This window comes from Aeromonas sp. V90_14 (genome assembly GCF_029967615.1).
GTDB lineage: Bacteria > Pseudomonadota > Gammaproteobacteria > Enterobacterales > Aeromonadaceae > Aeromonas > Aeromonas hydrophila.
This window is the reverse complement of the sequence record NZ_JASCAS010000033.1, coordinates 112,414-170,084: the sequence shown is the minus strand read 5'-3', so window position 1 is coordinate 170,084 and position 57,671 is coordinate 112,414. Positions and strand designations below refer to the sequence as shown.

Annotated in this window: 47 protein-coding genes and 1 pseudogene (1 of these 48 running past the window's edge); 29 read left to right on the top strand and 19 right to left on the bottom strand. The window is 62.6% G+C overall.

The genetic code is table 11. The features are described 5' to 3' along the window. Together glnD and map are read right to left on the bottom strand one after the other, a co-directional pair. Positions 1-2,011: the 5' portion of a bifunctional uridylyltransferase/uridylyl-removing protein GlnD gene (gene glnD, locus QLG02_RS13030; RefSeq protein ID WP_106551984.1), read on the bottom strand. The gene continues 644 nt to the left of window position 1, outside the view; 2,011 of the gene's 2,655 nt are visible here — the first part of the coding sequence; the start codon lies at positions 2,009-2,011; its stop codon lies off the left edge, out of view. 97 nt (positions 2,012-2,108) lie between these two features. Beyond that, complete coding sequence (gene map / locus QLG02_RS13025; protein WP_282465350.1) at positions 2,109-2,897, bottom strand: type I methionyl aminopeptidase; 789 nt, start codon at positions 2,895-2,897, stop codon at positions 2,109-2,111. A gap of 359 nt (positions 2,898-3,256) precedes the next feature. Between map and rpsB the strand changes: the two genes are divergently transcribed. The 22 genes from rpsB (at position 3,257) to pdxY (ending at position 29,734) form a co-directional block, all read left to right on the top strand. Then, the gene (gene rpsB, locus QLG02_RS13020; protein WP_005303470.1) at positions 3,257-3,985 is read left to right on the top strand and encodes a 30S ribosomal protein S2; all 729 of its coding nucleotides are present in this window, start codon (positions 3,257-3,259) and stop codon (positions 3,983-3,985) included. Positions 3,986-4,089: 104 nt separating this feature from the next. Continuing rightward, complete coding sequence (gene tsf / locus QLG02_RS13015; protein WP_016349867.1) at positions 4,090-4,971, top strand: translation elongation factor Ts; 882 nt, start codon at positions 4,090-4,092, stop codon at positions 4,969-4,971. A gap of 71 nt (positions 4,972-5,042) precedes the next feature. After that, entirely contained in the window at positions 5,043-5,777 is a 735-nt protein-coding gene (gene pyrH, locus QLG02_RS13010) for a UMP kinase (RefSeq protein ID WP_011705095.1), read from the top strand. 94 nt (positions 5,778-5,871) lie between these two features. Further along, the gene (gene frr / locus QLG02_RS13005; protein ID WP_011705096.1) at positions 5,872-6,429 is read left to right on the top strand and encodes a ribosome recycling factor; all 558 of its coding nucleotides are present in this window, start codon (positions 5,872-5,874) and stop codon (positions 6,427-6,429) included. Positions 6,430-6,501: 72 nt separating this feature from the next. Next, entirely contained in the window at positions 6,502-7,278 is a 777-nt protein-coding gene (gene uppS / locus QLG02_RS13000; protein ID WP_011705097.1) for a polyprenyl diphosphate synthase, read from the top strand. A 26-nt stretch (positions 7,279-7,304) separates the two neighbouring features. Then, positions 7,305-8,162, top strand: coding sequence for a phosphatidate cytidylyltransferase (locus tag QLG02_RS12995; RefSeq protein ID WP_005303453.1), 858 nt, complete (start codon positions 7,305-7,307; stop codon positions 8,160-8,162). A gap of 63 nt (positions 8,163-8,225) precedes the next feature. Beyond that, entirely contained in the window at positions 8,226-9,419 is a 1,194-nt protein-coding gene (gene ispC / locus QLG02_RS12990) for a 1-deoxy-D-xylulose-5-phosphate reductoisomerase (RefSeq protein ID WP_282465349.1), read from the top strand. Positions 9,420-9,501: 82 nt separating this feature from the next. Further along, positions 9,502-10,854: a sigma E protease regulator RseP gene (gene rseP, locus QLG02_RS12985; protein WP_282465348.1), complete on the top strand. Its 1,353-nt coding sequence runs from the start codon at positions 9,502-9,504 to the stop codon at positions 10,852-10,854. 34 nt (positions 10,855-10,888) lie between these two features. Then, on the top strand, positions 10,889-13,312 hold the full coding sequence (gene bamA / locus QLG02_RS12980) for an outer membrane protein assembly factor BamA (RefSeq protein ID WP_039212963.1): 2,424 nt from the start codon (positions 10,889-10,891) through the stop codon (positions 13,310-13,312). 148 nt (positions 13,313-13,460) lie between these two features. Then, a complete protein-coding gene (locus QLG02_RS12975; RefSeq protein ID WP_011705101.1) occupies positions 13,461-13,973 on the top strand; it encodes an OmpH family outer membrane protein in 513 nt (170 codons plus the stop codon). Between the two features lie 3 nt (positions 13,974-13,976). Next, positions 13,977-14,996 (top strand): UDP-3-O-(3-hydroxymyristoyl)glucosamine N-acyltransferase, encoded by a 1,020-nt coding sequence (lpxD, locus tag QLG02_RS12970; RefSeq protein ID WP_011705102.1) that lies wholly within the window; start codon positions 13,977-13,979, stop codon positions 14,994-14,996. A 24-nt stretch (positions 14,997-15,020) separates the two neighbouring features. Continuing rightward, positions 15,021-15,482, top strand: coding sequence for a 3-hydroxyacyl-ACP dehydratase FabZ (fabZ, locus tag QLG02_RS12965; protein ID WP_010634777.1), 462 nt, complete (start codon positions 15,021-15,023; stop codon positions 15,480-15,482). 5 nt (positions 15,483-15,487) lie between these two features. Then, complete coding sequence (lpxA, locus tag QLG02_RS12960; protein ID WP_016349875.1) at positions 15,488-16,279, top strand: acyl-ACP--UDP-N-acetylglucosamine O-acyltransferase; 792 nt, start codon at positions 15,488-15,490, stop codon at positions 16,277-16,279. After that, a complete protein-coding gene (gene lpxB, locus QLG02_RS12955; protein WP_282465347.1) occupies positions 16,272-17,411 on the top strand; it encodes a lipid-A-disaccharide synthase in 1,140 nt (379 codons plus the stop codon). The genes lpxA and lpxB overlap by 8 nt, the downstream gene beginning before the upstream one ends. A 75-nt stretch (positions 17,412-17,486) precedes the next feature. Continuing rightward, the gene (rnhB, locus tag QLG02_RS12950) at positions 17,487-18,077 is read left to right on the top strand and encodes a ribonuclease HII (protein WP_282465346.1); all 591 of its coding nucleotides are present in this window, start codon (positions 17,487-17,489) and stop codon (positions 18,075-18,077) included. 38 nt (positions 18,078-18,115) lie between these two features. Beyond that, on the top strand, positions 18,116-21,595 hold the full coding sequence (gene dnaE, locus QLG02_RS12945; RefSeq protein WP_282465345.1) for a DNA polymerase III subunit alpha: 3,480 nt from the start codon (positions 18,116-18,118) through the stop codon (positions 21,593-21,595). A gap of 16 nt (positions 21,596-21,611) precedes the next feature. Beyond that, positions 21,612-22,562: an acetyl-CoA carboxylase carboxyl transferase subunit alpha gene (gene accA, locus QLG02_RS12940; RefSeq protein ID WP_016349878.1), complete on the top strand. Its 951-nt coding sequence runs from the start codon at positions 21,612-21,614 to the stop codon at positions 22,560-22,562. Positions 22,563-22,965: 403 nt separating this feature from the next. Beyond that, the gene (gene cadC / locus QLG02_RS12935; protein WP_103827239.1) at positions 22,966-24,486 is read left to right on the top strand and encodes a lysine decarboxylation/transport transcriptional activator CadC; all 1,521 of its coding nucleotides are present in this window, start codon (positions 22,966-22,968) and stop codon (positions 24,484-24,486) included. Between the two features lie 140 nt (positions 24,487-24,626). Next, a complete protein-coding gene (locus tag QLG02_RS12930; RefSeq protein WP_282465344.1) occupies positions 24,627-25,082 on the top strand; it encodes a hypothetical protein in 456 nt (151 codons plus the stop codon). Positions 25,083-25,250: 168 nt separating this feature from the next. Further along, a complete protein-coding gene (gene cadB, locus QLG02_RS12925) occupies positions 25,251-26,585 on the top strand; it encodes a cadaverine/lysine antiporter (RefSeq protein ID WP_043163060.1) in 1,335 nt (444 codons plus the stop codon). Between the two features lie 76 nt (positions 26,586-26,661). Further along, a complete protein-coding gene (locus QLG02_RS12920) occupies positions 26,662-28,794 on the top strand; it encodes a lysine decarboxylase CadA (RefSeq protein ID WP_017408594.1) in 2,133 nt (710 codons plus the stop codon). Positions 28,795-28,867: 73 nt separating this feature from the next. Then, the gene (pdxY, locus tag QLG02_RS12915) at positions 28,868-29,734 is read left to right on the top strand and encodes a pyridoxal kinase PdxY (RefSeq protein ID WP_024946037.1); all 867 of its coding nucleotides are present in this window, start codon (positions 28,868-28,870) and stop codon (positions 29,732-29,734) included. Between the two features lie 9 nt (positions 29,735-29,743). Here pdxY and QLG02_RS12910 read toward each other — a convergent pair whose 3' ends face one another. Then, positions 29,744-31,165 carry an MATE family efflux transporter gene (locus QLG02_RS12910; RefSeq protein ID WP_139388971.1) on the bottom strand — a complete coding sequence of 474 codons (1,422 nt, stop codon included), beginning with the start codon at positions 31,163-31,165 and terminating at the stop codon, positions 29,744-29,746. 106 nt (positions 31,166-31,271) lie between these two features. Further along, positions 31,272-32,180, bottom strand: a complete 909-nt coding sequence (locus QLG02_RS12905) for a LysR substrate-binding domain-containing protein (protein ID WP_130632836.1) — start codon at positions 32,178-32,180, stop codon at positions 31,272-31,274. 504 nt (positions 32,181-32,684) lie between these two features. Between QLG02_RS12905 and QLG02_RS12900 the strand changes: the two genes are divergently transcribed. Further along, complete coding sequence (locus QLG02_RS12900; protein WP_024946034.1) at positions 32,685-33,980, top strand: HAAAP family serine/threonine permease; 1,296 nt, start codon at positions 32,685-32,687, stop codon at positions 33,978-33,980. A 67-nt stretch (positions 33,981-34,047) separates the two neighbouring features. Here the strand turns inward: QLG02_RS12900 and QLG02_RS12895 are convergent, their stop codons facing one another. Then, on the bottom strand, positions 34,048-35,082 hold the full coding sequence (locus QLG02_RS12895) for an MBL fold metallo-hydrolase (RefSeq protein ID WP_257684670.1): 1,035 nt from the start codon (positions 35,080-35,082) through the stop codon (positions 34,048-34,050). Between the two features lie 126 nt (positions 35,083-35,208). On the opposite strand from QLG02_RS12895, the pseudogene QLG02_RS12890 reads away from it, so the two are divergent. From QLG02_RS12890 to yjeH, 3 genes and pseudogenes are all read left to right on the top strand, one after another. Then, positions 35,209-35,673, top strand: a pseudogene (locus QLG02_RS12890) (LysR family transcriptional regulator); the annotation flags it as partial. 95 nt (positions 35,674-35,768) lie between these two features. Continuing rightward, positions 35,769-36,140 carry a LysR substrate-binding domain-containing protein gene (locus tag QLG02_RS12885; protein ID WP_282465343.1) on the top strand — a complete coding sequence of 124 codons (372 nt, stop codon included), beginning with the start codon at positions 35,769-35,771 and terminating at the stop codon, positions 36,138-36,140. 101 nt (positions 36,141-36,241) lie between these two features. Then, entirely contained in the window at positions 36,242-37,522 is a 1,281-nt protein-coding gene (yjeH, locus tag QLG02_RS12880) for an L-methionine/branched-chain amino acid transporter (RefSeq protein WP_282465342.1), read from the top strand. A 41-nt stretch (positions 37,523-37,563) separates the two neighbouring features. Here the strand turns inward: yjeH and QLG02_RS12875 are convergent, their stop codons facing one another. The 4 genes from QLG02_RS12875 to QLG02_RS12860 form a co-directional block, all read right to left on the bottom strand. Next, positions 37,564-38,103, bottom strand: a complete 540-nt coding sequence (locus tag QLG02_RS12875; protein ID WP_282465341.1) for a GNAT family N-acetyltransferase — start codon at positions 38,101-38,103, stop codon at positions 37,564-37,566. 83 nt (positions 38,104-38,186) lie between these two features. Beyond that, entirely contained in the window at positions 38,187-39,926 is a 1,740-nt protein-coding gene (locus QLG02_RS12870; protein ID WP_282465340.1) for an ABC-F family ATP-binding cassette domain-containing protein, read from the bottom strand. A gap of 364 nt (positions 39,927-40,290) precedes the next feature. Beyond that, positions 40,291-40,728: a PliI family lysozyme inhibitor of I-type lysozyme gene (locus tag QLG02_RS12865; RefSeq protein WP_282465339.1), complete on the bottom strand. Its 438-nt coding sequence runs from the start codon at positions 40,726-40,728 to the stop codon at positions 40,291-40,293. A 111-nt stretch (positions 40,729-40,839) separates the two neighbouring features. Then, positions 40,840-42,867, bottom strand: a complete 2,028-nt coding sequence (locus QLG02_RS12860; RefSeq protein ID WP_282465338.1) for a M13 family metallopeptidase — start codon at positions 42,865-42,867, stop codon at positions 40,840-40,842. Between the two features lie 128 nt (positions 42,868-42,995). On the opposite strand from QLG02_RS12860, the gene tilS reads away from it, so the two are divergent. Then, positions 42,996-44,336 (top strand): tRNA lysidine(34) synthetase TilS, encoded by a 1,341-nt coding sequence (gene tilS, locus QLG02_RS12855; protein ID WP_257684663.1) that lies wholly within the window; start codon positions 42,996-42,998, stop codon positions 44,334-44,336. A gap of 65 nt (positions 44,337-44,401) precedes the next feature. Here the strand turns inward: tilS and QLG02_RS12850 are convergent, their stop codons facing one another. Further along, positions 44,402-45,322, bottom strand: a complete 921-nt coding sequence (locus tag QLG02_RS12850; RefSeq protein ID WP_282465337.1) for a GGDEF domain-containing protein — start codon at positions 45,320-45,322, stop codon at positions 44,402-44,404. Between the two features lie 100 nt (positions 45,323-45,422). Between QLG02_RS12850 and QLG02_RS12845 the strand changes: the two genes are divergently transcribed. Next, positions 45,423-47,375, top strand: coding sequence for a monovalent cation:proton antiporter family protein (locus QLG02_RS12845; protein ID WP_282465336.1), 1,953 nt, complete (start codon positions 45,423-45,425; stop codon positions 47,373-47,375). Positions 47,376-47,461: 86 nt separating this feature from the next. Here QLG02_RS12845 and QLG02_RS12840 read toward each other — a convergent pair whose 3' ends face one another. The 4 genes from QLG02_RS12840 to QLG02_RS12825 all read right to left on the bottom strand — a co-directional run bounded on the left by QLG02_RS12840 (position 47,462) and on the right by QLG02_RS12825 (position 50,984). Beyond that, entirely contained in the window at positions 47,462-48,607 is a 1,146-nt protein-coding gene (locus QLG02_RS12840) for a patatin-like phospholipase family protein (protein ID WP_024946021.1), read from the bottom strand. A gap of 121 nt (positions 48,608-48,728) precedes the next feature. Next, positions 48,729-49,598, bottom strand: a complete 870-nt coding sequence (locus QLG02_RS12835; RefSeq protein ID WP_199796216.1) for an alpha/beta fold hydrolase — start codon at positions 49,596-49,598, stop codon at positions 48,729-48,731. Between the two features lie 71 nt (positions 49,599-49,669). Next, entirely contained in the window at positions 49,670-50,251 is a 582-nt protein-coding gene (locus tag QLG02_RS12830; RefSeq protein WP_106552000.1) for a TetR/AcrR family transcriptional regulator, read from the bottom strand. 88 nt (positions 50,252-50,339) lie between these two features. Then, on the bottom strand, positions 50,340-50,984 hold the full coding sequence (locus QLG02_RS12825; RefSeq protein WP_106552001.1) for a response regulator transcription factor: 645 nt from the start codon (positions 50,982-50,984) through the stop codon (positions 50,340-50,342). Positions 50,985-51,142: 158 nt separating this feature from the next. Between QLG02_RS12825 and QLG02_RS12820 the strand changes: the two genes are divergently transcribed. Further along, positions 51,143-51,769: a glutathione S-transferase N-terminal domain-containing protein gene (locus QLG02_RS12820; protein ID WP_106552002.1), complete on the top strand. Its 627-nt coding sequence runs from the start codon at positions 51,143-51,145 to the stop codon at positions 51,767-51,769. A gap of 96 nt (positions 51,770-51,865) precedes the next feature. On the opposite strand, the gene QLG02_RS12815 is transcribed toward QLG02_RS12820, so the two are convergent. The 5 genes from QLG02_RS12815 to QLG02_RS12795 form a co-directional block, all read right to left on the bottom strand. Beyond that, positions 51,866-53,974: an alpha-amylase gene (locus QLG02_RS12815; RefSeq protein WP_282465335.1), complete on the bottom strand. Its 2,109-nt coding sequence runs from the start codon at positions 53,972-53,974 to the stop codon at positions 51,866-51,868. A 208-nt stretch (positions 53,975-54,182) separates the two neighbouring features. After that, on the bottom strand, positions 54,183-55,346 hold the full coding sequence (locus tag QLG02_RS12810) for a hypothetical protein (RefSeq protein WP_270799433.1): 1,164 nt from the start codon (positions 55,344-55,346) through the stop codon (positions 54,183-54,185). After that, positions 55,346-55,717: a GtrA family protein gene (locus QLG02_RS12805; protein ID WP_005303379.1), complete on the bottom strand. Its 372-nt coding sequence runs from the start codon at positions 55,715-55,717 to the stop codon at positions 55,346-55,348. Before QLG02_RS12805 ends, QLG02_RS12810 begins: the two co-directional genes overlap by 1 nt. Further along, complete coding sequence (locus tag QLG02_RS12800; protein ID WP_282465334.1) at positions 55,714-56,775, bottom strand: glycosyltransferase family 2 protein; 1,062 nt, start codon at positions 56,773-56,775, stop codon at positions 55,714-55,716. Before QLG02_RS12800 ends, QLG02_RS12805 begins: the two co-directional genes overlap by 4 nt. A 56-nt stretch (positions 56,776-56,831) precedes the next feature. Continuing rightward, on the bottom strand, positions 56,832-57,377 hold the full coding sequence (locus QLG02_RS12795; protein ID WP_016349902.1) for a hypothetical protein: 546 nt from the start codon (positions 57,375-57,377) through the stop codon (positions 56,832-56,834). Between the last annotated feature and the right edge of the window lie 294 nt (positions 57,378-57,671).

Here is a 57,671-nt window from a genome sequence, read left to right as displayed (position 1 = left end):
TCTTGCGGCAGTGCCAGGCGATCTGCTCCGGCGTGTGGCGCAGGAAGTAGTCGGCCTTGAAGTCGCTCCAGAGCTGGTTGATGGCCTCCTCCGGCACGTCGCGCTGGGCCAGGATCTGCTTGGCCTGGCGCTGATTCTCGCGGATCTTGAGGCGCATGTCGGGCGGATTTTCCAGCCCCTGGCGCAGCGCCTTCTGGGTGGCGAAGTAGAGCTCGCGCAGCAGGGTGCCTTTCCAGTCGTTCCAGAGGGTGTCGTTGGTGGCGCAGATATCGGCCACGGTCAGACAATACAGCAGGTCGAGGTGCTGCTCGTCGCGCACCTTCTGGGCAAAGTCGGTGACCACCTCGGGGTCATAGATGTCGCGGCGCTGGGCGGTGACCGACATCAGCAGATGGTGGCGCACCAGCCAGGCGACCAGCCGGCTCTCGTAGCGATCCAGACCGTGCAGCTGGCAGAACTCCAGCGCATCGACGGCGCCGAGCTCTGAGTGGTCGCCACGCCGGCCCTTGGCGATATCGTGGAACAGGGCGGCGATGCTGAGCAGCTCGGGCTTGCGCAGGCGGGTGAACACCTCGTGGCAGAGCGGGTGGGTCTGGCGGCTGGCCGGGTTGGGAAACTGGTGGATGTTCTTGAGCAGCCGGTGGGTGTGTTCATCCACCGTGTAGGCGTGGAACATGTCGAACTGCATCTGGCCGACGATGAGGTTCCACTGCGGCAGGTAGGCCGCCAGGATGCCGTACTTGTGCATCAGGGTGAGCGGCTGGCCGATGCCGTTGGGGTGGCGCAGCAGCGCCATGAACAGGCGGCGGCATTCCGGCAGGTCCTGCAGCCAGCAGTTGAGCTTGCGGCGCGCCTCGCGCAGCTGGCGCAGGGTGGCGGAGTGAATGCCGGCAATCTCCGGGTGCTGGGCTATCTGGTAGAAGAGGCGCAGGATGGCTGCGGGCTCGCGGCCGAACAGCTCGGAATCCACCGCATCGATGAGGCGCCCGCGCAGCTGGAACTCGTCGGAGAGGCGGCGCACGTCCATGGCGGTGTTGCCGAGGATCGCCTCGTCAAACAGCTGCAGCAGCATCTCGTTGAGCTCGGAGACCCGCCGCACCGTCTGGTAGAAGCGTTTCATCATCTGCTCGACCGGGGCGTTGCCTTCCCCCTCGAAGCCCAGCATCTGGGCCACGGTACGCTGGCGATCGAACAGCAGCCGGTTGTCGCCCTTGTTGATGGCCATGTGCAGGGCGAAGCGCACCTTCCACAAAAAATTCTGGCAATCGAGCAGCTCGCGATACTCGGCCCGGTTGAGGAAGCCGTGGCTGGTCATCTCGAACAGGGTGGTGGCGCCGAAGTGGCGGCGAGCCACCCAGGCCAGGGTCTGGATGTCGCGCAGGCCGCCGGGATTGCTCTTGAGATCCGGCTCCAGCTTGTAGGCGGTGCCGAGAAACTGCTGGTGGCGCTGGGCCTGCTCTTCGCGTTTGGCCTTGAAGAACTGCTCGCTCGGCCAGAAGTGCTGGGGGCCGGTGGCCTCCTTGAGCTGCTTGAATCCCGCCTCGCGGCCGGTGATGTAGCGCGCCTCGATGAGGTTGGTGGCGACCGTGATGTCGCCGCGCCCCTGCTCGAGGCACTCTGCCACGTTGCGTACCGCCTGGCCCACCTCCAGCTTGAGATCCCACAGCAGGGTGATGAATTCGCCGATGCGCAGCCCCAGCACCTCGTCCAGCTCGTCCCCTTCATAGAGGATCAGCAGGTCGATGTCGGAGTGGGGGTGCAGTTCGCCGCGGCCATAGCCACCCACCGCGATCAGGGTGAGCTCCGTCTTGTCGAAGCCGAACTTTTGCCACAACCGGGTCAGCAACTCGTCCATGTATTCGGAGCGGGTGGCCACCAGTTCGATGATGTTGTCACCGGCATCGAAGCGGGCGTGCAGCCAGCCGAGGAAACGGCTCAGGTACTCCTTGCAGTTCTCGCGGGTGAGCTGAGCGTCGGGTAACAGGTGGGGGGAAAGCAGGCTGGCATCCATGGCGTCTCACACTCTACTGTCGCACGCCTGTGCGCTGTTCTCGCACGGGTTCGCGGCTGATAAAAACAAAACCCCGGCGGGAGGCCGGGGTTTGATGTTAACCGTGTTTGATGAGACGGTCGATAGTGTCATCCGGGCGCAGGGTCAGCACCTCGCAGCCATCCTCGGTCACCAGCAGGGTGTGTTCCCACTGGGCGGAGTCGCCGCCATCCTTGGTGGTCACGGTCCAGCCATCCTTCGGATTGACCTTGCAGTGGTACTTCTTGCTGTTGACCATGGGCTCGATGGTGAAGCACATGCCCGGCTTGAGCTCCAGCTTGCCGCCGTTGCGATAGTGCAGGATCTGCGGCTCTTCATGGAACTCGGCCCCGATGCCGTGGCCACAGTAGTCGCGCACCACGGAGAAACCGGCCTTCTCGACGATGGGCTGGATCACGGCGCCGATCTCGGTGATGCACATGCCCGGACGCACCTGCTTGATGGCGGCGTAGAGGCTCTCCTGGGCGACCTTGCACAGCTGACGGCGCAGCGGGGTGGTCTCACCCACGATGAACATGGCCGAGGTATCGCCGTGGTAGCCATCCTTGATGACGGTGATGTCCAGGTTGATGATGTCCCCTTCCCGCAGTTTCTTGTGGTTCGGGATGCCGTGGCAGATCACATCGTTCACCGAGGTGCAGATGGACTTGGGGAAGCCGTGGTAGTTGAGCGGCGCAGGGATGGCCTGCTGCACGTCGACGATGTAGTCGTGGCAGAGGGTGTTCAGTTCGTCGGTGGTGACGCCCGCCTTGACGTGGGGGGCGATCATGACCAGCACATCGGCGGCCAGTTGGCCGGCAACGCGCATCTTTTCAATCTCTTCCGGTGTCTTGATTTTAATGGACATGGGATCTCTCTTGGGACCTGATCGCGCATCTATCGATGTCCGGCAATCAGGTAATGAAAAATAGATGCGTTTGCAATCAGGCCAAAATTTTATCCCCAACCCCCGTTTACTTCCAGTGTGATTGTCATCACAGCGTCAAATCGGCGCTTCAGCATGCTGCCCAGGGATCCATTTTTAGCGGTTCGGCTGGTGGTGTCCTGACCAAAGTTATGGTATAAAGCGCGCCGGAATGGGGAACTTGTGTCCTCATGCCATCACCCTTACTTAAACAACACACACACATCGACACATATGCCGGGGTGCCTTAACGGGTCGGTTATATGGGATGTGTGGAGGCCTAACCCCAATAGAGGTATAAAATGGCTAAAGTTTCTATGCGCGACATGCTGCAAGCCGGCGTTCACTTCGGTCACCAGACTCGTTACTGGAACCCGAAAATGAAATCCTACATCTTCGGTGCCCGCAGCAAGGTTCACATCATCAACCTGGAAAAAACCGTTCCGATGTTTGACGATGCCATGAACTTCATCAGCTCCGTAGCTGCCAAGAAGGGCAAGGTACTGTTCGTAGGTACCAAGCGTGCCGCGTCTGAAGCCGTAAAAGAAGCCGCTGAGCGTTGCGACCAGTTCTATGTTAACCACCGCTGGCTGGGCGGCATGCTGACCAACTGGAAAACCGTTCGTCAGTCCATCAAGCGCCTGAAAGATCTGGAAACCCAGAGCCAAGACGGTACCTTCGACAAGCTGACCAAGAAAGAGGCGCTGATGCGTACTCGCGAAATGGAAAAGCTGGAGAAGAGCCTGGGTGGTATCAAGAACATGGGCGGCCTGCCTGACGTTCTGTTCGTTGTCGATGCCGACCACGAGCACATCGCTATCAAAGAAGCCAACAATCTGGGTATCCCGGTAGTTTCCATCGTTGATACCAACTCCAACCCGGACGGCGTTGACTATGTCATCCCGGGTAACGACGACGCTATCCGTGCCGTTCAGCTGTACCTGAATGCTGCTGCTGACACCGTACTGGAAGCTCGCGCTCAGGACATCGTTGTTCAAGCCGAACAAGATGGCTTCGTTGAAGCTGAGTAATTGATAAGGACTGCAAAGCCCTTATTAACCAAGCTGATGTAATTGGTTAGCAGGGGCCCTTGTGGCCCCTGTTTCTTGTCAATTCAAGACCGAGGATACTGGACATGGCAAACATTTCTGCCGCCCTGGTAAAAGAACTGCGCGAGCGCACCGCCGCTGGCATGATGGATTGCAAAAAAGCACTGGAAGAAGCCAACGGTGATATCGAACTGGCTATCGAAAACATGCGCAAATCCGGTCAGGCCAAAGCCGCCAAGAAAGCTGGCCGTATCGCCGCTGAAGGTGTGATCTTCGCCCGTACCGAAGGCAACGTTGCCGTCATGATCGAGCTGAACTGCGAGACTGACTTCGTTTCCAAGGATGCTGGCTTCCTGGCCATGGGTCAGAAAATCGTTGAAATCGCCGCTACCCAGAAGATCGCTGACGTTGACGCGCTGAAAGCCGCCGACTTCGGCAACGGCGAGTCCGTTGAGCTGACCATCACCAACCTGATCGCCAAGATTGGTGAGAACATGAACCTGCGTCGCGTGATGCTGGTTGAAGGTGACAACCTGGGCACCTACGTTCACGGCTCCCGCATCGGTGTTATCACCAAGCTGGCCGGTGGTTCCGACGAGCTGGCCAAAGATCTGGCCATGCACGTTGCTGCCAACAGCCCGCAATTCGTCAAGCCGGAAGATGTGTCTGCCGAAGTCGTTGCCAAAGAGCGCGAAATCCAGATCGACATCGCCATCAACTCCGGCAAGCCGAAAGAGATCGCCGAGAAAATGGTTGAAGGCCGCATGAAGAAGTTCACCGGTGAGGTTTCCCTGACTGGTCAACCGTTCGTGAAAGATCCTTCCATGACCGTTGCCGAGCTGCTGAAGAAAGAAGGCGCTGACGTTGTTTCCTTCACCCGTTTCGAAGTGGGCGAAGGCATCGAGAAGCAAGAGACCGATTTCGCTGCGGAAGTTGCAGCCCAAATCGCGGCCGCTCAAAAGGCCTAATCGAACCGGTTTTTCCGTTTCCCCAGACCGCGACTTATGTCGCGGTCTTTATATGACCAGGAATCAGTGACATGAGTACCAATCCCAAGCCTGCATACAGACGTGTTCTTCTGAAGTTGAGTGGTGAAGCCCTGCAAGGATCCGAGGGTTTTGGCATTGATCCGGCGGTGCTGGATCGGATGGCCCAAGAGATCAAAGAACTGGTTGAGCTGGGTGTTCAGGTCGGTCTGGTCATCGGTGGCGGCAACCTGTTCCGTGGTGCCGGTCTTGCCAAGGCGGGCATGAACCGCGTGGTGGGCGACCACATGGGTATGCTGGCTACCGTGATGAACGGTCTGGCCATGCGTGATGCCCTGCATCGTGCTTATGTGAATGCCCGTCTGATGTCTGCCATCTCCCTGCAAGGCATCTGTGACTCCTATGTCTGGGCCGAAGCCATCAGCCAGCTGCGCGCCGGCAAGGTGGTGATCTTCTCCGCCGGTACCGGCAACCCCTTCTTCACTACCGATTCTGCGGCCTGTCTGCGTGGGATCGAGATCGAAGCTGACGTCGTGCTCAAGGCCACCAAGGTCGATGGCGTGTTCACCGACGATCCGGTCAAGAACCCGGATGCCGTGCTGTGTCATGAACTGAGTTATGATGAAGTTCTTGAAAAAGAACTCAAAGTAATGGATCTTGCTGCTTTTACACTGGCCCGCGACCACGATCTGCCGATCCGGGTGTTCAACATGAACAAGCCGGGTGCGCTGCGTCGGGTGATCATGGGCGAGCCGGAAGGTACCCTGATCCATCACGTCAGCAAGTGAGACAAGCGTGAGCTTCGGCTCGTTTGTCCATGACGCCAGCCAATAAGATAGATACGGGCCGGTTGACGGCTCGTTCGCCAAAAGGAAAACCACTGTGATCAACGAGATTAAAAACGACGCCAAGGACCGCATGGCCAAGAGCGTAGAGTCGCTCAAGACCCAGATGTCCAAGATCCGTACCGGCCGTGCTCACCCGAGCCTGCTCGACGGTATCCAGGTGGAGTATTACGGTGCGGCCACTCCTCTGAAACAGTTGGCCAACGTGGTGGCTGAAGATGCCCGCACCCTCTCCATCTCCATCTTTGACCGCTCCATGATCCAGGCGGTGGAAAAGGCCATCCTGACCTCCGATCTGGGCCTCAACCCGTCCAGCAACGGCCAGACCCTGCGCGTGCCGCTGCCGCCGCTGACCGAAGAGCGTCGTCGCGACCTGACCAAGATCGTGCGTGCCGAAGCGGAAGGTGCCCGGGTTGCCGTGCGCAACATCCGTCGCGATGCCAACGCCGACCTCAAAGCGCTGCTCAAAGACAAAGAGATCTCCGAAGACGACGACCGTCGTGCTCAGGAAGAGATCCAGAAGCTGACCGATTCCTTCATCAAGCTGGTAGACGAAGCACTGGCCCTGAAGGAAAAGGAGCTAATGGAAATCTAAGCCTCTGACAGGTATATTACGAGCGCCGTGTAGTGCCCCTGCACGGCGCTTTTGTCTTTGTGGGAGAAATGAATGTCGCTTTTGGCAGCCGTAGGTGATTGCGCCAATTCGTCCTTGCCTCGTCACGTCGCCATCATCATGGACGGCAACGGACGCTGGGCCCAGAACCGTGGCAAGATGCGGGTCTATGGCCACAAGGCAGGTGTGAAGTCTGTTCGTGAAGCAGTAACCTTTGCTGCGCGAGCCAAAATAGAAGCGCTGACCCTGTTTGCGTTTTCCAGCGAGAACTGGCGTCGCCCGGAAGGGGAGGTCAGTGCCCTGATGGAGCTGTTCATGACGGTGCTGGGTCGTGAGGTCAAGAAACTGCACAGCAACGGTATCCGGCTCAAGGTGATCGGCGATACCGCCCGTTTCAGCGAGCGTCTGCAGGCCAAGATTGCCAAGGCAGAGGCGCTGACCGCCAACAATCAGGGGCTGACCCTCAATATCGCTGCCAATTATGGTGGTCAGTGGGACATCGCCCAGGCGGCCCGCAAGCTGGCCCGTGCCGTGGCGAGCGGGGAACTGGCTGCGGATCAGATAGATGAAGCCATGCTTGGCCGCGAGGTATGCATGGCCGACCTGCCGCCGGTGGATCTGCTGATCCGCACCGGGGGCGATCATCGCATCAGCAATTTTGTGTTATGGCAGCTCGCCTATGCCGAGCTCTATTTTACCCCGGTGCTGTGGCCTGATTTCAACGAGGCCGAGTTCAGCGAGGCCGTTGCCTCCTTCGTGGCCCGTGAGCGTCGTTTCGGCTGCACGGGTGAACAGATCCGGGAATTGATCGCCGAGCAACAGACCGGCTAACCCCCCTCCCAAGAGAGAGGCTTCTTTTGCTAAAACAACGAATTATTACCGCATTGCTACTGGTTCCCCTGGTGTTGGGGGCGCTGTTTTTTCTGCCGTTGAAATTCTTTGCCCTGTTGGCATCCCTGGTATTTCTGTTGGCCAGCCGCGAGTGGAGCGGCTTCGTTTCTGCCAAGCCGCAGCAGTGGCTGCCGCTGGTGTACTGCCTGCTGCTCGGTGCCAGTCTGTTCTGGCTGCCGGTGGAGCAGCTGTGGACTCCTCATCTGCATCCGCTGGTGATGGGCGTGCTCTGGACCGCCGTCAGCTGGTGGCTGCTGGGGCTGCTGCTGGTGCTGCGCTATCCCCAGAGCGCCAAGCTGTGGAAGGAGTCCATCTGGCTCAAGTCCCTGTTCGGCCTGGTGACCCTGGTCCCCTTCTTCTGGTCCCTGGTGGCCATCCGTGGTTACAACTTCTATCACGACCCCATGATGGGGGCCTGGATCCTGCTGTTCGTGATGGGACTGGTCTGGGCGGCAGATTCTGGCGCGTATTTTTTCGGCAAGGCGTTCGGCAAACACAAGCTGGCGCCGGCCGTGAGCCCCGGCAAAACCATCGAAGGCATGTGTGGCGGCCTGTTTACCGCCAGCCTGCTGGCGGTCGGGGTGACCTGGTTCATGGGCTTCGTGCCCGCCAAGATGGCCATCGTGCTGTTCTGCTCCTTGCTGGCGGTGCTGGCATCGGTACTGGGCGATCTCACCGAGAGCATGTTCAAGCGCGAAGCCGGCATCAAGGATTCAGGCACCCTGCTGCCCGGCCACGGTGGCATCCTCGATCGGATTGACAGCCTGACCGCCGCGCTGCCGGTATTCCTGCTCAGCTATCTGCTGCTCAGCCAGGAGTTTTGATGCTCAGCCTGATGCGTCTGCCTGCGGCGGGCGCCATCCATTCGTCATACAGCGGGAGTTTTGATGCATAACCTGGTGATTCTGGGAGCCTCCGGCTCCATCGGTCAGAGTACGCTCAAGGTACTGCGGCACAATCCGGGGCGCTGGCAGGTGCTGGCGCTGACCGCGGCCCGCAGCGTGGAGGCCATGCTGCGCGATTGCCTCGAATTCTCTCCCCGCTTCGCCGTCATGGTGGACGAGACCGCCGCCCGCGAGCTGGCCGCTCAACTCAAGACCCACGGCAGCGCGACTCGCGTCATGGCTGGCCCGGCCGCCCTGTGCGAAGTGGCCGCTCACCCCGATGCCCACAGCGTGATGGCCGCCATCGTCGGCGCCGCCGGGCTTGCGCCCACCATGGCGGCGGTGCGTGCCGGCAAGCGCATCCTGCTGGCCAACAAGGAGGCCCTGGTGATGTCCGGCGCCTTCTTCATGGAGGCGGTACGCGAGCACGGGGCCGAGCTGCTGCCCATCGACAGCGAACACAACGCCATTTTCCAGTGTCTGCCAGAGGCCATCCAGCGCCAGCCGGGCTTTTGTGACCTGGCGGGAGCTGGGATCAGCAAGATCCTGCTGACCGGCTCCGGTGGCCCGTTCCGTTATACCGACATTGCTGAGCTGGCCCGCGTCACCCCGGCTCAGGCCATTGCCCATCCCAACTGGTCCATGGGGGCCAAGATCTCGGTCGACTCCGCCACCATGATCAACAAGGGGCTGGAGTATATCGAGGCGCGCTGGCTGTTCAACGCGGCGCCCGAGCAGATCCAGGTGGTGATCCATCCCCAGTCGGTGATTCACTCCATGGTGCAGTACAAGGACGGCTCCGTGCTGGCCCAGCTCGGCAATCCGGACATGTGTACCCCCATCGCCCACGCGCTGGCCTATCCGGCTCGAATCGAGTCCGGTGTGGAACCTTTGGATTTCTTCAGTGTCGGAGAGTTCAGCTTTATCCGTCCCGACTATGAGCGCTATCCCTGCCTGCAGCTTGCCATGCATGCCTGTCAGCAGGGGCAGGCCGCGACCACGGCCCTCAATGCCGCCAACGAGGAGGCCGTGGCGGCTTTCCTTGCAGAGCGGATCGGTTTTATGGATATTGCCAGAGTCAATGAGGCCACCATGCTCGCCCTGGGCGGTACGGCGGCCGGTTCGCTGGACGATTTGATTGCGCTGGATGGGGCGGCCCGTGCCCGTGCTCACAATTTGATTGAGGAGCTTAGCTGATGAGAGCTGTTTCGTGGCATTGTGCTGCCTTCACCCTGATTGTCGGAGACAGGACCATGCATGAAAGCGAGGTGATGGGCTGATGGGCGGTGTGTTGTGGAACATCGGTGCCTTTATCGTCGCCCTCGGGCTGCTGGTTGCGGTACATGAATTCGGCCACTTCTGGGTGGCCCGTCGTTGCGGCGTCAAGGTCGAACGTTTCTCCATCGGTTTCGGCAAGGCCATCTGGCGTCGGCTGGGCAAGGATGGCACCGAGTACGTGCTGGCCCTGATCCCCCTCGGCGGTTACGTCAAGATGCTGGACGGCCGGGTGGACGAGCTCAAGCCCGGTGATGAGCAGTACGCTTTCAATCACAAGAGCGTCTGGGCGCGGATGGCCATCGTGGCTGCCGGCCCCATGGCCAACTTTGTGTTTGCCCTGTTCGCCCTCTGGCTGATGTTCATGATCGGCGTGCCCGCCGTCAAACCCGTGGTGGGCGAGGTACGTCCCGCCTCCATCGTGGCGGCGGCCGGGGTGGAACCCGGCATGGAGATCGTCGGCGTCGGCGGCGAGGAGACCGGTGACTGGGAGAGCGTGACCTATGCCCTCATCAGCCACCTTGGCGATGACTCGGTCCAGCTCAAGCTCAAGGCGGCCAACACCAGCTACGCGGTGGACATGACCTTGCAGCTGGCTGGCTGGAAATTTGACCCCGACAAGGAGTCTCCCATCGGCAGCCTGGGCATAGTGCCGCTTGGTGGCAAGGTGCTGCCGGTGGTCGATGCGGTGGTGGCCGCGAGCGCCAGCGAGAAGGCCGGCATTCAGGCGGGCGATCGCATCAAGCGGGTAGGGGAGCAGGAGATCACCGAGTGGGCCCAGTTTGTCCACCAGGTGCAGCAGTCTCCCCAGCAGCCGCTTGAGGTGACCGTCGAGCGGGCGGGCAGCGAGCTGACCCTGACGCTGACGCCGGATGCCAAGAAGGTGCGGGGCCAGCTGGTCGGTTTCGTCGGCCTGTCGCCGCAACTGGTTCCATTACCGGATGAGTATCGGATTCTGTTACAGTATGGGCCTTTGCAAGCCCTGTGGCAGGGTGCCCAGAAGACCTGGAGCCTGACCACCCTGACCTTCGACATGATCGGCAAGCTGATCGGTGGCATCGTCTCGCTGGACAACCTGAGCGGCCCCATTTCCATTGCCAAGGGCGCGGGCAGCAGTGCCGACTACGGTCTGGTCTACTTTCTCGGCTTTCTGGCGCTGATCAGCGTCAACCTGGGGATCATCAACCTGTTCCCCCTGCCGGTGCTGGACGGTGGCCATCTGGTCTACTTCCTCATCGAGGCGGTCACCGGCAAACCGGTATCAGAAAAAATTCAGGAAGTGGGTTTCCGGATTGGCGCCGCCATTCTGATGTTACTGATGGGTATTGCGCTGTTTAATGATTTCGCTCGCCTCTGAGGCCAGAGCATCAACAAGGACACATAAGAACAAAATGGCTGTTAAAAAAGCATTGGTGTTGAGTTGCCTGCTGGGTGCCAGTTTCCTGGCCCAGGCGGCCCCTGCCTCTTTTGTGGTGCAAGATATTCAGGTTGAAGGTCTGCAGCGGGTGACCCTGGGGGCCGCCCTGCTGAACCTGCCGATCCGGGTGGGCGATTCCGTCGATTCCGTGACGCTGGCCAACGCCATCAAGAAGCTCTATGCCTCCGGCAACTTCGAGGACGTCAAGGTCTACCGCGACGGCCAGGTGCTGCAAGTGGCGGTCAAAGAGCGGCCGACCATCTCCAGCATCGAGTTCTCCGGCAACAAGGATATCAAGGAAGAGCAGCTGACCCAGAGCCTGGAGTCCTCCGGCATCCGGGTGGGTGATCCGCTGGATCGTACCGTGCTGAGCTCCCTTGAGAAGGGGCTGGAAGATTTCTACTACGGCGTGGGCAAGTACTCCGCCAAGGTCAAGGCCATCGTTACCCCGCTGCCGCGCAACCGGGTCGACCTCAAGTTCACCTTCGTGGAAGGGGAAGCGGCCAAGATCCAGCAGATCAACATCGTCGGCAACAACGTGTTCCCGGAAGAGAAGCTGCTGGCCCAGCTCTCCCTCAAGGACGACGTGCCCTGGTGGAACTTCACCGGTGACCAGCGCTACCAGAAGCAGAAACTGGCCGGCGACATCGAAACTCTGCGCTCCTACTACATGGACCGCGGCTACATCCGCTTTACCCAGGAGTCGACCCAGGTCTCCATGACCCCGGACAAGAAGGGGGTCTACGTCACCCTCAACGTCAAGGAAGGGGATCAATACAAGGTGTCCGGCATCCAGCTCAAGGGCGATCTGATCGATCGTGGCGGCGAGATGAAGGGGCTCATCCCCATCGAGACCGGCAGCATCTACTCCGCCAGCCAGGTGACCCACACCGAAGAGGTGCTCTCCAAGTTCCTCGGTCGCTACGGCTACGCCTACCCGAAAGTGGTCACCTTCCCGCAGGTCAACGATAAGACCAAGGAAGTGGAGCTCATCGTCAACATCGAGCCGGGCCCCCGCGTCTATGTGCGCAACATCAACTTCACCGGCAACGTCACCACCAAGGACGAAGTACTGCGCCGCGAGATGCGTCAGATGGAGGGCACCTGGCTCTCTTCCGACAGCGTCGAGCAGTCCAAGACCCGTCTCAACCGCCTCGGCTTCTTCGAAACCGCCGAAGTGGACACCAAGCGGGTGCCGGGCAGCGATGACCAGGTCGATCTGGACTTCAAGGTCAAGGAGCAACCGGCCGGTTCCATCAACGCCGGTGTGGGTTACGGTACCGAATCTGGCCTGAGCCTGCAGGCGGGCCTGCAGCAGGACAACTTCATGGGGACCGGCAAGAAGATCGGCATCTCCGCCAGTACCAACAAGTACTCCAAGAGCGTCGACCTCAGCTACAACGATCCCTACTTCACCGTGGACGGGGTCAGTCTGGGCGGTCGTCTCTACTACAACCAGTTCAGTGCGGCCGATGCCAACATCGTGGACTACGAGAACACCACCATCGGCTTCCGCCTTTCCAGTGGTTTCCCGGTCAACGAGAACAACCGCCTCGACTTCAGTCTCGGGGTCGAAAACAACAAACTGTCCCAGCCCAACCCCTATCTGCAGGTGGATGAGTTCTGGAAGGTGTACAGCGAGAACAAGGATGGCGACAACCGCATGGTGTTCAACACCGTCGACGTCACCGCCGGCTGGACCCGTTCCACCCTCAACAAGGGCCAGTTCCCGACCGCCGGTGACCGTCAGCGGGTCAACGCCAAGGTGACCGTGCCGGGCATGGATCTGCAGTACTTCAAGCTCAACGCCGAAGACGCGCACTACTTCCCGTTCGATGCGGATCACAAGTGGGTGCTGATGGCCAAGGCGCGTGCCTCCTACGGCAACGGCTACGGCAGCAACGGCAGCTATGACCACGTATTGCCGTTCTTCGAGAACTACTTCGCCGGTGGTTTCGATACCCTGCGCGGCTTCAAGAGCAATACCGTGGGTCCGAAGGCGCTCTACTACTACAACCTGAGCGGCAACGACGTCATCCAGGGCACCGACAGCTCGGTGGGCGGCAACGCCCTGGCGGTCGCCTCCCTCGAGATGATAGTGCCGACGCCGTTTGCGTCCGAGACCTATCAGCCGCAACTGCGGACCAGCTTCTTCATCGATGCCGGCTCCGTGTGGGATACCACCTTCGACTATGACCAGTACCGCAACCGTTGCTTCAGCGGCTGCAACTATCTGGCCGACTATTCGGATCCGACCAACTACCGCGCCTCGGCCGGTCTGTCGCTGCAGTGGCTCTCCCCGATGGGCCCGCTGGTGTTCGCGATTGCCCGTCCGCTCAAGCAGTACGAGGGCGACCGGACCGAGTTCTTCTCATTCAACATCGGCCGTACCTTCTAAGGACGGACTCTGCCCCCACCCAGCGGTGGGGGTATTCAATGATGGGACGCGCAGCTTGCGTGCCTCACCAGGTAACAAGTCGGTCCGGGTACCACTTGCATAATCAGGTAAATCAGGTAGCCCTCACATGAGGGAACAAGGAGTAAGTGTGAATAAAGCGTTGAAAGTAGCTGGTTTGAGTTTTGCACTGATGGCTGCCGGCATGGGCTCCGCCTTGGCCGAGACCAAGATCGCCGTGGTCGACATGGGCGAAGTATTCCAAAAGCTGCCCCAGCGTGAAGCAGTCTCCAAGAAGCTGAAAGGCGAATTCGAGCCGCGCATGCGTGAGCTGCAGAAGCTGGAATCCGACGGTCAGAAACTGGTCGAGAAGTTCAAGAAGGACGAAGCCTTCATGAGCGCCGAGCAGAAGAAGCAGAACCAGGAGAAACTGGCCAAGCTGCAGATGGAGTTCAACCAGAAGCGTCAGGCGTTTGAACAGGACAACGGTCGCCGTCAGTCCGAAGAGCGCAACAAGATCCTGACCAAGGTGCAGGCTGCCATCGATTCCATCGCCAAGAGCAATGGTTACGATCTGGTGCTGGAGCGCAACGCCGCCCCGTATGCCGCCAGCAAGCTGGACATCTCTGCCCAGGTTATTTCTCAGGTAAGCAAGAGCAACTAATTGATGGCATTCACTCTCGCACAGCTGGCCCAGCAACTGGGGGCCCAGGTCCATGGCGACGGAACCCTGGAAATCCGCAAGGTAGCGACACTGGAAAAGGCCGGGGAGGGGGACATCACCTTCCTGTCCAATAAAAAGTACCGGCATTATCTGGAGCAGAGCAAGGCGACCGCCGTGCTCATTACAGAAGCGGATCTGCCATTTTGTCCCACCAATGCCCTGGTGCTCAAAGACCCCTATGTGGGCTTTGCCCGGGTTGCCCAACTGCTGGACACCACCCCGCAGCCGGCCACGGATATCCATCCGAGCGCCGTCATCGCGGCGGACGTGCAACTGGGCGAGAGAGTGGCCATCGGGGCCAATGCGGTGATCGAATCCGGCGTCGTGCTGGGTGACGATGTACGCATTGGCCCGGGCTGTTTCGTTGGCAAGAATACCCGACTGGGAGCTCGCTCCCGGTTGTGGGCCAACGTCACCCTGTATCACAACATCACCATGGGTACCGACTGTCTGGTTCAATCCGGCACAGTGATCGGGGCCGATGGGTTCGGTTATGCCAACGAGCGCGGCGAGTGGATCAAGATCCCCCAGCTCGGCGGCGTGACCATCGGCAACCGGGTCGAGATCGGTGCCTGCACCACCATCGACCGCGGCGCGCTGGAAGATACCCGCATCGCTGACAACGTCATCATCGACAACCAGTGCCAGATCGCCCACAACGTCGAGATCGGCTACGGCACCGCCGTGGCGGGCTCCACCGTGATGGCAGGTAGTCTCAAGGTCGGCAAATACTGTATCATTGGCGGCGCCTCCGTCTTTAACGGGCACATGGAGATCTGCGACCAGGCCACCGTTACCGGCATGGCCATGGTGATGCGACCCATTACCGAGCCCGGTGTCTACTCTTCCGGCATCCCCCTGCAAACCAATAAAGAGTGGCGCAAGACCGCCGCCCGGGTGATGCGTATCGAAGAGATGCACAAGCGGTTGAGCAAGCTTGAGAAGAAGCTGGACCAAGAATAATCACGATTGGTATAGGGTACTGTTTTGACTACTGAAAAGAAGAGCCTGGGTATCCAGGAAATAATGGATCTGCTGCCCCACCGTTATCCGTTCCTGATGGTGGACAAGGTGGAAAACTACGAGATCAGCGATGAGCGCAAGACCTTGCGTGCCATCAAGAACGTCTCGTTCAACGAGCCGATCTTTCAGGGCCACTTCCCGGCCAAGCCGGTGTTCCCGGGCGTGCTGATCCTGGAAGCCATGGCACAGGCCACCGGTATCCTGGCGTTTACCATGGTGGGCAAGCCGTCTCCCAACGAACTCTATTACTTTGCCTCAATCGACAACGCTCGTTTCAAGCGTCCGGTGGGCCCCGGCGATCAGCTGGTGCTTGACGTGGAATTCCTGAAAGAGCGTCGCGGGATCGCCAAGTTCACCGGTGTGGCCACGGTCAACGGTGAAGTGGTCTGTACCGCCGAGCTGATGTGCGCCAAACGCGAGGTTTAATACACGTGATCGACCAGACTGCCATCATTCACGATACTGCCGTCGTCCATGAGTCTGCCGTCATCGGTAAAGGGGTTGAAATCGGCCCCTTTTCTGTCATCGGTGCCGAGGTGGAAATCGGCGACAACACCTGGGTCAGCTCCCATGTGGTGATCAAGGGCCCGACCAAGATTGGTCGTGGCAACAAGATCTTCCAGCACACCTCCATCGGTGAGGATTGCCAGGACAAGAAGTACGCCGGCGAGCGCACCTTCCTCGAGATCGGCGACAACAACGTCTTTCGCGAGAACTGCACCGTGCACCGCGGCACCATCCAAGATCAGTCCCTGACCAGGATCGGCAGCGGCAACCTGTTCATGGTCAACGTTCACGTTGCCCACGACTGCATCATCGGTGACAACTGCATCTTCGCCAACAACGCGACCCTGGCGGGCCACGTGGTGATCGGCGATTTCGTGATCTTCGGCGGTCTCTCCGCGATCCACCAGTTTGGCCGCGTCGGCTCCCACGCCTTCGTCGGTGGCTGCGCCGCCCTCAACAAGGACGTGCCTCCCTACGTGATGGCCGCTGGCAACTACGCCAAGCCGTTCGGGGTCAACTCCGAGGGGCTGCGTCGCCGCGGTTTCAGTGCCGAGGCCATCTCCGCCGTCAAGCGCGCTTATAAGGAGATCTTCCGCTCCGGCAAGACCATCGAAGAGGTGCTGCCGGTACTGATCGAAATGGCGGCCAGCGAGCCGGCCATCCAGCTCTACGTGGATTTCCTCAAAGACAACGAGCGCGGGATCATCCGTGCCTGATCCCGTTCGCATCGGTATCGTCGCCGGAGAGGTTTCCGGCGACATTCTGGCTGCCGGCCTGGTGCGCGAGCTGCAGGCCCGCTACCCGGACGCCCAGTTCGAAGGGATCGCCGGGCCGCGCATGCAGGCCCTCGGCGTGAAGGCACTGTTCGAGATGGAAGAGCTTTCCGTCATGGGGATCACCGAGGTGCTGGGCCGTCTGCCGCGCATTCTCAAGGTCCGCCGCGAACTGCTGTGCCACTTCATCGCCAATCCGCCCGATATCTTCATCGGGGTGGATGCACCGGATTTCAATATCGGGGTGGAGCTCAAACTGCGCCGCGCCGGTATCAAGACGGTTCACTACGTCAGCCCCTCGGTGTGGGCCTGGCGCCAGAACCGCATTCACAAGATCAAGGCCGCCACCGACATGGTGCTCGCCTTCCTGCCGTTCGAGAAAGCCTTCTACGACCGCTTCGATGCCCCTTGCCGTTTCGTCGGCCACACCATGGCGGACGACATCCCGCTGGTGCCGGATCAGGCCGCGGTACGCAGAACCCTCGGCATCGACGCCAACCGGCGCTGGCTGGCGGTGCTGCCGGGCAGCCGCAGTGCCGAGGTGGGCTTTATGTCGCCCCTGTTTCTCGATGCCTGCAAACACCTGACGGTGCGCTATCCGGATCTCGGTTTCATCGTGCCGCTGGTCAACCAGAAGCGGCGCGAGCAGTTCCTGGCCATCAAGGCCGAACTGGCGCCGGATCTCGACATGGTGCTGCTGGAAGGGCAGGGCCGTGAGGCGATGATCGCCGCCGACGTGGTGATGCTGGCCTCCGGCACCGCGGCGCTTGAAGCCATGCTGGTGAAAAAGCCGATGGTGGTGGGCTACAAGCTCAAGCCGTTCAGCTACTGGCTGGCCCAGCGGCTGGTGAAGACCGAATTCGTCTCCCTGCCCAACCTGCTGGCCGGTCGCATGCTGGTGCCCGAGCTCATCCAGCACGAGTGCACCCCGGAGAATCTGGTGATCGAGGTGAGCAAGTTCTTCGAGCACGACAACAGCGCGCTGGTGAACACCTTCACCGAGCTGCACCAACTCATCCGCTGCAATGCGGATCAGCAGGCGGCCGAAGCGGTGGCCGAGCTGCTCGGCAGATAACTTCAGGGCGGCCGCAGGGGCTGCGCCAACGTGACGCCAGGCCCTGCGGGGCCTGTTTTGATTCAAGGCTACAAGATGATGATCGATATTCCTGACGACAGGCTGGTTGCCGGTGTGGACGAGGTGGGCCGTGGCCCGCTGGTGGGTGACGTGGTCACCGCCGCGGTGATTCTTGACCCGGCCAATCCCATCATCGGGCTGAACGACTCCAAGAAGCTCTCCGAGAAGAAGCGCCTCGCCCTGTTTGACGAGATCAAACAGAAGGCGCTGGCCTGGTCCGTCGGCCGTGCCAGCCCGGCGGAGATCGACGAGCTCAACATCCTGCACGCCACCATGCTGGCGATGCAGCGCGCCGTGGCGGGGCTTTCCATCACCCCCGAGCTGGTCTTCATCGACGGCAACCGCTGCCCAAGCTTGCCGATAGAGGCCCGCGCCGTGGTCAAGGGCGACAGCCTGGTGGCTGCCATCAGCGCCGCCTCGATTCTGGCCAAGGTGACGCGCGATGCGGAGATGACCGAGCTGGACAGCCGTCATCCCGAGTACGGTTTCGCCCGCCACAAGGGCTATCCGACCGCGGAGCACCTCGCCATCCTGGCCGAGCGCGGCCCGCTGCCCGAATATCGCAAAAGTTTCAAACCGGTGCGTCGCGCACTGGGGATCGAATAGACCATGCACTTTAGTCCGAGCAACGAGAGGGGATGACGATGGCTGAACCCCGTTTTATCCACCTGCGGGTCCACTCCGACTTCTCCATGGTCGACGGCCTGCAGAAGATCAATCCCATCGTCGGTGCGGCGGCGGCCAACAACATGCCGGCGCTGGCGCTGACCGACCAGATGAACATGTGCGGCCTGGTGCGCTTCTACGGTGCCGCCCACGGCAAGGGCGTCAAGCCCATCGTCGGGGCTGACTTCTGGGTGCAGAGTGACGAGCTTGGCGATGAGCAGTTCCGCCTCACCCTGCTCGCCATGGACAACGACGGCTACCAGAACATCACATTGCTCATCTCCCGCGGCTATCAGCGCGGTCACGTGCAGGGGCGCCCGGTCATCGACAAGACCTGGCTGGCCGAGCACGCCAAGGGGGTGATCGTGCTCTCCGGCGGGCGCGAGGGGGACGTGGGCAAGTTCCTGCTCAAGGGCAACCGCCAGATGACCGAGCAGTGTCTCGCCTTCTATCAGAGCCACTTCCCCGACGCCTATTATCTGGAGCTGCTGCGTACCGGCCGCCCCGATGAAGAGGTCTACCTGCACATGGCGGTGGCGATTGCCACCGAGTTTGCGCTGCCGGTGGTGGCCACCAACGAGGTGGTATTCCTCACCGCCGATGACTTCGATGCCCACGAGATCCGGGTCGCCATCCACGACGGCTACACCCTGATGGACAAGCGCCGGCCGCGCCGCTACAGCCCGCAGCAGTATCTGCGCAGCCAGGAGGAGATGGCGGAGCTGTTTGCCGACATCCCCGAGGCGCTGGAGAACACGGTGGAGATCGCCAAGCGCTGCAACGTGACGGTGCGCCTCGGTGAATACTTCCTGCCCAACTTCCCGACCGGTGACATGACCACCGAAGACTTCCTGGTCATGAAGTCGAAAGAGGGGTTGGAGGAGCGACTCGAATTCCTGTTCCCGAATCCGGCGGTGCGGGCCGAGCGTCGTCCCGAGTACGACGAGCGGCTCGACATCGAGCTGAAGGTGATCAACCAGATGGGCTTCCCGGGTTACTTCCTCATCGTGATGGAGTTTATCCAGTGGTCCAAGGACAACGGCATCCCCGTTGGCCCGGGCCGGGGCTCGGGGGCGGGTTCCCTGGTGGCCTACGCCCTCAAGATCACCGATCTCGACCCGCTGGAATTTGACCTGCTGTTCGAACGTTTCCTGAACCCCGAGCGGGTATCCATGCCCGACTTCGACGTCGACTTCTGCATGGACCGGCGTGACGAGGTGATCGACCACGTCTCCGAGATGTACGGCCGGGAAGCGGTATCGCAGATCATCACCTTCGGCAGCATGGCGGCCAAGGCGGTGGTGCGGGACGTGGGCCGGGTGCTGGGCCACGCCTATGGCTTCGTCGATCGCATCTCCAAGCTGATCCCGCCGGATCCGGGCATGACCCTGGCCAAGGCGTTCGAGGCCGAACCCAAGCTGCCCGAGCTCTACGAGCAGGACGAGGAGGTCAAGGACCTCATCGACATGGCGCGCCGGCTGGAAGGGGTGGTGCGCAACGCCGGCAAGCACGCCGGTGGCGTGGTGATCGCGCCTACCAAGATCACCGACTTCGCGCCGCTCTACTGCGATGACGAAGGCCATCACCCGGTCACCCAGTTCGACAAGAACGACGTGGAGTACGCGGGGCTGGTGAAGTTCGACTTCCTCGGCCTGCGCACGCTCACCATCATCGACTGGGCGCTCGGCATGATTAACCCGCGCCTTGCCAAGGAGGGCAAGCCGCCGGTCGACATCGCCGCCATCCCCATCGACGACAAGCGCTCGTTCGACCTGCTGCAGCGCTACGAGACCACCGCGGTATTCCAGCTGGAATCTCGCGGCATGAAGGATCTCATCAAACGGCTGCAGCCTGACTGCTTCGAAGACATGATCGCACTGGTGGCGCTGTTTCGCCCGGGCCCGCTGCAGTCGGGCATGGTGGACAACTTCATCGAGCGCAAGCACGGCAAGGAGGCCATCTCCTATCCGGACGAGAAGTGGCAGCACGAGAGTCTGCAGCCGATCCTCGAGCCCACCTACGGCATCATCCTCTATCAGGAGCAGGTGATGCAGATTGCCCAGACCCTGGCGGGTTATACGCTGGGTGGCGCGGACATGCTGCGTCGGGCGATGGGCAAGAAAAAACCCGAAGAGATGGCCAAGCAGCGGGCCGGCTTCGAGGAGGGCGCGGTCAAGAACGGCGTCGATGGCGAGTTGGCGATGAAGATCTTCGATCTGGTGGAGAAGTTTGCGGGCTACGGCTTCAACAAATCCCACTCCGCCGCCTATGCGCTGGTCTCCTACCAGACCCTCTGGCTCAAGACCCACTTCCCGGCGGAGTTCATGGCGGCGGTGATGACCGCCGACATGGACAACACCGACAAGATAGTGACCCTGGTGGATGAGTGCCAGCGGATGGGGCTGACCGTGATCCCGCCGGACGTCAACACCGGTCGCTATCGCTTCTCGGTCAACGAAGATGGTCACATCGTCTACGGCATCGGCGCGGTGAAGGGGGTAGGGGAAGGCCCCATCGATGCGATCCTGGAAGCGCGGGATCGGGACGGGCCGTTTCGCGATCTGTTCGACTTCTGCAACCGGGTCGACATCAAGAAGCTCAACAAGCGGGTGATGGAGAAGCTCATTCTCTCCGGCGCCATGGACCGGCTCGGCCCCCACCGCGCCGCCCTGATGGCGACCCTGGAGGAGGCGATGCGCGCCGCCGAGCAGCACGCCAAGGCGCAGGCGGTGGGTCAGGTCGACATGTTCGGCGTGCTCACCGAAGAGATAGACGACGTCAAGAAGGCGTTCGCCAACGTGCCGCACTGGCCTGACAAGGTGTGGCTGGAAGGGGAGCGCGAGACCCTCGGGCTCTACCTCACCGGTCACCCCATCAACCAGTACAGCGGCGAGCTGCGTCGTTATACCTCGGGTCGTCTGTGCGATCTGCACCCCACCTCCCGCGATACCGTCACCACGGTCGCCGGCTTGGTGATTGCGGCGCGCAGCATGGTGACCAAGCGTGGCAACAAGATGGGGATCTTCACCCTGGACGACCGTTCCGGTCGCCTCGATGTGACCCTGTTCAGTGAAGCGCTGGAAAAGTATGAAGAATTGATGCAAAAAGACCGTATTTTGGTGGTTTCTGGACAGGTCAGCTTTGATGACTTCTCCGGTGGCCTTAAAATGTCGGCCCGTGAATTACTGGATATCAACGATGCGAGAGAGCGTTTTGCCAGGGCGATCCGCATCTCTCTCGATGAACAGCAGATTGATGATCGTTTTTTCCCGCGTTTGTGCGAGATTTTGGAACCCGCCCGTGCCGGAGTCTGTCCGGTTCAGGTAAACTATCGTCGCCCCGGCTCCCGGGTGCGATTGACGCTCGGTACCGAGTGGCGGGTGACGCCCACCGATCAACTGATAGATGACTTGCGCGTCCTGCTTGGACGAGAGCGGGTTGAATTGGTTTTTGATTAGAGGATCTATAGTCCCTATGAGTCTTTTTCTGGATTTTGAACAGCCGATCGCCGAGTTGCAGGCGCAGATTGACGAACTCCGTCATGTGAGTGAAGGCAATCACGCCGTGGATCTTAAAGAAGAGATCCGTCGGCTGGAGAAGAAAAACGAAGAGCTGACCAAGAAGATCTTCGGCGATCTGGGGGCCTGGCAGGTATCCCAGATGGCGCGTCATCCCCAGCGCCCCTATACCCTCGACTACATCGAGCACATCTTCACCGACTTCGACGAGCTGGCCGGCGATCGCGCCTATGCCGATGACAAGGCCATCGTCGGCGGCATCGCCCGTCTCGACGGCGAGCCGGTGATGGTCATCGGCCACCAGAAGGGGCGCGAGACCAAGGAGAAGATCAAGCGCAACTTTGGCATGCCGCGCCCGGAAGGGTATCGCAAGGCCCTGCGCCTGATGGAGATGGCCGAGCGCTTCAAGATGCCGATCATCACCTTCATCGACACCCCGGGCGCCTACCCTGGCGTGGGTGCCGAAGAGCGCGGCCAGTCCGAGGCGATTGCCCGCAACCTGAAAGTGATGGCCGGTCTGACCGTGCCGGTGGTCTGCACCGTGATTGGTGAAGGCGGCTCCGGCGGCGCCCTGGCCATCGGTGTCGGCGATCGCGTCAACATGCTGCAGTACTCCACCTACTCGGTCATCTCGCCGGAAGGGTGCGCCTCCATCCTGTGGAAGAGCGCCGACAAGGCGCCGGTCGCGGCCGATGCCATGGGCATCACCGCCCAGCGTCTGAAAGAGCTGAAACTCATCGACAACATCGTCGAGGAGCCGCTCGGTGGCGCCCACCGCAATGTGGAAAAGATGGCCAAGCGCCTGAAAGACCGCATTCAGCAGGATCTGAACGCCCTGCGCCCGCTCGAGACCGAGCAGCTGCTGGAGCAGCGTTACCAGCGCCTGCTGGGCTACGGCTACTGCTAAGCCCGCTTCGGTATCGCTCCAGGCTGGAAGGCCCCCGCTCTGCGGGGGCCTTCTTTTTTGGGCGAGCGTTTGGGCGAAAGCGGGGCAGTGAAAAATCCTGTTCATATGGATACCTGTTGGCACGATGTTTGCCAAAACCACCCTGTTGGATCAATTCAACAGCGATTTGTGGCCAAAAAAAGTGGGATCCCGCTCCCGTTTTGCTTAAAGTGACTGTTTCCGATCGACCCGATCGGCATGCCCGCAAGGACGCTCTGCGGACGTAAACAGGCCAGCTCGGCCTGACTCACAGGAATGTTCACCTTCCCGGCGGCCCAGTCTTGTGCAGCACCCTGCTGCGTCCAGCCGCCCCGGTGTTACGTCACTCTCATCGTGCATCGTCTCCATCTGCAGCGAGTGAATCATGAGCGAATCGGTTTTTGAGATCCATGACTGGACCCTGAGCGTCGACGACAACATGCTGTGTCGTCCCGACCGCGAGGTCTACCTCGAGCCCCGGCTGGTCAATCTGTTGCGCTTCCTGGCCAGCAACGCCGGCACGGTATTTGGGCGCGACTGCCTGATCAACGAGGTGTGGGATGGCGCCGAAGTGACCGATCAGGTGGTGACCCAGTCCATCTTCGAGCTGCGCAAGATCCTCAAAGACGGCCGCAACGATGCCGCCGACTACATAGTCACCGTGCCCAAGCGCGGCTACAAGCTGGTGGCGCCGGTGCGGCCGCTGCAAGTTGTGTCGGTGGTGATGGCGCCAGCCGGCGACGAGATCCAGAGCGATCCGAGCCCGCCGCTGGCGGAGGAGGACGCGGAGGCTGTGGTCACCGCAGCCCCCTTCCCGGCCGGCCCGCTGACCCGGGCCATCTCGAGTCACGCCCAGGATGGCCGCAGCCGCTGGAAGATGATCGGCTTCGATGTCTTCGTGGCGGTGATCCTGGTCTCCATCGTCAGCCTGCTCAGCTATCAGCACGCCAGCCCCCAGGTGCACTCCATGCTGGATCCCGACCTGCTGGTATTTCGCTTTCACTCCGGCATGGATGGCAGCAACGAGAACGTGCGCTTGGCCGACGGCATCACCCGCGCCCTGATGGGGGAGGTGGCCGCCGCCACGCCGCTGCGGGTGCAGTATGGTGCCAACACTCTGATGGGGGGCATCCTGCCCGGCAAGGAGCTGAGCGTGCGGGTCTCCCGCCAGCCGGGGGGCACCTATCTCGATCTGGAGTACCGCAATATCAACACCAACCGGGTGCTGTTCAGCCACCAGTACCAGCTCAGCCGTCACAACGTGCACGGGGTGTTGCAGGCGAGCAGTCAGGATCTGCTGCGCGCCCTCGATCAGCCGGACGTGCTGCCCGGCATGGGCTGGCCGACGGATGACGGGGCGCTGATGGCCATGATGGAGGCGCACTACTACATCAACAGCCAGGATCCGGTGGCCCTCAGGCGCGGCGTCGAGCTGCTCGACAAGTCGCTGGCCAGTCAGCCGGATCAGCCGTTGCTGCTGGCGGAGCGCTATCTGGCCGGGGAGGCGCTGGCGACCCTGACGGGGACGCCCCAGAGCGAGCGCCTGCAGGGCATAGGTACCCATCTGGCCAGCGTGGTACGGGATCAGGCCGCCCTGCCGGCCCGGGTCTGGGAGGCCCTCACCTTGCAGGCGATCCTGAACGGACAGCAGCAGGAGGCTACCCGCCTGCTGGCCGAGGCCGCCAGCCGGGGCCGCTCCGTGCTCTATCACATTCTGCGTGGCAAGCTGGCCGAGCTGGATGGCCGCCCCGAGGCGGCGGGGGATGCCTACAGCCAGGCCTTCCTGATGGAGGCGACCGAGCAGACCTATCTGCTCTGCCAGCAGCTCGGTTTTTACAGCAATATGGAAACCCTCACCCCGGCCCTGTTCAATGCCCTTGGCCAGAGCAAGGTGAAGCTGTTCTGATTCCTGCCGGGGCCATCCAGGCCCTGTCGCCAAGGTGGCGATCCCTGCCGGTTGCCTAGGGGCGCCGGCGGGTGCACCGCCTGACATCATCTCTCAGTCGTCCCCATCTCCATCAGGTCTGCCCCGTGCGGGTATAAGCCATGGTTGTCGCCATCCTTGGTGCCAGCATCGAACCGCTGAACCGCCGAACCGCCGAACCAGTCGAGTTGGTGCCGGTGTGTACCGTGCTGTGGGCACTCAAGGTGCTCGATCTCAGCCTTGATATTGTCTTGAGCCTGGAGCGCGGCGCGGTTGTGGTCGCCAGCCGGTGCCTGTTGCAGCAGCCGGGCATTGGCATGGCGCTGCCGGCCGAAGGAGATAGCGCGCCCACGGCAGAGGGAGGAGCAAAAACACCCAGCAAAAGGGGCCGTGCGAACCCGTCTGCCGGGCATGGCCGGACTCGGTGGGTCATGAATGACGCGCCTTATGCCGCAGCGCCCCTCAGAAAAATATCAAGGCGTGCCGACTGGCACTTATCGGCCGCATCAAGGAGGGCGGCGGATATCAAGGTTTTATCAAGGTGCTCGATGACGCATCAGTCAGCTGATTGTTTTTAAAGTGTTTTTATCGACTTCGGTCGTCCGGTCGAAAAAGTTCACTCATGTTTTTATCCCTTAGCTGGTCTTTATGTTTTCCGGGGCCGAGGAGCCTAGTCTGTGGCCATTGGTTGGCGGGAGGCTCCGCCAAGCGTGTGTTTGATGCCTTAATATCGACCCGGAGATTTTATGTCCCTAGATACGAGCAAGAAGATCGGCCTTGTCGCCTGTACAGGTGTGGTGGCCGGCAACATGATGGGGAGCGGTATTGCACTGCTGCCCTCGGCCCTGGCCACCATAGGTTCCATCTCTGTGTTCAGCTGGGCCATCTGCCTGGTCGGCGCCATGGGGCTGGCCTTCGTGTTTGCCCGCCTCGCCACCAAGAACCCGCAAGAGGGTGGCCCCATCGCCTACGCCGGCGAGATCTCTCCGGTGTTCGGTTTCCAGACCGGTGTGCTTTATTACCACGCCAACTGGATCGGCAACCTGGCCATCGCCATTACCGGCGTCTCCTACCTCTCCGTCTTCTTCCCCATTCTCAACAGCCCGATCCCGGCCGCCGCGGCCACCATCGCCGCTGTCTGGATCTTCACCTTCGTCAACCTGCTTGGCGGCAGCTGGGTGAGCCGGCTTTGTACCCTGGGTCTGGTGCTGATCCTGCTGCCGGTAGTGGGTACCGCCGTGATGGGTTGGGGCCATTTTGATGCCACCGTCTACAGCCAGAACTGGAACACCACCAGCGGCAGCGACCTGCATGCGGTCATCAGCGCCGTGCTGATCTGCCTCTGGTCCTTCGTGGGTGTCGAGTCCGCCGCCGTCTCTTCCGGCATGGTGAAGAACCCCAAGCGCACCGTACCGCTCGCCACCATGCTGGGTACCGGTATCGCTGGCGTCATCTATATCCTCTCCACCCAGGTGATCAGCGGCATGTTCCCGGCCGGTGAAGTGGCTGCCTCCGGCGCTCCGTTTGCCATGGCCTCTTCCGCCATCTTCGGCAGCTGGTCCGCGCCGTTCGTCTCCGCCTTCACCGCCCTGGCCTGCTTCACCTCGCTGGGTTCCTGGATGATGCTGGTGGGCGAGGCGGGCAAGCGCGCCGCCCACGACGGCAACTTCCCGAAAATCTACGGCGAAGTGGACAAGAACGGCGTCGCCAAGAAGGGTCTGATCCTGGGCTCCCTCAAGATGACTGCCCTGATGATTGGCCTGACCGCCTTCACCTCCCAGTCCGCTCACGCTGCCGACCTCTTCAACGTGCTGACCACTGATGCGGTGCTGCTGACCATGCTGCCTTACTTCTACTCCAGCATTAACCTGATCCGCTTTGAAGGCATGACCTCCCGCAGCATCGGCGCCATGATCTTCTCCGGTGTCGCCTGCGTGTTCTGCCTGGTGGCCCTGATGGGTGCCAAGGGTTCCAACCTCACCGCTACCTTCGTGGTGTCGCTCATCATCCTGATGTTCTACGCCAAGAAACAGGGTCTGCGTCAGCACGACGCCCTGCTCAAAGAGCAGACCAGCCACTAATTCCGTTTTCCTTTTCCGAGCGCTCTTCACTCACCATCCCTGATGGAGAGCGCCCCATCACGTGTGGAGCATTACGATGAACATCATTGCCATCCTCAACCACCTGGGCGTTTTCTTCAAAGAAGAACCCATTCGCCAGCTGCAAGCCTCCCTCGAGCGCAAGGGTTTCGAGGTCGTTTATCCGGTCGACGTGGCCGACCTGCTGAAGCTGATTGAGAAGAACCCCCGCGTCTGCGGTGCCATTTTCGACTGGGACAAATACTCCCTGGGCTTGTGCAAGGAGATCCACGATCGCAACGAGAAGCTGCCGATTTTCGCCTTCGCCAACGACCAGTCCACCCTGGACATTCACCTGACCGACCTGCGTCTGAACGTGCACTTCTTCGAGTACCGTCTCGGCATGGCCGACGACATCGCCCTCAAGATGGGTCAGGCCACCCAGGAGTACCAGGACGCCATCCTGCCGCCCTTCACCAAGGCGCTGTTCAAGTACGTGGAAGAGGGCAAGTACACCTTCTGTACTCCGGGTCACATGGGCGGTACCGCCTTCCAGATGAGCCCGGCCGGCAGCATCTTCTATGACTTCTACGGCCCGAACGCGTTCAAGGCCGATGTCTCCATCTCCATGCCGGAGCTGGGTTCCCTGCTGGATCACTCAGGCCCGCACAAGGAAGCCGAGGAGTACATCGCCCGTACCTTCAACGCCGATCGCTCCTACATCGTCACCAACGGCACCTCCACTGCCAACAAGATCGTCGGCATGTACTCGGCGCCGGCCGGCAGCACAGTGCTGGTGGATCGCAACTGCCACAAGTCGCTCACTCACCTGATGATGATGAACGACGTGACCCCGCTCTACTTCCGTCCGACCCGCAACGCCTACGGCATCCTGGGCGGCATCCCGCAGAGCGAATTCAGCCGTGAGACCATCGCCGCCAAGGTCGCCGCCACCCCGGGTGCCCAGGCGCCGCGCTACGCCGTGATCACCAACTCCACCTATGACGGCCTGCTCTACAACACCGGCTTCATCAAGGAGGCGCTGGACACCCCTTACATCCACTTCGACAGTGCCTGGGTGCCCTACACCAACTTCAGCCCGATCTATGAAGGCAAGTGCGGCATGAGCGGCGAAGCCATGCCGGGCAAGGTGTTCTATGAAACCCAGTCCACCCACAAGCTGCTGGCGGCCTTCTCCCAGGCCTCGATGATCCACATCAAGGGCGACGTGGAGGAAGAGACCTTCAACGAAGCCTTCATGATGCACACCTCCACCTCGCCGCAGTACGGTATCGTGGCCTCCACCGAGATCTCCGCAGCCATGATGCGTGGCAACACCGGCAAGCGGCTGATCAAGGACTCCATCGATCGCGCCATCTCCTTCCGCAAAGAGATCAAGCGTCTGCGCGAGCAGAGCGAAGGCTGGTTCTTCGACGTATGGCAGCCGGACGACATCGACACCGTCGAGTGCTGGAAGCTGGATCCGAAAGATGACTGGCACGGTTTCAAGGACATCGACGACAACCACATGTACCTGGATCCCATCAAGGTCACCCTGCTGACCCCGGGCATGGGCCGCAATGGTCAGCTGCTGGACAACGGCATCCCGGCTTCCCTGGTCTCCAAGTTCCTGGACGAGCGCGGCATCGTGGTGGAGAAGACCGGCCCCTACAACCTGCTGTTCCTGTTCTCCATCGGTATCGATCAGTCCAAGGCGATGCAGCTGCTGCGCGCCCTGACCGAGTTCAAGCGCGGCTATGACCTGAACCTGACCATCAAGAGCATACTGCCGAGCCTCTATCGTGAAGACCCGAGCTTCTACGAAGGCATGCGCATCCAGGAGCTGGCCCAGCGCATTCACGAGCTGACCAGCAAGTACCGCCTGCCTGAGCTGATGTTCAAGGCGTTCGACGTGCTGCCGGAGATGAAGATGACCCCGCACGCCGCCTGGCAGCAGGAGCTGGCCGGCAACGTGGTGGAAGTGCCGCTGCGCGACATGGTGGACCGCATCAGCGCCAACATGATCCTGCCGTACCCGCCGGGAGTGCCGCTGGTGCTGCCGGGCGAGATGGTGACCCAGGATTCTCTGCCGGTGCTCGAGTTCCTCGAGATGCTGTGCGAGATCGGGGCCCACTACCCGGGCTTTGAGACCGACATCCACGGCCTCTATCGTCAGGCCGATGGCAGCTACACCGTCAAGGTGCTGCGCTAAGCGAGAGTGACAACAACGGGCCGCAAGGCCCGTTTTTCCCATCTGGGTTTATCCATTTTTTTTGCGAGTCAGCATGAAGCGAGTTCTCTCCATCCAGTCCCACGTGGTGTTCGGCTGCGCCGGCAACAGCGCCGCCGTGTTTCCCATGCGTCGCATGGGGCTGGAGGTGTGGCCCGTCAACACGGTGCAATTTTCCAACCATACCCAGTACAGCGCAGGCTGGCAGGGGATGGTGATGCCAAACGGCCATATCCGCCAGTTGATGGCGGGGCTGGCCGACATCGGCGTACTGGGGCAGTGCGATGCGATCCTGAGCGGCTATCTCGGCTCGGCCGAGCAGGGGGAGGAGATCCTGGCGGCGGTGGCTCACCTCAAGGCGCTCAATCCGAACGCCCGCTATTTTTGCGACCCCGTGATGGGGCATCCCGACAAGGGGTGCATAGTCGCGCCCGGCGTCGCCGACTTTCTGAAAAACCGGGCGCTGGCCTGCGCCGACCTGCTGGCCCCCAATCTGCTGGAGCTGGAGCAGCTGACCGGCCGCGAGATCTGCAATCTGAGCGAGGCGCTGGCGGCGTGCCAGCAACTGCGTGAGGGGGGCGTCGAGCTGGTGATGGTCAAGCATCTGGGCCGTGCCGGCTTGAGCCTGGACCGGTTCGAGATGCTGCTGGTGTGCGAAGAGGGGGCGTTTCATATCTCGCGCCCCCTCTATGAGTTTCAGCGTCAGCCCATCGGGGTGGGGGATCTGCTGAGCGCCACCATGCTGGCCAACCTGCTGGCGGGCTTCACGCCGGTGGCGGCGTTCGAGCGCACCAATGCCAGCGTGGATGCGGTGTTGGCCCAGACCTGGCTGGCGGGCGCCTACGAGCTGCAGCTGGTGGCCGCCCAGCAGGCGATGGTCGAGCCCGAGATCCGCACCTGTGCCCGCCGGCTACCGGCCTGATGGCGGCGCTTAGCCGGCGCGCCTGGCCAGTTGCACTTGTTGGCGCGCACCAAGCGGTTTGCGATTGGGTCGGCTCAGCGGGGCACAGGCCAGCTTGAGACGGCGCCACTCGCGCCACAGCAGCCAGCACAGCGGCAGGGTCAGCAACACCACAGTGGTGGGCTGGGCCAGCAGCACGCCGTCCCGGCCCCACCAGAGCGGCAGCATGAAGATCAGCGGCAGCAGCAGCAGGGTCTTGGCGGCCGAGATGAGCAGTGCCTGGCGGGTACGGGCCATGGACTGCAACAGCACGATGCCGAACATGATGATCCCCTCCAGCGGGATGGCGCCGAGGTTGAGGGTCAGGCTGCTGATGGCGGCCGCGAGCAGCTCGCCATCCTGATCGCCGGTGTAGAGCATGGCCACCTGGCGCGGCAGCAGCTGGATCAGCAGCCAGACCGCCAGACCATAGACGAGCGTGATCTTGAGCCCCATCTCCATCAGGAACTTGAGGTCACGATGGCGTTTGGCGCCAGCCGCCTGGCTGACCAGCGGCTGGATGCCAAAGGCCAGCCCCTGCAGGATGACGATGAACACCGCCTCGGTGTAACCGGCCACGGTGAAGCCGGCCAGATCCTTGACCGAACCGTGCACCATCAGCTGGCTGTTGTGCAGCAGCAGCAGCAGGCCGAGGTTGAACTGGGCGATCAGGCTCGGCAGACCGGTGAACAGCAGGTTCGGCATGGCCGGGAAGTCGGGCACTAGGTGGCGCCACTCTATGCGCAGCTTGGCATGGCGGGTAAAGAAATACCCCAGCCCGAGCAGGCTGACGACCCCTTCCGAGATGAGGGTGGCCTGCGCCGTGCCGATCAGACCCAGCCCCAGCCGGCCCACCATGATGTAGTTGAGGATGATGTTGAGGATGGCGCCGCTGCTCACCAGCAGCATGGCGAGACGGGGACGGCCGTCGTTGCGAAGCAGATAGGGCACCGCCAGGTTGCAGGCCAGCAACAGGGTGCCGCCACCGATCCAGTAGAGGTAGTCGCTGGCCTGTTGCCAGGTGTCGGTACCCTGTTCAATGCCCAGTGCCAGCAGGATGTCGACGTGCCAGTAGTGCAGCAGCAGCGGCGCCACGGCGCCCAGCAGCCCCAGCAGCCAGAGTGCATTGACCAGCGCCTGGCGGGCCAGGCCGAAATTTCTGGCACCTTGCTGGAAGGAGATGGCAGTGGCCGCCCCCATGCTGATCATGGCGGCGAGACCGATCAGCACCATGATGACCGGGTAGACCAGGTTGATGCCGGCAAGGCCGGCGGCCCCCACGTAGTGACCGACGAAGATGCCATCGACCAGGTAGTAGGCGCCGGATACCAGCATGGCCATGATGGAGGGGAGGGCGTAGCCCCAGAAACGGCGGGTCATCGCCCGCTGGCGCAGAGTGAAGTAGGCAGACATATCTGTTCTCTTGGGGAGTTCGATTATCGAGCAGATAGTCTAGATTAATATTTTTTTGTCGATAATCCGGTTTCTACTTGATGAATTGATGAGCCATATTCATCAATTAGCGTGGCTGGTAGTGTCCCTTGAGCATGTCGATGAGGGCGCGCAGCCCGTTGCCCAGCTGATGGCGACTGGGATAGAAGAGCGAGAAGCCGACGAAGGTAGGGCACCAGGGTTCCAGCACGCTCACCAGGGTGCCCTCGGTCAGCTGCCTGCTTACCTCCTCTTCCAGACAGTAGGCCAGCCCCAGCCCCGCCTCGGCGGCCCCCAGGTAGAGGGCCGGCGTGCTGGTGGTGAGCGGCCCGGTCACTTCGATCTCCAGCATGGCGCCCTCCTCGCCGGCAAAGGCCCAGCGATAGTGATGGGAGGGGGTGAGCCGATAGCCGATGCAGGCGTGCCGGGTCAATTCGCGGGGGTGCTGCGGGGTGCCGTGTTCGGCCAGATAGGCGGGGGCGGCCACCACCAGATAGCGCTGGGGTGGGCCGAGCGGGACTCCGATCATCTCCTTGGGCAGCAGATCCCCATAAAAGAGGGCGGCGTCATAGCCATCTTCGATGAGGCGCGGCATCAGCTCCTGCTCCACCACCTCCACCTGCATGCGCGGGTAACGCACCATGTAATCGATCAGCACCGGGGCCAGCAACTCATCGATGGCGCCGCGCGGTGCGCTGATCTTCAGCCTTCCTACCGGTTCGTCGCTGTGACGGGCCAGTTCACCCAGCGCACTCTCCAGATGGCTCAAGGTCGGCAGCAACTGGGTCAGCAGGCGCTGACCCGCATCTGTGGGTACCACGGCGCGGGTACTGCGATTGAGCAGGCGCACCCCCAAACGGGTCTCCAGCCCTTTCAGGCTGTGGCTCAGGGCGGAGGCAGACACGCCGAGTTCGAGGGCGGCCTTGCTGAAACTCTGGTGGCGGGCGACGGCGGCAAACACCGCCAGTTCGGCGAGATCGGTACGGGTGATGGCCATATTAATTCAGCGAAAAAATGTTGAGCAACAGGGTACGTCAGCGGACGGCGAGGCACAACATGAGCAACAAATGAGCGAATGTAAGCAATTTGTTGTACCCACAAGGATATAGATACGGGTGAAACTACCTCTATTTGTTAACGGCTGTTCACAAAATTGGGCTCGTAACGTGATCTCTGACGCCAGAAAGGCGATTCCAGTCAAACTTTGGTTGATTAATTCAAAAAAACACTGTGATCGCTAAGGGGATTTAATTAGAGTCAGCGCATCGGAACAAAAGCGTGTTAGCGAGTTGTAAAGTCTGACGCGTTTGTGGCCCTCGGGCCTATGACCCGCCGGCTTGTTTGTTGCAATTTGGTTGTTACATGGAGTGATGACCAGCTTGCCGGGCCGACGGGATGAGAATAACAGGGATGGACTGCAGGAGTTCCAGGGAAATGGAACAGGGCATTGCGCCCGGTTGACTAGAAATTTTCTATTTTCCTTGATGACAGGAACACCCCTATGTCTGACATGAACATTGCAGTAGAAGGCAGCTTAGCCAGTAATGCGTCTTCCCGTGGCATCAACAAGGCCGATGTGGTCTGGATGCTGGGTCTGTACGGTACCGCCATCGGTGCCGGTGTACTCTTCCTGCCGATCAACGCCGGTGTAGGTGGTCTGTGGCCGCTGGTTGCCATGCTGGTCCTGGCCCTGCCGCTGACCTTCTTCGCACACCGTGGCCTGACCCGCTTCGTGCTGTCCGGCTCCACCCGTGATGGCGACATCACCGAGGTAGTGGAAGAGCACTTCGGCAAGACCGCAGGCAAGTTCATCACCCTGCTCTACTTCTTCGCCATCTACCCGATCCTGCTGATGTACTCGGTAGCCATCACCAACACCGTCGAGAGCCTGATGGTGCACCAGCTGGGCATGACTGCACCTCCCCGTGCCATCCTGTCACTGGCGCTGATCCTGGGTCTGATGGCGATCGTTCGCCTCGGCGGCCAGGTTATCGTCAAAGCGATGAGCGTGCTGGTATTCCCGTTCGTGATCACCCTGATGGGCCTGGCGCTCTACCTGATCCCGCACTGGAACGGTGCCATCATCACTGAAGCTCCGGCGCTGGGTGACGCCTTCAACGGTGACTTCCTGAAGACCCTGTGGCTGGCCATCCCGGTCATGGTGTTCTCCTTCAACCACTCCCCGATCATCTCCTCCTTCGCGGTGGACAACAAGGGTCGTTACGGTGAAGGTGCCGAGAAGAAGTGCAGCAACATCCTGCTGGGCGCACACGTCATGATGGTGATGACCGTTATGTTCTTCGTATTTAGCTGCGTACTGAGCCTCTCCCCGGCTGACCTGGCTGCTGCCAAAGAACAGAACATCTCCATCCTGTCCTACCTGGCCAACCACTTCGACAACCCGGTTATCGCCACCGTGGCTCCGCTGATCGCCATGGTCGCCATCAGCAAGTCCTTCCTGGGTCACTACCTGGGTGCACAAGAGGGCATGAACGGTCTGATGGCCAAGTCCCTGCGTGAGAAAGGCAAGAACGTTGACGTCAAGCAGCTGAACAAAGTGACCGCAGTGTTCATGATCCTGACCACCTGGGCCATCGCCACCATCAACCCGAGCATCCTCGGCATGATTGAAGACCTGGGCGGCCCCATCATCGCGATGCTGCTGTTCCTGATGCCGATGTACGCCATCACCAAGGTGCCGGCCATGCGCAAATACGCTGGCAACATCAGCAACGTGTTCGTGACCATCATCGGCCTGATCGCCATGTCCGGTATCATCTACAAGCTGATTGCCTGATAACACGGGTTACCCGCTTGAATGAAGAAGCCGCCTCGCAAGAGGCGGCTTTTTTTATGGCCGGGATTCAGGGCTGGGCGTTGTCGATGTTCTCCGCCTGCCAGAGGGCGTAGCCCTTGCCGGAGGCGGTGGTGGGTAGGTCAATCTGCATCAGGTCATTGCCGATGACGAAGGGGCCCGAGTAGCGGGCGCGCAGGCTCTGCGCTAGATCCTTCACCGTGATCTTGCCGTTGAGCCCGATGTGGCTGAACACGGTCAGCGCCGGTTTGGCTTCGTTCAGAACGCGGGCGGCCTGCTCGGGGGAGGCGAGGTGGCCGGCGATCGCCCGGTAGCCCGGGTTGGCCTTCATGCGGGCGGCGGAGGTCATGGAGACGCAGTGCACCAGCAGATCGGCCCCCTTGGCCTCTTTCACCACCTGCGGGCTGTAGCGGGTATCGCCGGAGAGCACCACGCTGTGGCCGTGGTAGTCGATGCGATAGCCAAACGACGGCTTGATGTTGACCCCGTGATCGTTGTCAAAGGCGGTCACCTTGACCCCATCCTGGTCGTAGACCACCCCGGCGGTTACTTCGTGGCTGTTGATCTTCACCCCGTCCAGCGGCGTCCCTTCATCCTTGACCCGGGTAGCGATATCGGTGGCGTAGGCTTGCTGCAGGCCGTGAGCGAGGGCATTGGTGCCTTTGGGGCCGTAAAGCTCCATCGGCGCGTGGCGCTGGCCATAGGCCGGTTGCAGCCAGCCGGTCAGCCAGAGATCCGCCAGCCCGTTGGTGTGGTCCGAGTGGAAGTGGGTGAGGAAGAAGGCGTTGACCCGGCCGATGGGGATATGCAGCTGCCACAAGCGGGTGGCGGAGTTGCGGCCAAAGTCGAACACCAGCTTCTGGTTGCCCGCCTCGACCAGGGTGCTGTAACCGCCGCGGCTGATCTGGGGCACCGGGGTGCCGGTACCGAGCAGGCTGACCCGGAAAATATCGGGCTGGGCTTTGGTCAGCGTTGCTGAGGCCGGGGCGTGATCGTGGTTGCTGATAAAGCTGCTTTCGGCAGCCTGGCTGACGCCGGTGGCCAGCAGACCGACCAGCAGGGCGGCCAGATAGGTACTTTTCATGGATGTATGTCCTGATGGGTGAGGTTGCTGACCACTATATTGGCAACCAAAAATGAGATAAATTTGCCAAAAACCATTTCTTTCTAAACTTTTGGTTGTGAATGTGGGCCGCTTGCTGCGGGCCAAATGACCCCGGAACGGGGCAAAGGAGGGGTTGTGGACCGATTGACCAGCATGCGCATCTTCACCCGGGTGGTGGATCTCGGCTCCTACAGCGCGGTGGCAAGCGAAGAGGGGATCAGCGCCCAGATGGTGGGCAAACACGTTCAGGGGCTGGAGCAGTGGTTGGGGGGCAAGCTGTTTCACAAAACCACCCGCCAGCAGACCCTGACCGAGCTGGGCCAGCTCTTTCTGGCCCGCTGCCAGCGGGTACTGGAGGAGCTGGCGCTGACGGAGTCACTGACCCAGCACCTGCTGGCCGAGCCCGCCGGGCGGCTGCGCATCGCCGCCCCTCTAAGCTTTGGCCACCACCGGCTGGTGCCGCTGCTGCCCGCCTTTCTTGACCGTTACCCCAAGCTGGAGGTGGATCTGCAGCTCACCCCGCGCTGGGTCGATCTGGTGGAGGAGGGGTTCGATGCCGCCATCCGCACCCTGCGCCCGCAGGATGAGGCGCTGATCGCCCGCCCGCTACTGACCCAGAGCACTACCGCCTCTGCGCCGCGCCCGCCTACCTCGCTCGCCACGGCGTGCCCCGTCAGCCGGCCGATCTCGCCAGCCACCAGTGCCTGCACGGCAACTGGGGCGAGCACGAGCGCTGGCAGTTTGTCGGGGGCGATGGCCAGAGCGAGGAGGTGCGGGTGGCCTCGCGCCTTCGCATCAACCACTGGCCGGCCTTGCTGACGGCAGCGCTGGCAGGAGCGGGCATCACCTTGCAGCCTGCCGATCAGGTGCAAGAGCATATCGCTGCGGGACGGCTGCTGCCCCTGCTCGATACCTACCGCATTCCGGACAAAACCCTCCATTTCATCTACCCGGCAGCGCGCCGGCAGGTGCTCAAGATCACCCTGCTGGGGGATTTTCTGGCCGAGGCACTGCAACCGGACTCAGTGCCTGAATAAAGCGCTGCATATTCTTGCCATCCTGCTTAACCATCGTGCTTAACAAAGGGGCGAGGGAGGCCTAACATGGCGGGATGTTTTTCTAGTCGGGACAAAAGGATATGTCTGGGTTGAAAAAGGATCTCGAGCTCTGGCAGGGGATGGGGCTGCTCGCCACCTCGCTGCTGGGCACCGGGATCTTCGTGGTACCGGCGACCGCTGCCTCGCTGGCGGGTGGGTCCTCGCTCTGGGCCTGGTTGCTGCTGATTGCGCTGGTGCTGCCGATTGCCTTCACCTTCGCTCGCCTCGGCCGCCGCTATCCCCATGCGGGCGGCGCGCCGCACCTCATCGGCCTCGCCTTTGGCAACGGCGCCGAGCGCTTCTCCGCCTTCCTGTTTCTGGCTGTGTTGCCGGTGGGCTTGCCCGCCGCCCTGATGATCGCCGCCGGCTTCTGGCACGCCCTGTTCGACTTGGGGGAGTGGACCCTGTGGGGCATCCAGCTGCTCACCCTGCTCGGGGTATTTTTGCTGGGGCTGCGCGGGGCGCGCTCCTCCGGCAACCTGCAGTTGCTGATCGCGCTCGCCATTTTGGGGCTCACCCTGCTCATCTGGTTCAAGGGGGATATCAGCTGGCGCGACGCCGCCCGGCCGCTGCCGACGACGGACGAGTGGCCTGCCATGGCCACCGCACTGGCGGTGATGTTCTGGTGTTTCGTCGGGCTCGAGGCCTTCGCCCACATGGGGGAGGAGTTCAAGCGACCGGAGCGGGACTATCCGCTGGCCCTGCTCGGCGGGGTACTGTTGGCGGGGCTCATCTACTGGGTGCACTCGCTGGTGGTGCTCAAATATGGCCTCTACGGCGATGAAGCGACTAACGCCACCGCCATTCCGGCCCTGCTCTCGCTGCTGTTCAACCCCACCGCCAAGTGGCTGGTGGCGGTGCTCGGCTATCTCTCCTGCTTTGCCAGCATCAACATCTACCTGCAGGGGTTTGCCCGGCTGATCTGGAGCATGGCGCGCGAAGGCAAGCTGCCGGTCTCGCTGGCCCGCCTCACCGCCCGTGGCGCGCCGCTGCGGGCCTTGAGTCTGGTGCTCGCCATCTGTCTGGTCTGCATCACCCTGATCATCTGGTTGCGACTGCCGCTTGATGAGCTGATCCGCTATGCCAACGGCAACTTCGTGCTGGTCTACCTGCTCTGCATGGCGGCGGGCTGGCGTCTGCTCGGCGGGGTGGGCAAGGGGCTGGCGGGGGTGAGCGTGCTGCTCTGTGCCCTGGTGCTGGTGGCGCTCGCCTCCCAGGTGCTCTATGCCGTCGTGCTCAGTCTGGGGTACGGCTGCTTCTCCCTGTGGCGGCGCAGACGCCGCCGCTCGGCATCCGATGAGGGGGTCTGCGCTATCAAGTAACCCGAAAAAAAGCCCCGCAGTGCGGGGCTCTTTGTTGCAGGTCACAGGCTGGCGGGCAGGTCGCTGCGCAAGATGGCGTAGTGGCGCAGGGAGATGAAGCCATCCCCCTTGCGTTCGCACTCCCGCGCGGTCCCCTCGTAGTGAAAGCCGGCCCGTTCCAGCAGGCGGGCGGAGGGGAGGTTGGGCTCCTCCACCACCGCCAGCAACCGGTGCAGCTCGCTGGTGCGATAAGTGAGCGGCAGCCACAGCCGCAGCGCCGCGCTCATCACCCCCTTGCCCCAGTGTTCGGGATAGAGCCAGTAGCCCAGCTCGGCCCGCCGGTGAGTCGGGTCGGCATCGTTGTAACCGATGGCGCCGAGCGGTTCGCCCGTGTGCCGGTCACGAATGAGGTGCCAGGCGCCATGGCCGGTGCGGGTCAGCTCGGCATACCAATCCATCTGGGCCTGGCACGCCGTCAGGCTGTCGTAGCTGACGCCGTAATAGGCGACGACCCGCGGATCGGACAGGCCGCGGTAGATGTGGGGCAGATCGGCGTCGCTGACCGGATCCAGCCTGATGTGGGGTTGTTGCGTTGCTGTCATGGTGGCTCCTTGCGGCCAACCGGAGTTGGCCGCGAGTGGTGAGTCAAACAGGGATGGCTGGCAGAGCCGGTTCATGGCTCTGCTCATGATCCGACCAGCCCGAGCTGGTCGGTGAGCCTGGCCAGCTCGTCACGCCACTGCTGCTGCAGACGCGGGGTCTGGTGCCTGGGCTTGCGGGCCAGATCGGCGGCGAGCAGGCCATCGAGTTCATACCAGCGTGCCAGCAGCGCCTCTTCGTCATCCGCCGGGCTGGCCGGGGCCTGTCCCATGGCGGGGGCGGCCAGGTCTGCCTTGTCTGCTGCCGGCGAGGGCGCATCGCCGAGCAGCTCGGCATAGGCCCGCTCGGCGCTGTGAGCCTCCTGGATGTGGCCGTCCTTGATCAGCCAGAAGCGGTTGCAGCTGCGCTCGATCAGCTCCCGGTCGTGGGAGACCAGCAGCACGCCACCCGGGAAGGCGGCAATGGCCTCGGCCAGCTCCTCCTTGCCCGCCAGATCCAGGTGGTTGGTGGGTTCGTCGAGCCAGAGCATGTGGTGGCTGCCGAGCGACAGGGCGAGAAACAGCAGCCGTGCCCGCTCGCCCCCGCTCAAGGTGTGCACCTGCTGGCCGTGGCGGGCATAGGGGAAGCCCGCCCGGATCAGCGCATGACGCCGCGTGGTCTCCGGCAGAGGGGCCAGCGGGTAGAGGGCGTCGCTCAGGGTGGCATCGTCAGCCAGCTGCTGCAGGGACTGATCATAATAGGCGATGCTGGCACCGGGGTGGCAGTACCAGCCTGCCTGCGGGCTCTGCGCGGCCAGTTCGCGCCAGCACTGGCGCAACAGGGAGGACTTGCCGGTGCCGTTGGCGCCGAGCAGGGCGACCTTGTCTCCCGCTCGCAGCCAGAGTCCTTCGGCGTGCAGCAGCGGCGGCAATGCTGGCACGGGCGCCACGTCGAGGGCCTCCAGCCGCAGCAGGGTGTCGGCGGGCAGACTCAGTCCGCGCAGTTCGAGCCGCCAGGGGGCCAGCGCCGCCACCTGGCTCTGCTCCTCCTGCAGGCGGGCGATGCGTTTTTCCATGGACTTGGCCTGGCGCACCAGCTTCTCGTTGTCATGCTCCCGCCCCCAGATGGCGAGGCGTTTGCTGCTGGCGCTCAGGCGGTCTATCTCCTTCTGTTCGTCGGCCCGGCGCAGACGGGCCTGCTCGTCCTCGGCGGCCAGCGCCATCCGCGCTTGGCTGCAGGGCAGGGCGAAGCGGTGCAACTGGCCATCGCGCAGGATCAGGGTCTGCTCGGTGACCCGGTCCAGCAGGCGACCATCGTGGGAGACCAGCACGAAGGCGCCGCGCCAGCCCAGCAGAAACTGCTCGAGCCAGAGCAGGGCGGGCAGATCCAGGTGGTTGCTGGGCTCATCGAGCAGCAGCAGGTTGGGTTGGCGCAGCAGGGCACGGCCTATCTGCAGCCGGCTGTGCTGGCCGCCGCTCAGCGCACTGACCGGCAGCGCGGCCTGGGCCTCCAGTTGCAGCTCGGCCAGCAGCTTGTCCACCTGCCATTCGGCGCTCAGGTCGTTGCCCAGCGCATCCAGCAGCACGGCGCGGGTGCTGAGGGTTGAAAGCCTGGCCGGCAGTTGTTGGGCCACGAACTCGCAGCGGCAGGCGGCCGCCTGCACGACCCGGCCGGCCTGGGGCGTGCGCTCGCCCGCCAGCAGTGCCAGCAGGGTGCTCTTGCCGCAGCCGTTGGCACCGACAAGGCCGAGCCGGTCGCCTGCGCGGATGCCGAGTTCGAGGTGGTCAAATAACGGAAGGTGCCCCGCACTCATCTGCAGGGAATGGGTACTCATCAGGGTTGTCATGCTCTTGCTCTCTTAAATCGCGGGATCAGAAATCCCTGTCATCAGGAGCGCTGGCGACAACGGCAGAGTCGAGAAAGGTCTCGGTATGGAAGGGAGTCGGCTTTGCTCGAACCCGCTATCGCAGCGCGATGGTATGCAGGCAAGAGCACGCGAATGTGCCGAACAGGCGAGCCGAGAACATCGGACACGCTTGGATAACCATTTTTTACCTCCTTGTGTTTCGTTATGGCACGGTGCGGCGATTATAAACGCAGAAAAAATAACCGTCTATCCATGGCGGTGTCCTGCGGGTGAGGCGGGAAGGCGCTTTGTCAGCGGCGGGACAAAAAAACGCCCCGCTGGGCGGGGCGTGGTGATGGGGATGTCAGTCGCGCGGGGTCTTGAGCGCCTGGATCACATCTTCATTGGGGGCCAGTCCCTCCACGTGATTGAAGCTGTCCAGCCCCTCCTGCGGGTTGATGGTGAAGGCGTCGGCGCTCAGGTAGCTGCCGCTGCCGGCACTCTCGACCACGACGATGAGCTCGGGCTGCTTGTCGCCGTTGAGATCCAGCAGCTTGAGCTCCTTGATGCTGCCATCGCGCGGCAGCACCTTGCCGTCGATGAACTGATCCAGCGGGAACTGGGGGTTGGCGCCGGAGTAGAGGCGCACGTCGTAGCTGCCGGTGGAGGCCGGTTCGCCGCGCCCTTCGCTGACGGTCACTACCTGGCCTGAGGGGAGCGTCAGCTGTTTGAAGAACCTGTCCGCCGCCTGGCTGGCGAGGGGCAGGGTGAGCAGGCCGAGTGTCATGAGCAAGGCTTTCATCGGTTTGACCCTTGTTACTGCGGCGGCGGTTGCCCGCCACCTGTGTCACTGTGCGAACAGAACGGGCAATCCCCGCCGGTTCGCGTCATCCGCCCCTCATCGGGGCGGTCATTACCAGATCTTGACCCGTTTGGCCGGGTCCAGATAGAGCTTGTCACCCGGCTGGATCTTGAACGCCTCGTAGAAGGCGGGGATGTTCGGTACCACGCCGTTGACCCGGTATTCCGGCGGCGAGTGGGGATCCGAGGTGAGCAGCATCTGCATCAGCTCGGGGCGATACATGCCTTTCCACACCTGGGCCCAGCCGAGGAAGAAGCGCTGCTCGCCGGTGAAGCCGTCCAGCACTGGGGCCTCCTTGCCATCCAGCGACAGCAGGTAGGCCTTGTGGGCGATGGTGAGGCCGCCCAGATCGCCGATGTTCTCCCCCAGGGTGAACTGGCCGTTGACGTACTGCCCCTTGATGGGCTCGAAGCGGTTGTACTGGGCCACCAGCCGGCTGGTGCGGAAGCGAAACTCCTTGAGATCCTGAGGTGTCCACCAGTCGCGCATCACGCCGTCCCCGTCGGATTTGGCCCCCTGATCATCAAAACCGTGACCCATCTCGTGGCCGATCACCCCGCCGATGGCGCCGTAGTTGACCGCGTCATCCGCCGTCATGTCGAAGAAGGGGGGCTGCAGGATGGCGGCCGGGAAGACGATCTCGTTGTTGCTCGGGTTGTAGTAGGCGTTCACCGTCTGCGGTGACATGTGCCACTCGTCTCTGTCTACCGGCTTGCCGAGGCGTGCCAGGTTGTCGGTGTATTCGAAGGCGCGGGCCCGCTGCAGGTTGCCCACCAGATCGTCGGCACGGATCGCAATGGCGCTGTAATCCTTCCACTTGTCCGGGTAGCCGATCTTGGGGCGGAACTTGGCGAGCTTCTCTTTGGCCTGGACCTTGGTGGCCGGCGACATCCAGTCCAGCTCCTCGATGCTCTGGCCGTAGGCGGCGCGCAGGTTCTCTACCAGCTGCTCCATGCGGGCCTTGGCCTCTGGCGGGAAGTAGCGCTCCACGTAGAGCTTGCCTACCGCCTCGCCCAGGTGATCGTCCAGCACGCCGAGGGCCCGCTCCCAGGGGGCGCGCTGCTTGGGCGTGCCGCTCAGGGTGGTGCCGAAGAAGGCGAAGTTCTGGGCATCGGTCTGGCTGTCGAGGTAGGGGGCATAATCGGTGATGAGATGCCACTTGAGGTAGGCCTGCCAGTCGCCGACCGGGGTCTGCTGCATCACCTCGTTGAGGGCCGCGAGATAGGTGGGCTGGCCGATGATGAGGCTGCTCTGGCCGGCGAGGCCGGCCTGGGTCAGGTAGGCATTCCAGTCGATGGCGGGGGCGAGGCGTTTGAGCTCGCTCTGGGGCCCCTTGTTGTAGTTCTTTTCCCGATCCCGCAGGGTGACGTTGTCCCACTGGATCCGGGCGAGTTTGCTCTCGAGAGCCAGGATGCGTTTGGCCTTGGCCCCCGCATCCGCCTCGCCGAAGCGGCCCAGCATGGTGGCGATGTGCTGCTCGTATTTCTGGCGCAGCGCCTGGCTGGCGGCATCCGTCTTGAGGTAGTAGTCCCGATCCGGCAGACCGAGCCCGGCCTGGTAGAGGTAGACCGCATAGCTGTCCGGCGCCTTGGCGTCGGCATCGACCCAGAAACCGAACGGGGCGCCGCCGCCGTTGCGACCGCTCTGGGCGAAGGCCCGGGCCAGATCCTGCGGCGTGCGGATCTGCTCGATCTCGCTCAGCATCGGCATCAGCGGCGCCGTGCCCTTGGCGTTGCGGGTAGTCTGATCCAGATAGCTCTGGTAAAGGTCGTGGATCTGCTGGGCCGGTGTGCCGGCGGCCTTGCCGTCCAGCCCTTCCACCAGCACCCGCACGTCCGCCAGGGATTTGTCGCGCAGCATGTAGAAGGCGCCGTCGGCGGGCCTGTCGTCCGGGATCTTGGCGGTGGAGAGCCAGTGGCCGTTCACGTAGCGGAAGAAGTCGTCACCGGGTTTGACGCTGGTGTCCATGTTGGCCTGCGCTAGGCCGGAGTGCTTGTCTGCGCCGTCCGGGGCCTGACTGCAGCCGGCCAGCAGGGCCAGCCCGACGAGGGCGGCCAGTATGCTTTTTTTGTTGTTCATTATGTTGGATTCCAATTCGGGTTATGCGGCTTCCTTGCCCACGCAGGGAGCGTCTCACTCTAGCAGTCGGGTTAGCGCTTGATAAGCCCGAGTCTGCTAAGATCGGCCTGGTCGTATTGGGGAAGCCTATGATTTCTCGTATTTATTCTCGTTTTTGTCAGACTCTGCCCGCGCCGGAAGGTTCCCGTGGTCTGCTGGTGGCCTTCAGCGGCGGGCTCGACTCCACCGTGCTGCTGGTGCTGGCGGCCCGCTTTGCCGGCGCCCACGGCCTTGCCCTGCGCGCCCTGCACGTTCATCACGGCTTGAGCCCACATGCCGACGAGTGGGTGGCCCACTGCGAAACGGTGTGTCAGCAACTGGCGGTGCCGCTGCTGGTCGAGCGGGTGCAACTGCAACGAGGCAGTGGCGACAGCCTGGAGGCGCAGGCGCGGGAGGCCCGCTATCTGCGCCTCGCCGCTCAGCTGGGGGAGGGGGAGTGGCTGCTCACCGCCCATCATCAGGACGATCAGCTGGAGACCCTGCTGCTGGCGCTCAAGCGCGGCGCCGGCCTGCGCGGGCTGGCAGGCATGGTGCCGAGCCAGCCTTTTGCCGGTGGCCTGTTGCTGCGCCCCTTGCTCGAGGTGAGTCGGGCCGAGCTGGCCGACGCGGCGGCCAGCCTCCCCTATGGCTGGGTGGAGGATGAGAGCAACCAGGATGTGAGTTATGACCGCAACTTCCTGCGCCAACGGCTCATTCCCCAGCTCAAGGCCCGCTGGCCCGCCATGGCCCAGACCGCAGCGCGCAGCATGGCGCTGTGCGCCGAGCAGGAGGCGCTGCTGGAGGAGCTGGCAGAGGCCGACTGGCGGCTGGCGGCGGCAGGAGAGGCGCTGCAGATCGCGCCGCTGCTGGCTCTGTCAGGTACCCGGCGCAACAACCTGCTGCGTTACTGGATCCGCCGCCAGGGGAGCGAGATGCCCTCCCGCGAGCAGCTCGGTCTGCTCTGGCAGGAGGTGGCGCTGGCACGGGAAGACGCCAATCCCCAGCTCAACTGGGGCGGGCAGAGCTGCCGCCGCTTTCAGGGCCGGCTTCATCTGGTGCGACCCGGGCTGCAGCCTCGCCACGAGCAGCTGACATTGGCCGTGGGGGAGACGCTGATCCTGCCGGACGGGCTGGGGGAGGTGCGGCTGCTGCCGCGAGTGGAAGGGGAGGGGCTGCGGCTGCCAAGGGCGGACGAGCCGCTGTCGGTGCGCTTCGGGGTGGCCGCCGGCAGCATGCTCAAGCCGGTAGGGCGTGGCGGCAGCCGGCGCCTCAAGAAGTTGCTGCAGGAGTACGGGGTTCCCTCCTGGCAGCGCGGCCGCATTCCCATCCTCTATTACGGCGAGCAGGTGGCGGCGGTGGGCGAGCTGTTCCTCTGTGACGGATTCATGACGCAGGGCGCCGGTCTGGCCTGGCACTGGCTGCCGGCGGCGGCCTGTCAGCCTCCTGCCTGATCCTATCCGTTGCAAATGACAAGGCCGGCATATGCCGGCCTTGTCGTCTCCAGCGGCTGGCCGGTTCAGTCCAGCAGGCCGGCCTTGCCCGCCTTCTTGCGGGCATAGAGGTGGGCATCGGCAGCCTCGTACAGGCTGTGCACGTCCACCCCGGACTGCCAGCTGGCGGCTCCCAGGCTGCAGCCGACCGAGAAGGTACTGAGCTCCTTGTGGATCATCAGCATGTGCTGCAGGCGCAGCCAGACCGGGCGCCAGGCCTCGGGTTCGGCGGGTTGCAGCAGCAGGGCGAACTCGTCGCCGCCGAGGCGAAACGCCTGATCCGTGCTGCGGATGCAGTGAGTCAGCAGCTGGGCGAAGCGGCTCAGCACCAGATCGCCGACCGGGTGGCCCCAGGTGTCGTTGATCTGCTTGAAGTTGTCGAGATCCAGCAACACCAGTACCAGGCCGTGGGATTCCCGGCTGTGCTGCTCCACCGCCCGGCCGATGGCTTCGTCGAAGTAGGAGCGGTTGCCGAGCCCGGTCAGGTGATCGAGCCTGACCTGCAGCTCCAGCTGTGACAGGCGCAGATAGAGAGGCAGGGGCAGGCAGAGCAGCTGGTGATACTGCTGCAGGATCCGCTGCTGGCTGCCGCTCAGGGCATGTTCCAGGGTGTAGTGCAACTGGCCGACCAGCTGGCCATGCTGGCCGCGCAGCTCGAACGGGTAGCTGTGCAGGGTCAGGCTGGCCTGGGGCGGATGCTGGATCAGGGTGTGAGACTGGCCGCAGTCGAAGTGCAGGCTGTGGATCCGGACAATTCTTGCCGCACGATCGGCAAAGGTTGCCAGCAGGCTGCCAAGGTCCATCTGCACCAACAACAACTCGAGCAACTGGTTGCGATCCTGACTGGCCAGCGGCGTGAGCCGCTCCATCTGGCGAACCCACTGCTCGATGCCATGTCCCAGACCATTCAATGATGATGTGTTTTCCACGGTACAGCCCTCAAACAACCTACTTCCTGACTCTTACCTGCAATCCTTGTGCCCAAAATATGTTCGATGCGAACAAGAGTGGCTGGCTAGGCTTAAGTAGATAAAAAGGGAGGAAATATTGTACGTAGATGTGTTGATCCTGCTGCTTGCCGCCGTCTTGTTGGTGGCGATTTTCCGGCGCCTCGGCCAGCCGGTGATCCTCGCTTACCTGCTTGCCGGGGTACTGCTCGGCCCCTATGGCGTCGCCGTGATCACCGGCCAGGCGATCATGCAGACTATCGCCGAGCTTGGCATCGTCTTTCTAATGTTTTCGCTCGGCCTCGAATTCTCGCTGCCCCGCCTCATCGCCATGCGCCGGCTGGTGATCGGGGTGGGCGGTCTGCAGGTGCTGCTCACGTCATTGCTGTTTTTCGCCATCGCCTGGTGGTGGGGCCTGAGCCTGCCCCAGGCGCTGGTGGTGTCGGGCACCCTGGCGCTCTCCTCCACCGCCGTGGTGATCAAGCAGCTGGGGGAGCAGAAGCAGCTGCACACCCGCCGCGCCCAGCTAGGGGTGAGCGTGCTGCTGTTTCAGGATCTGGCGGTGGTGCCGCTGCTGGTGATGATCCCCATCCTGGCCAGGCCCGAGATCCAGGGCAGCGCCCTGCTGGCGGAGATCGCCTGGGCCACCCTCAAGGGGCTGTTTGCCCTGCTGAGCCTGCTGGCGGTGGGCAAGTGGCTGCTGCCGCTGCTGTTTCACGAGGTGGCGCGGGCCCGCTCCGACGAGCTGTTCGTGCTGAGCGCCCTGCTGGTGGCGCTGCTGGCGGCCTCGCTGACCCAGTGGATGGGGCTCTCCATGGCGCTGGGGGCCTTTCTGGCGGGCATGATGCTGGGGGAGTCCCACTATCGCCATCAACTGGAGGTGGACATCCGGCCGTTTCGGGACGTGCTGATGGGGCTCTTCTTCATCACCATCGGCATGACCATGGACTGGCAGCGGGTGGCACAGGACTGGTGGCTGGTGGCCACCAGCGTGCTCTGCCTGATCCTGTTCAAGTCCCTGCTGGTGCTGCTGGCCGGCCGGCTGATGGGGGAGCGCAAGCGCGATGCCATGGCGGCGGGGATCATGCTGAGTCAGGTGGGGGAGTTCGGCTTCGTGCTGCTGGCGCTGGCCAACCACCACGGTCTGCTCGACCATCGGCTGGTCTCCCTGCTCATCGGCATCGGCGTCACCTCCATCGCCATGACGCCCTGGCTGGTGCTGCAGGCCCATCATCTGGCCCGCTCCCTCACCGATCCGGCCCTGCTCACTCGCTCCGAGGTGGCCCAGTCGGGCCTGAGCAAGAGCCAGCACGTGATCATCGCGGGCTTTGGTCGGGCCGGCCAGACCTGTGCCCGCTTTCTCAAGCAGGAGGAGATCCCCTTCCTGGCGCTGGATCTCGACCCGGAGCGGGTGAGCGAGGCCAAGTCGGCGGGGGAGCAGGTGGCGTTTGGTGATGCCAGCCGCCGCGACATCCTGCTGGCCGCCGGCCTGCTGCGGGCCCGGCTGGTGATCATCACCTTTGACGATCACAAGCGGGTCGAGGCCATGCTGGCGTTGATCAGGGAGCTGGCGGGGGAGGTGAAGGTGCTGGTGCGCACCCGGGATGACAGTTTTCTGGAGGCGTTCAAGCGGGCGGGCGCCTTTGAGGTGATCCCCGAATCCCAGGAGGGGGCCCTGATGCTGGTCTCCCACCTGCTGCTCAACTGCGACATCCCCATCGGCCGGGTGATCCGGCGCATGGAGCACGAGCGCAGCAGCCAGTACCGCTTTCTGCACGGTTTCTACTGGGGGGATCAAAGTGCCGGCAATCTGGAGACGGATCAGCTGCTCGAGCGGCTGCACCCCGTGCTGCTGCACGAGCAGGCCTGGGCGGTGGGGCGCAGCGTGCAGGCCCTGGCGCTGGAAACGGTGCGGATCAAGGAGGTACAGCGCGGCGAGCTGCGGCTGGAGCCCAAGCCTGAGCTGGTGCTGGCGGCAGGGGATCGGCTGGTGCTGTTCGGCAATGGGGTGGCGGTGGAGCAGGCGGAGCAGCGCCTGCTGGAGGGGCGTTAGCCCTCCCTTAAATGTGTATTCATCCATGCCACAGGTGGGTGAGCCGCTTGCTGGTGGGCGTGCCGGCTCACCCTAAAGAGGCCATTTCAGGCTTCGACCGGTACCATCTCCTCTATCCCCAGAAACGCTTCTACCCGCCGGCGCTCGTTCAGGGTATCCAGGTAGCCCAGCTTGATCAGTTGCTGGCAGTAGCCGGGATAGAACATCAGGAAACTGGCCAGGCTGCTGGTCTCGTCCCCCGTCACCCCCAGTACCCGCAGCAGGCGGCGCAGGTGCACCGGCAGTTTGCGCAGATAGGCCAGTGCCAGCAGGTCGAGATCCTGGCTCGGCTTGAGCACGCAGGTCTCCACCCGTTTGAGCTTCAACCGGTTGCGCTCCCGCTCCGGGATGAGATCCAGGGTCTGGTTGATGCGCCACAACCGCTCCAGATCCGAGTTGAGGGTGTCGGTGAAGACGGTGTCCAGCAGGTGGCTGGCGATGTTGGAGCTGGTCAAATGGCCATGGTGGAAGGTGGGGGCCGTGTGCGCCGGCGGATCCAGGGTGATCAGCAGGATCCGCTCCGCCCCCAGGTGGATGGCGGGGCTGAGCGGGCTCAACTGATGGATGGAGCCGTCGCCGTAGAACTTGTCACCGATGTGGGTGGCCGGGAAGACGAACGGCAGCGCCGAGGAGGCGAGCAGGTGATCCGAGGTGAGCAGGGTGCGCAGCCCGCGCCGTCTGGCCCGCTCCCACGGCAGGTGCTCCGCCCGCCCCTGAAAGAAGGTGGTGGAGAGGCCGTCGTCGTAGTCGGAGGCGGTGATGGCCAGCGCCTCCAGGCTGCCATAAAGGATGTTGTCATCGATACGGTGATAGTCGATGAGCTGATCCAGCAGGCGGCGCAGCGGCGCGTTGTCGAACAGGTGAAAGGCGTGGTTGGTGTGGGGATTGATGAGCCCCGCCGAGCCCTCGTACATCAGTCGCCACAACAGGCGCCCCGGGTGAAAGTCGAAGATGTGGTGGGTCTCGAAGCGGCGCCAGACCCACTCCAGCTTGCGCACTCCCAGATGGAAGCAGGAGGCGTAGCAGGCCAGCGCGGTGACATTGATGGCGCCGGCCGAGGTGCCGCACAGGATGGGAAACGGAATGCCGAGATTGCGGGGATAGAACTCGGCGATCGCCTTGAGGGCGCCGACCTGATAGGCGGCGCGGGCACCACCACCGGTCAACAGAAGAGCTGTGTTGGGTTTGGCCATGATACTGCGCCTTATGCATGCCACTGGGGGTGTTGCCACCGAGCAATTTAACTATAAGACGCTGTATCAAATATAAAAACAGGCCTGCCAACCATTTTTTGCAGGCCCTTTTTGAGGCTGTTCAGTTGGCGCGGCGGGCGGCGCTCAGCTGATCGAACGCGGCGAATGCGGGGGCACTGGCGAGGATGCGGCCGTGGCCGAGGCCGCGGGTGCTCACCAGCCGGGTGCGACCATCCTGGGTGGCGCGCAGGGAGTCGCCGTGCGGGGCGAAGCGATCCTCCTCGTCGTGCACTATGATGGCGGGTCCGCTGCGACCGGCGAGCCGCCCCAGCGGGTCGACCGTGCTCAAGGGGTGCTGGTACTCCTGCTCAATCTCCTTGACCACCGCATCGAACAGCCGGATGGAGTAGCCGGAGCGCGCCACCATGCCGTAGAGCTGGGGCACGTAGTCGAGCACCGGCGAGATGAGCAGCAGCGGCAGGGTATCCAGCTCGCGCCGGCGGCTGGAGAGGGTGACGGCGCCCCCCATGCTGTGGGCGATGACGCCCTGCAGCGAACCGTATTCCGCCGTCATCTTCTCCACCAGTTCGTCGAAGGCGCGCACGAAGCGGGGCAGGTGGCCGGTATGGCCGGCGCTGTGGCCGTGCGCCGGGTGATCGTAGGCAATGGCCGTGAAGCCCTGGGCGGCGATGTGGCTCATCAGCGGGTAGAACTGGCCGGCGCTGCCTGACCAGCCGTGCATCAGCAGCCAGACCGGCCCCTGGCCGAGCCGGTAGCTCATCAGGGTGCCTTCACTGGTGTGCACGGCCTGTTTGACCAGTCCGGTCGGTGCCGTGTCATCCCGCTGGTTGCGCTGGGGGGTGAGCAGCAGCTTGCTGGCGGTGCGCTTGGCATGAGCGGGGGCCAGGGTGTGATGCAAGTGGGTGCCAAGGCCAAGCAGCCATTTGCTCGGGCTGAAGCGGCGGGTGTTGAAGTAGATCTTGCTGCTCATGGTCATCCTGTGGTTTTTATGTGCGAACGGTCGTGCTTTTTTGTCGGTTTTAAAAAAGAGAGGTCAATCCATCAGCGCCAGCCATCCAGCAGCAACTCCACTTCAGGCCAGAAGTGGCGGGCCGGATCCTGACACAGATCGAGGGCATTGAACACCTGATCCGCCAGATAGAGGCCATAGAGGCGATAGACGGCGCGCCAGGGATCCATGTCGCTGCGCCACTCGCCCTCGCTCTGTCCCTGCACCACCTGACGGGCCAGGTAGTCGAGCCAGAAGCGCACCAGCTGGCGGGCGGCCTGCTGCACCTCACCTTCCTGGGCCGAGGTCCAGGCGTCGAGGAACATGCAGCGGCCGGCAAAGCACTGGTTCCAGGCCAGCCAGGCCTGCAGCAGGGCCGTCAGCTTCGCTCGCTGGCTGCCGTGCTGCTGCTGGCGCACCGGCTGGATCACTCGCTCCCGGAACACCTCGGCGGCGTACTCCAGCACGGCGATCTGCAGGTTGTCGCGGGACTGGAAGTGGGCAAACAGGCCGCTTTTCGACATCTCGCAGGCGCTGGCAAGGGAGCCGATGGTGAGGCTCTCCAGCCCCTGCTGGCTCGCCTGCTCGAACGCAGTATGCAAAATGTTGTCACGGGTCAGCCGGCCCTTGCTCATCGCACTCTCCTTCATTGACCGGGGCAGCATAAAGTACGACCGTGCTATTTGTCGAGCGACAGATGATGTGCAGACCTGCTGGGAGGGCTCAGCTCTCCTTGATATCCATCTGCTGCAGGGCGATGACCGCCTGGGTGCGGTTCTTGACGCCCAGTTTGCGGAAAATGGCAGTGATGTGGGCCTTGATGGTGGCCTCGGAGACCTTGAGCTCCCAGGCGATCTGCTTGTTGAGGCTGCCGTCGCGCAGCATCACCAGCACCTTGTACTGCTGGGGGGTGAGGCTGGCCAGCTTGCTGGCAAAATCGGCGCCCTCACAGGGCGCGGGGTGGAGCGAGATGCCGGCCGGCACCCAGTTGTCACCCCCGATCACCGTATTGAGGGCGTTGACCAGCTCCTTCATCGGCGCCGATTTGGGGATGAAGCCGAGCGCGCCAAGCCGCAGCACCTGCTGGATGATGGCAGGCTCTTCAGAAGCCGACACCACCACGATGGGCAGGTCGGGGTATTGGCCGCGCAGGTGGGCGAGGCCGGAGAAGCCGTTGGCCCCCGGCATCTTGAGATCGAGCAGCAGCAGGTCGACTTCCGGGTGCTCACCCAGCAGGTGGGCTAGGCTGTCGATGGAGTCCGCTTCCAGCAGTTGGGCATCGTCGATGGCCATGTGCACCGCTTGATAGAGGGCGCCCCGAAACAGGGGGTGGTCATCTGCGATGACGATGGTAAATTGGCTGTCCATTGCTCACATTGTTGCTAACTGATTGTTTTGGAAAATCAAACTAGCACCGCTCCCGGAGAGGGTCAAACCTGCCGGCGCGCAAATGTGAAGCGACCGTCGGATGTCGTGCCATTGGGGCAGATGGGATGGTCATGAACAACCCATGCAGGAGGCAATAGATGGGATCTCTGGTATTGACGGTGGGCACCGGCTCCACCTGGGCGATGCGGGCGGCGCTGGTGCTGGCCATGAGCGGGCTGGAGTGGCAGGAGCAGGTGTTCGACCTGGAGGATGCCAAGGAGCTGCAGCGGCTCAAGCGGCTGGCCCCCGCCGGCCTGGTGCCCTGGCTCGATCACGACGGCGTGCGGATACACGACTCGCTGGCCATCGCCGAGTACCTGCACGAGCTCTGCCCCGCGCGCCGGCTCTATCCCGAAGCGCGAGCCGAGCGGGCGCTGGCCCGCAGTCTCTGCGCCGAGCTGCACGCCGGTTTTCGCCAAATTCGCACCCTGCTGCCCTTCTTCCTCGGCGCTCCCACCCGCAGCGAACCGCCGGTGGAAGCCATCGGCGAGCTGGCCCGGTTGCAGACCATCTGGTCCCAGGCGCGGGGCCCCTTCTATTTTGGCGAGGCGGGGATCCTCGATGCCTTCTATGCGGTGATGGCCTACCGGCTGGCGAGCTACGGCATCCAGTTGCCGGGGCAGGCGGGCGCCTATCAGCAAGCGCTGCTGGCCTGGTCGCTGTGGCAGCAGACCCTGGTCAAGGCGCGTTTGCAGTGGCCGGCGGCCGCTCATCAGCCGCAGTGAACCTGCGGGCGAAACAGCCTGTTTGAACGGCTGGTGTAAACAGAGAGGGGAGCCACTGGCTCCCCTCTCTGTTTGGGTTTGATTCCTTAAGCTGGATTACGGCTGGCGGCCGGCGAACACCACCACCACCTTGTCATCCCCCTTCTCCCGCACGAAGGAATAGGGGTTGTCGGCCAGTTTCTTGTGGCTGCCCGCCGCCACGGCCGGGTGGGCGGCGCGGAACTGGCCGAGCCGCTGCCAGTGCTTGACCAGCTCGGCCTTCTCGCCGCCGGCCAGCTCCTGCCAGTTCATGTCCGAGCGCAGTGCCTGATCGAACACGCCGCCATCCTTGGCGAGCCCGCGGCCGGACTCATCGCCGTAGTAGATCTGGATGCCGCCCGGCAGCAGCATGAAGCTGCTGGCGACCCGGCGCTGCAACGGCACGTCCTGATAGTCGCCGAAGAACAGCTTGGTGTCGTGGGAGCTGATGTAGCTCAGCACGTTGAACTCGGGATCCTGATTGATGCGGCTGGCGTAGCCGGCATAGGTGGGCTCGGCGCTGGCCAGACACTGGGCCTGGGGCAGGGCGAACTCGCGCTGATAGTCGAAGTTGATCAGCGAATCGAAGCCGTTCTGGTACCAGAAATCCTTGGCCACCCCGTGATCCCACACCTCGCCCACCATGTAGAAGGGCAGATCGTCGAGCTTCTTGGCCGGGTTGGCGGCTTTCCACTCCTTGAGGGCTGCGGTGCCAGCCTGCTTGAGGCGGGCCCACACCTCGGGCTCCAGGTGTTTGACCGTGTCGGCTCTGAAGCCGTCGATGCCGAAGCGGCGCACCCAGTCGGTGTGCCAGGCAATCAGATAGTCGCTCACGGTGGCGTTGGGCAGTGGCTTGGCCCTGGTGTCCTGTTTGGCCGTCAGCAGCGGCGGCAGCCCCACCGGCTTGGTGGATTCGGTGAGGAAGTCCGGCAGCCCCGCCACCGAGCCGGTGACGTCGTCGGTGCCGGGCTGCGGGTAGCCGGGCAGGCCGGCTCGCACCCAGTCACCGCTCCACCACTGGCCCCACTTCGGCGACTGGTAGTCGATGAACTGGTTGTAGCCATGCCAGTTGAGGCCGCCGCTCGGGCGCCACTGGTTCCAGCGGGCCGGCAGTTTGCCGGTGTTCTGGGTGAGATCGGTGAGCCCCAGATCTTGCAGGTCGGCGAGGGTGGCGTAGCCGGCGTGGTTCATCACCACGTCGAGGATGATGCGCATGCCGCGCTTGTGGGCCTCGTCCACCAGGGTTTTCAGGCTCTCCTCGTCGCCGTAGTTGGGATCTATCTTGGTGAAGTCGAGCGCCCAGTAGCCGTGGTAGGCGTAGAAGGGGAAGTTGCCCTGCTCGCCACCGCCGATGAAACCGTGCACCTGCTCCACCATGGGGGTGATCCAGATGGCGTTGATGCCAAGCTGCTTGATGTAGTCGAGCTTGGCGGTCAGCCCCTTGAAGTCGCCACCGTGCCAGGTGGCCACTTCATCCTGACCGTCCTTTTGGCGCCCGAAGCTGTGGTCGTTGGCGGGATCGCCGTTGTTGAAGCGGTCGGTCAGCAGGAAATAGACGCTCGCCTGATCCCAGCTGAAGGGGGCTGCCGTGGCCGCCTTGACCGGCTCGAGCAGCAGCAGGCCGCCGCTCTCTTTACTCGGCGTCAGGGTCAGCTTGCCGCCCTTGACCACCCCTTGCTGGCCGGAGTAGGCGTCTCGCAGCTGGGTACCGTCGGGCCAGACTCCTTTCAGGGATACCGTGACCGGACCGCCATCCCAGCTGATGCAGGGTTCTGCTGGCGGCTGGCGTTTGAACTCGCTCTTCTTGGTGGCTCGCAGCACCTTGAGGCTGGGGGTATCCGGGTTGAAGGTGAACTGATAATCCCCCGCCAGCATCACCCGCAGGTTGAAGTGCTGCCCCTTGCTGCACTTGTCCATGGGCTGGGCGGTGCCGAAGGGGAGCGGTTTGGCCTCGCTCGGGCCGAAGCTGGTGCCGCAGCTGTTGCCTGCGTCGCTGATGCGGATCTGGTGGCTCCCCTTGGTGAGCGGATGGGTCAGCTGCACCGCCCCCTTGTCCAGCGCCAGCGGCGCGCCGACCGGCTGGTCATCCACGTAGAGGCGCACCTCGGCGGCCATGGCCTGGTGGAGGAAGAGGGGGCTGGCCAGCAGGGCGAGCCAGAGGGAAGAAACCGAGGGAGTGCGACGCATAAGCCATTCCTTGCTGGGGTTAAGCGGACCAGATTGCCGTCAATGGGGCTCATTCTAAGAGGCATGAGGGCGGGCTTGGACAGGCAAACCGTCGATTTGTGACATCAGTTCAAATGGTTACGTTTTCAAGAATGGAAAAGTGTGAGCGGGGTGTCGCGCCCATAAAAAAAGCCGGTCGATAGACCGGCTTGTTGCATTGCCACCTTCGTCACACGGTGAAGAACTTGAAGTTGACGAAGGCCACCGCGATGAAGGAGGCCACCATGCCGCTCAGGCAGAGCACGGCCGGGCGAATGGCCGGCCAGCGATGGGTCAGCAGGATGATCGCCAGCATGGTCGGATAGAGGCCGAACATGTAGCGCGGCATGGCGTTGAGCCCTGTCATCAGCGGAATGGTGCAGCAGATGAACATCAGGGTCGCCTCGGCCCAGCGCTTCTGGCTGAACAGATAGAGGTTCAGAGCCCAGCCGAACATCACCATGATGGAGAGGTAGGATTTGCGTCCGCCCAGCTCGAAACCGCTCAGCCACCAGTCCAGCGGGCTGTCCATGTAACGGCCCCAGGCCACCTGGATGTGCTTGAAGGCCAGCGCGTCACCGGTGAGGTGATAGAGGTAGAACATGTAGGCGAACAGGCCGAGCGGGATCATCCAGAGGGTGAACACCACCTTGAAGGCGCGCTCGGTGAAGCGGAAGAACTCGCGCCAGCCGTAGGCCTGCAGCGCCAGGATCAGCACCGGGAACACCATCATCACCCCCAGGTTGCGGGTGGCGGAGATGAACACGCCGAGCAGCGCCACCATCAGCCACTGCTGGCGATAGGCGAACAGGAACATCCCCAGCATCAGCGCCATGAACATCGACTCGGTATAGCCGGAGACGAAGTAGGCGGAGAAGGGGGAGAAGGCGAGCAGCCAGACGCCGAAGCGGGCGGTGTCGTCACCCAGCTTGAGCTGACGAAGCACCAGCAGCATCAACGGTAGGCTGATGAAGAACGCCAGGTTGGCCACCAGCATCAGGCCGATCAGGCTCTCGACGTTGAGCAGGTTGGAGATGGTGCCGGAGATCATCGGGTAGAGCGGCATGAAGGCCCAGTTGGCCGCATTGCCCTTGCTCAGCCAGCGCGGGTAGAGATCGTAGCCGTTCTCGATGATGCGCTGGAACCAGACGCAGTCGAACTGGCAATAGGCCTGCAGCGGGCCTATGTCGGGGGAGCCGTAGAGCTGCACACCGAAATAGCCCATGCCGTAGAGGGCGGCCCGGCTCAGCACGAAGGCGGCGATGATAATCAGCCAGTCACGGCTGCTGATGGCCAGTGACGGGCGATAGGGGCCCGCATTGTCAGGGGTGATGGAGGTAGTCATGTCATTCATCAGGCAAATACCCAGATCCTGGAGAGGAGGTAGGTGAGCACGGTGACCGTCAGGGTGGCGATCACCACCGGCAACAGACCGGAAAGACCCGCAAACAGCAGACCGCTCAATATCAGGTTACGCACCGCCAGCGAGAAGAGGGCGACCAGCAAGAACTTGCTGGCGGCACCCTGTTTCTGGAAGGTGATGTAACGGTGACCGAAGAAGGAGAACCAGAAGGCGATGGCAAAGGCCAGCGTCGTCACCAGGTGCTCCGAGATGGTGGGCCAGGTGTGAAACAGGGCGATGGAGGTGCCCAGATCGACGAGGGTGGCCCCCCCGCCGACAAACCCGAAACGTACCAGCCGCCAGAATTCCTCGCGGGAGATCATTGAGAAGCCTGCTCCTGCTGGTCATCAGCGGCTTTCGCGGCAGCAGCCTTCTTGCCGGCGCTCTTCTTGCTGCCGGTGGCGACATCCTGCTTCGGCTCTTCATCCTGCTTGGCATACTGGCCGTACACCCCTTCGATGAGGTAGACGGGGCGCTGCTTCACTTCCACGAACATGCGGCCGATGTACTCGCCGATGATGCCGAGCGACAGCAACTGGATGCCACCGAGGAACAGCACCACCGACATCAGGGAGGCGTAACCTGGCACGTCGATGCCGAAGAAGACCACCTGAGTGACGATCTTGAGGATGTAGAGGAAGGCGACGAAGGAGACGCCGACGCCGACGTAGCTCCATACTCGCAGCGGCCAGCTGGAGAAGCTCATCAGACCGTCGAGGGCGAAGTTCCACAGCTTCCAGTAGTTGAACTTGGTCTCGCCGGCGTGGCGGGCGGGGCGCTCGTAGGGCACGCCGACGGCACGGAAACCGGCCCAGGCGAACAGGCCCTTCATGAAGCGGTTGCGCTCCGGCAGCTGCTTGATCGCCTCGACCACCTTGCGGTCGATCAGGCGGAAGTCACCGGCGTTCTCCGGCAGCTTGGTGCTGGTGGAGAGGGCGTTGAAGAAGCGGTAGAAGCCGCCGGCGGTGAGACGCTTCATCGGGGTGTCGGCACTGCGATCCACCCGGATGCCGTAGACGGTGTCGTAGTCGCCGGTCTGCCACAGCTTGACGAATTCGAGAATGAGTGCGGGCGGATCCTGCAGATCCACGTCCATCGGCACCACGGCATCACCCTTGGCGTGATGCAGGCCGGCGGTCATGGCCGCTTCCTTGCCGAAGTTGCGGGCCAGGTTGACCAGGGTGACGCGCGGGTCGCGGGCGATGGCCTGTTCGACGACCTCACGGGTGCGGTCGCGGCTGCCGTCGTTGACGAATACAATTTCCAGCTGATCCTTGAGCGGCGCCAGTTCGTTATCTATCGCGTTGATGAAGGCATCTATGCTCTCTTCCTCGTTGTAAACGGGAACGATCAGAGAGAGTCGAAAATCGGCATGCGACATGAAAACTTCCTTATTTGGAAAATTATTTTATAAAACAGCGTATTGGAGAATACGTCTTATTGGGCGACGGTCAAGCGCACCGACTGGACATTGAGCGGCGTCGGGGCGGAGAGCGCCAGAAAGTTGGGACGCTTGGGGTCCGAGGTCAGCGACTCGCCCGGCAGGCTGAGACGGATCTCGTTGATGCCGGCCTTGGCCAGCTTGACGGTGGTGGTGAAATCGTGACCCAGCGCCACCTTGAGCAGAGCACCGGCCTGCGGGCTGTTGACCCGGGCCTGGATGGTCAGCTGTTCCGGCTGCGCCTGCTGCTTGGGCAGCACGAAGTAAAGGCCGCCCTGGCCGCTCAGTTCGGTGCCGTCCGCGCTCGGTTTCTTGGCCCAGCCTTCGCTGGAGAGGAAACGGCTCGGCTTGGTCAGATTGAGCTCGTTGCCAGGCTGGTAGGTCATGCTGGAGTTGTGCTCCCAGAAGCGGGTCTTGCCTTCCAGGTAATAGAGCTTGTAGGCCAGGCTCACGTTGGGGTGGGCGGCCAGGTAGAGGGTATAAAGGTAGAAACCACTCAGCGCCATGATGGCGGTCAGAAAACCAAACTTTTTGTACGTCATATCACTCTCTGCGCCTCACGGTTTGTAGGCTGATTTCGCGCATATGCTAATCCAATTGCAAAAAAAGCATAGTGGATCACAAAAATATATTTGGTCACATATTAACCCCTTTCCGGCCGGTGTTCCAAATGTTGCTGTTCCCGTATTTTATCTGCCCTGGCGAGCCGGAGATCTGGCGCAGGCCAGGCGCATTTCAGGCCCGGCTCTAACAAGCATAAATGAGGGCGCCGCTCACGCGGTCGGGAGCCTGCATCGCTGTGGCAGGATCTGTCGCCATTTTGCCTAGGCCGATTT

Bases quoted from the DNA above. Each gene is read 5' to 3' on its own strand.
- QLG02_RS12815 (WP_282465335.1), bottom strand. From the start codon at position 53,974: ATGCGTCGCACTCCCTCGGTTTCTTCCCTCTGGCTCGCCCTGCTGGCC.
- QLG02_RS12835 (WP_199796216.1), bottom strand. From the start codon at position 49,598: ATGAGCAGCAAGATCTACTTCAACACCCGCCGCTTCAGCCCGAGCAAA.
- QLG02_RS12860 (WP_282465338.1), bottom strand. From the start codon at position 42,867: ATGAACAACAAAAAAAGCATACTGGCCGCCCTCGTCGGGCTGGCCCTG.
- QLG02_RS12825 (WP_106552001.1), bottom strand. From the start codon at position 50,984: ATGGACAGCCAATTTACCATCGTCATCGCAGATGACCACCCCCTGTTT.
- QLG02_RS12895 (WP_257684670.1), bottom strand. From the start codon at position 35,082: ATGAAAAGTACCTATCTGGCCGCCCTGCTGGTCGGTCTGCTGGCCACC.
- tsf (WP_016349867.1), top strand. From the start codon at position 4,090: ATGGCAAACATTTCTGCCGCCCTGGTAAAAGAACTGCGCGAGCGCACC.
- map (WP_282465350.1), bottom strand. From the start codon at position 2,897: ATGTCCATTAAAATCAAGACACCGGAAGAGATTGAAAAGATGCGCGTT.
- dnaE (WP_282465345.1), top strand. From the start codon at position 18,116: ATGGCTGAACCCCGTTTTATCCACCTGCGGGTCCACTCCGACTTCTCC.
- QLG02_RS12930 (WP_282465344.1), top strand. From the start codon at position 24,627: ATGGTTGTCGCCATCCTTGGTGCCAGCATCGAACCGCTGAACCGCCGA.
- lpxD (WP_011705102.1), top strand. From the start codon at position 13,977: ATGGCATTCACTCTCGCACAGCTGGCCCAGCAACTGGGGGCCCAGGTC.
- uppS (WP_011705097.1), top strand. From the start codon at position 6,502: ATGTCGCTTTTGGCAGCCGTAGGTGATTGCGCCAATTCGTCCTTGCCT.
- accA (WP_016349878.1), top strand. From the start codon at position 21,612: ATGAGTCTTTTTCTGGATTTTGAACAGCCGATCGCCGAGTTGCAGGCG.
- QLG02_RS12830 (WP_106552000.1), bottom strand. From the start codon at position 50,251: ATGAGCAAGGGCCGGCTGACCCGTGACAACATTTTGCATACTGCGTTC.
- QLG02_RS12820 (WP_106552002.1), top strand. From the start codon at position 51,143: ATGGGATCTCTGGTATTGACGGTGGGCACCGGCTCCACCTGGGCGATG.
- QLG02_RS12865 (WP_282465339.1), bottom strand. From the start codon at position 40,728: ATGAAAGCCTTGCTCATGACACTCGGCCTGCTCACCCTGCCCCTCGCC.
- ispC (WP_282465349.1), top strand. From the start codon at position 8,226: ATGCATAACCTGGTGATTCTGGGAGCCTCCGGCTCCATCGGTCAGAGT.
- QLG02_RS12905 (WP_130632836.1), bottom strand. From the start codon at position 32,180: ATGGCCATCACCCGTACCGATCTCGCCGAACTGGCGGTGTTTGCCGCC.
- pdxY (WP_024946037.1), top strand. From the start codon at position 28,868: ATGAAGCGAGTTCTCTCCATCCAGTCCCACGTGGTGTTCGGCTGCGCC.
- QLG02_RS12800 (WP_282465334.1), bottom strand. From the start codon at position 56,775: ATGTCGCATGCCGATTTTCGACTCTCTCTGATCGTTCCCGTTTACAAC.
- QLG02_RS12910 (WP_139388971.1), bottom strand. From the start codon at position 31,165: ATGTCTGCCTACTTCACTCTGCGCCAGCGGGCGATGACCCGCCGTTTC.
- rseP (WP_282465348.1), top strand. From the start codon at position 9,502: ATGGGCGGTGTGTTGTGGAACATCGGTGCCTTTATCGTCGCCCTCGGG.
- tilS (WP_257684663.1), top strand. From the start codon at position 42,996: ATGATTTCTCGTATTTATTCTCGTTTTTGTCAGACTCTGCCCGCGCCG.
- QLG02_RS12810 (WP_270799433.1), bottom strand. From the start codon at position 55,346: ATGAATGACATGACTACCTCCATCACCCCTGACAATGCGGGCCCCTAT.
- yjeH (WP_282465342.1), top strand. From the start codon at position 36,242: ATGTCTGGGTTGAAAAAGGATCTCGAGCTCTGGCAGGGGATGGGGCTG.
- QLG02_RS12795 (WP_016349902.1), bottom strand. From the start codon at position 57,377: ATGACGTACAAAAAGTTTGGTTTTCTGACCGCCATCATGGCGCTGAGT.
- pyrH (WP_011705095.1), top strand. From the start codon at position 5,043: ATGAGTACCAATCCCAAGCCTGCATACAGACGTGTTCTTCTGAAGTTG.
- cadC (WP_103827239.1), top strand. From the start codon at position 22,966: ATGAGCGAATCGGTTTTTGAGATCCATGACTGGACCCTGAGCGTCGAC.
- rnhB (WP_282465346.1), top strand. From the start codon at position 17,487: ATGATGATCGATATTCCTGACGACAGGCTGGTTGCCGGTGTGGACGAG.
- QLG02_RS12920 (WP_017408594.1), top strand. From the start codon at position 26,662: ATGAACATCATTGCCATCCTCAACCACCTGGGCGTTTTCTTCAAAGAA.
- bamA (WP_039212963.1), top strand. From the start codon at position 10,889: ATGGCTGTTAAAAAAGCATTGGTGTTGAGTTGCCTGCTGGGTGCCAGT.
- QLG02_RS12875 (WP_282465341.1), bottom strand. From the start codon at position 38,103: ATGACAGCAACGCAACAACCCCACATCAGGCTGGATCCGGTCAGCGAC.
- QLG02_RS12900 (WP_024946034.1), top strand. From the start codon at position 32,685: ATGTCTGACATGAACATTGCAGTAGAAGGCAGCTTAGCCAGTAATGCG.
- QLG02_RS12805 (WP_005303379.1), bottom strand. From the start codon at position 55,717: ATGATCTCCCGCGAGGAATTCTGGCGGCTGGTACGTTTCGGGTTTGTC.
- QLG02_RS12870 (WP_282465340.1), bottom strand. From the start codon at position 39,926: ATGACAACCCTGATGAGTACCCATTCCCTGCAGATGAGTGCGGGGCAC.
- cadB (WP_043163060.1), top strand. From the start codon at position 25,251: ATGTCCCTAGATACGAGCAAGAAGATCGGCCTTGTCGCCTGTACAGGT.
- rpsB (WP_005303470.1), top strand. From the start codon at position 3,257: ATGGCTAAAGTTTCTATGCGCGACATGCTGCAAGCCGGCGTTCACTTC.
- QLG02_RS12840 (WP_024946021.1), bottom strand. From the start codon at position 48,607: ATGGCCAAACCCAACACAGCTCTTCTGTTGACCGGTGGTGGTGCCCGC.